The sequence below is a fragment of the Micromonospora sp. NPDC048868 genome, assembly GCF_043198195.1.
In the GTDB taxonomy this organism is placed as follows: Bacteria; Actinomycetota; Actinomycetes; order Mycobacteriales; family Micromonosporaceae; genus Micromonospora; species Micromonospora reichwaldensis.
Window position 1 is genome coordinate 338,920 of the sequence record NZ_JBICUN010000006.1, and the last position, 56,344, is coordinate 395,263.

General features: G+C 73.5%; 51 protein-coding genes and 1 tRNA gene (2 of these 52 running past the window's edge). 27 read left to right on the plus strand and 25 right to left on the minus strand.

Features of this window, described 5'->3' with window-relative positions; translation table 11 throughout:
• Positions 1-93 carry the 3' portion of a hypothetical protein gene (locus ACGFNF_RS12840; RefSeq protein WP_165947736.1) on the plus strand. The gene continues 72 nt to the left of window position 1, outside the view, so the window shows 93 of its 165 coding nt (coding positions 73-165); the start codon falls outside the window, past its left edge; it ends in the stop codon at positions 91-93.
• Entirely contained in the window at positions 93-1,058 is a 966-nt protein-coding gene (locus tag ACGFNF_RS12845; protein WP_393167708.1) for an N-acetylmuramoyl-L-alanine amidase, read from the plus strand. The genes ACGFNF_RS12840 and ACGFNF_RS12845 overlap by 1 nt, the downstream gene beginning before the upstream one ends.
• A gap of 70 nt (positions 1,059-1,128) precedes the next feature.
• On the opposite strand, the gene ACGFNF_RS12850 is transcribed toward ACGFNF_RS12845, so the two are convergent.
• Positions 1,129-2,271 (minus strand): cellulose binding domain-containing protein, encoded by a 1,143-nt coding sequence (locus tag ACGFNF_RS12850; protein ID WP_393167710.1) that lies wholly within the window; start codon positions 2,269-2,271, stop codon positions 1,129-1,131.
• Between the two features lie 304 nt (positions 2,272-2,575).
• Between ACGFNF_RS12850 and ACGFNF_RS12855 the strand changes: the two genes are divergently transcribed.
• Complete coding sequence (locus ACGFNF_RS12855; RefSeq protein ID WP_393167712.1) at positions 2,576-3,685, plus strand: FAD-dependent monooxygenase; 1,110 nt, start codon at positions 2,576-2,578, stop codon at positions 3,683-3,685.
• A gap of 157 nt (positions 3,686-3,842) precedes the next feature.
• Complete coding sequence (gene ctaD, locus ACGFNF_RS12860; RefSeq protein WP_132233840.1) at positions 3,843-5,603, plus strand: cytochrome c oxidase subunit I; 1,761 nt, start codon at positions 3,843-3,845, stop codon at positions 5,601-5,603.
• A 190-nt stretch (positions 5,604-5,793) separates the two neighbouring features.
• On the opposite strand, the gene ACGFNF_RS12865 is transcribed toward ctaD, so the two are convergent.
• The 4 genes from ACGFNF_RS12865 to ACGFNF_RS12880 form a co-directional block, all read right to left on the minus strand.
• Complete coding sequence (locus tag ACGFNF_RS12865) at positions 5,794-7,011, minus strand: MFS transporter (protein ID WP_393167714.1); 1,218 nt, start codon at positions 7,009-7,011, stop codon at positions 5,794-5,796.
• 65 nt (positions 7,012-7,076) lie between these two features.
• On the minus strand, positions 7,077-7,658 hold the full coding sequence (locus tag ACGFNF_RS12870) for an isochorismatase family protein (RefSeq protein ID WP_393167716.1): 582 nt from the start codon (positions 7,656-7,658) through the stop codon (positions 7,077-7,079).
• Between the two features lie 14 nt (positions 7,659-7,672).
• The gene (locus ACGFNF_RS12875; RefSeq protein ID WP_311412452.1) at positions 7,673-8,959 is read right to left on the minus strand and encodes a nicotinate phosphoribosyltransferase; all 1,287 of its coding nucleotides are present in this window, start codon (positions 8,957-8,959) and stop codon (positions 7,673-7,675) included.
• Positions 8,960-8,975: 16 nt separating this feature from the next.
• Positions 8,976-11,651 carry a LuxR C-terminal-related transcriptional regulator gene (locus tag ACGFNF_RS12880; protein WP_393167718.1) on the minus strand — a complete coding sequence of 892 codons (2,676 nt, stop codon included), beginning with the start codon at positions 11,649-11,651 and terminating at the stop codon, positions 8,976-8,978.
• Between the two features lie 294 nt (positions 11,652-11,945).
• Here ACGFNF_RS12880 and ACGFNF_RS12885 point away from each other — a divergent pair, with 294 nt between their 5' ends.
• From ACGFNF_RS12885 to ACGFNF_RS12935, 11 genes are all read left to right on the plus strand, one after another.
• On the plus strand, positions 11,946-13,391 hold the full coding sequence (locus ACGFNF_RS12885) for a hypothetical protein (RefSeq protein ID WP_393167720.1): 1,446 nt from the start codon (positions 11,946-11,948) through the stop codon (positions 13,389-13,391).
• Between the two features lie 145 nt (positions 13,392-13,536).
• Entirely contained in the window at positions 13,537-13,827 is a 291-nt protein-coding gene (gene clpS, locus ACGFNF_RS12890) for an ATP-dependent Clp protease adapter ClpS (RefSeq protein ID WP_089001780.1), read from the plus strand.
• Between the two features lie 2 nt (positions 13,828-13,829).
• On the plus strand, positions 13,830-14,324 hold the full coding sequence (locus tag ACGFNF_RS12895) for a DUF2017 domain-containing protein (RefSeq protein WP_192581321.1): 495 nt from the start codon (positions 13,830-13,832) through the stop codon (positions 14,322-14,324).
• A gap of 53 nt (positions 14,325-14,377) precedes the next feature.
• On the plus strand, positions 14,378-14,866 hold the full coding sequence (locus ACGFNF_RS12900; RefSeq protein ID WP_132233852.1) for a Mov34/MPN/PAD-1 family protein: 489 nt from the start codon (positions 14,378-14,380) through the stop codon (positions 14,864-14,866).
• Positions 14,867-14,939: 73 nt separating this feature from the next.
• The gene (locus tag ACGFNF_RS12905; protein WP_393167722.1) at positions 14,940-15,293 is read left to right on the plus strand and encodes a MoaD family protein; all 354 of its coding nucleotides are present in this window, start codon (positions 14,940-14,942) and stop codon (positions 15,291-15,293) included.
• Between the two features lie 14 nt (positions 15,294-15,307).
• Entirely contained in the window at positions 15,308-16,273 is a 966-nt protein-coding gene (locus tag ACGFNF_RS12910; protein ID WP_151453620.1) for a PLP-dependent cysteine synthase family protein, read from the plus strand.
• 286 nt (positions 16,274-16,559) lie between these two features.
• The gene (locus ACGFNF_RS12915) at positions 16,560-17,306 is read left to right on the plus strand and encodes an MBL fold metallo-hydrolase (RefSeq protein WP_357578230.1); all 747 of its coding nucleotides are present in this window, start codon (positions 16,560-16,562) and stop codon (positions 17,304-17,306) included.
• A 78-nt stretch (positions 17,307-17,384) separates the two neighbouring features.
• The gene (locus tag ACGFNF_RS12920) at positions 17,385-18,137 is read left to right on the plus strand and encodes a hypothetical protein (protein ID WP_393167725.1); all 753 of its coding nucleotides are present in this window, start codon (positions 17,385-17,387) and stop codon (positions 18,135-18,137) included.
• 78 nt (positions 18,138-18,215) lie between these two features.
• Positions 18,216-18,947 (plus strand): ribonuclease PH, encoded by a 732-nt coding sequence (gene rph, locus ACGFNF_RS12925; RefSeq protein WP_132233860.1) that lies wholly within the window; start codon positions 18,216-18,218, stop codon positions 18,945-18,947.
• A 52-nt stretch (positions 18,948-18,999) separates the two neighbouring features.
• Entirely contained in the window at positions 19,000-19,617 is a 618-nt protein-coding gene (gene rdgB / locus ACGFNF_RS12930) for an RdgB/HAM1 family non-canonical purine NTP pyrophosphatase (protein WP_357578233.1), read from the plus strand.
• A 22-nt stretch (positions 19,618-19,639) separates the two neighbouring features.
• Entirely contained in the window at positions 19,640-20,554 is a 915-nt protein-coding gene (locus ACGFNF_RS12935; RefSeq protein ID WP_393167728.1) for an AEC family transporter, read from the plus strand.
• Between the two features lie 52 nt (positions 20,555-20,606).
• On the opposite strand, the gene hutH is transcribed toward ACGFNF_RS12935, so the two are convergent.
• The 6 genes from hutH to ACGFNF_RS12965 form a co-directional block, all read right to left on the minus strand.
• Positions 20,607-22,142 (minus strand): histidine ammonia-lyase, encoded by a 1,536-nt coding sequence (gene hutH, locus ACGFNF_RS12940; protein WP_393167730.1) that lies wholly within the window; start codon positions 22,140-22,142, stop codon positions 20,607-20,609.
• A complete protein-coding gene (gene hutI, locus ACGFNF_RS12945) occupies positions 22,139-23,341 on the minus strand; it encodes an imidazolonepropionase (protein ID WP_393167732.1) in 1,203 nt (400 codons plus the stop codon). Before hutI ends, hutH begins: the two co-directional genes overlap by 4 nt.
• Positions 23,338-24,696 carry a formimidoylglutamate deiminase gene (locus tag ACGFNF_RS12950; RefSeq protein WP_393167734.1) on the minus strand — a complete coding sequence of 453 codons (1,359 nt, stop codon included), beginning with the start codon at positions 24,694-24,696 and terminating at the stop codon, positions 23,338-23,340. The genes hutI and ACGFNF_RS12950 overlap by 4 nt, the downstream gene beginning before the upstream one ends.
• Positions 24,697-24,904: 208 nt before the next feature.
• On the minus strand, positions 24,905-26,104 hold the full coding sequence (locus ACGFNF_RS12955) for an allantoate amidohydrolase (RefSeq protein WP_357578237.1): 1,200 nt from the start codon (positions 26,102-26,104) through the stop codon (positions 24,905-24,907).
• Positions 26,105-26,159: 55 nt separating this feature from the next.
• On the minus strand, positions 26,160-27,818 hold the full coding sequence (hutU, locus tag ACGFNF_RS12960) for a urocanate hydratase (RefSeq protein WP_393167736.1): 1,659 nt from the start codon (positions 27,816-27,818) through the stop codon (positions 26,160-26,162).
• Positions 27,819-27,835: 17 nt separating this feature from the next.
• Positions 27,836-28,687 (minus strand): MurR/RpiR family transcriptional regulator, encoded by an 852-nt coding sequence (locus ACGFNF_RS12965; protein WP_393167738.1) that lies wholly within the window; start codon positions 28,685-28,687, stop codon positions 27,836-27,838.
• 159 nt (positions 28,688-28,846) lie between these two features.
• Here ACGFNF_RS12965 and ACGFNF_RS12970 point away from each other — a divergent pair, with 159 nt between their 5' ends.
• Positions 28,847-30,814, plus strand: a complete 1,968-nt coding sequence (locus ACGFNF_RS12970) for a trypsin-like peptidase domain-containing protein (protein ID WP_393167740.1) — start codon at positions 28,847-28,849, stop codon at positions 30,812-30,814.
• A gap of 43 nt (positions 30,815-30,857) precedes the next feature.
• Here the strand turns inward: ACGFNF_RS12970 and ACGFNF_RS12975 are convergent, their stop codons facing one another.
• On the minus strand, positions 30,858-31,835 hold the full coding sequence (locus ACGFNF_RS12975) for an acyltransferase family protein (RefSeq protein ID WP_393167742.1): 978 nt from the start codon (positions 31,833-31,835) through the stop codon (positions 30,858-30,860).
• A 188-nt stretch (positions 31,836-32,023) separates the two neighbouring features.
• On the opposite strand from ACGFNF_RS12975, the gene ACGFNF_RS12980 reads away from it, so the two are divergent.
• Positions 32,024-34,234: a sialate O-acetylesterase gene (locus ACGFNF_RS12980; RefSeq protein ID WP_393167744.1), complete on the plus strand. Its 2,211-nt coding sequence runs from the start codon at positions 32,024-32,026 to the stop codon at positions 34,232-34,234.
• Between the two features lie 66 nt (positions 34,235-34,300).
• Here the strand turns inward: ACGFNF_RS12980 and ACGFNF_RS12985 are convergent, their stop codons facing one another.
• The 6 genes from ACGFNF_RS12985 to ACGFNF_RS13010 form a co-directional block, all read right to left on the minus strand.
• Positions 34,301-35,626: an O-antigen ligase family protein gene (locus tag ACGFNF_RS12985; RefSeq protein ID WP_393167746.1), complete on the minus strand. Its 1,326-nt coding sequence runs from the start codon at positions 35,624-35,626 to the stop codon at positions 34,301-34,303.
• A gap of 31 nt (positions 35,627-35,657) precedes the next feature.
• Positions 35,658-37,034 (minus strand): lipopolysaccharide biosynthesis protein, encoded by a 1,377-nt coding sequence (locus tag ACGFNF_RS12990; protein ID WP_393167748.1) that lies wholly within the window; start codon positions 37,032-37,034, stop codon positions 35,658-35,660.
• Complete coding sequence (locus tag ACGFNF_RS12995; RefSeq protein WP_393167749.1) at positions 37,031-38,098, minus strand: glycosyltransferase; 1,068 nt, start codon at positions 38,096-38,098, stop codon at positions 37,031-37,033. The genes ACGFNF_RS12990 and ACGFNF_RS12995 overlap by 4 nt, the downstream gene beginning before the upstream one ends.
• On the minus strand, positions 38,098-39,036 hold the full coding sequence (locus ACGFNF_RS13000; protein WP_393167751.1) for a glycosyltransferase: 939 nt from the start codon (positions 39,034-39,036) through the stop codon (positions 38,098-38,100). Before ACGFNF_RS13000 ends, ACGFNF_RS12995 begins: the two co-directional genes overlap by 1 nt.
• A 153-nt stretch (positions 39,037-39,189) precedes the next feature.
• Positions 39,190-40,485 carry a sugar transferase gene (locus ACGFNF_RS13005; RefSeq protein ID WP_393167810.1) on the minus strand — a complete coding sequence of 432 codons (1,296 nt, stop codon included), beginning with the start codon at positions 40,483-40,485 and terminating at the stop codon, positions 39,190-39,192.
• A gap of 353 nt (positions 40,486-40,838) precedes the next feature.
• A complete protein-coding gene (locus ACGFNF_RS13010) occupies positions 40,839-41,888 on the minus strand; it encodes an LCP family protein (protein WP_393167753.1) in 1,050 nt (349 codons plus the stop codon).
• A 181-nt stretch (positions 41,889-42,069) separates the two neighbouring features.
• Between ACGFNF_RS13010 and ACGFNF_RS13015 the strand changes: the two genes are divergently transcribed.
• From ACGFNF_RS13015 to ACGFNF_RS13035, 5 genes are all read left to right on the plus strand, one after another.
• A complete protein-coding gene (locus ACGFNF_RS13015) occupies positions 42,070-42,903 on the plus strand; it encodes a class I SAM-dependent methyltransferase (protein WP_393167755.1) in 834 nt (277 codons plus the stop codon).
• 111 nt (positions 42,904-43,014) lie between these two features.
• Positions 43,015-43,911, plus strand: a complete 897-nt coding sequence (locus tag ACGFNF_RS13020) for an MOSC domain-containing protein (protein WP_393167757.1) — start codon at positions 43,015-43,017, stop codon at positions 43,909-43,911.
• Positions 43,912-44,062: 151 nt separating this feature from the next.
• Positions 44,063-44,557 (plus strand): hypothetical protein, encoded by a 495-nt coding sequence (locus tag ACGFNF_RS13025; protein ID WP_393167759.1) that lies wholly within the window; start codon positions 44,063-44,065, stop codon positions 44,555-44,557.
• A 444-nt stretch (positions 44,558-45,001) separates the two neighbouring features.
• Positions 45,002-48,472 (plus strand): hypothetical protein, encoded by a 3,471-nt coding sequence (locus ACGFNF_RS13030; protein ID WP_393167761.1) that lies wholly within the window; start codon positions 45,002-45,004, stop codon positions 48,470-48,472.
• 43 nt (positions 48,473-48,515) lie between these two features.
• The gene (locus ACGFNF_RS13035) at positions 48,516-48,836 is read left to right on the plus strand and encodes a hypothetical protein (protein ID WP_393167763.1); all 321 of its coding nucleotides are present in this window, start codon (positions 48,516-48,518) and stop codon (positions 48,834-48,836) included.
• Between the two features lie 214 nt (positions 48,837-49,050).
• Here ACGFNF_RS13035 and ACGFNF_RS13040 read toward each other — a convergent pair whose 3' ends face one another.
• The 3 genes from ACGFNF_RS13040 to bcp all read right to left on the minus strand — a co-directional run bounded on the left by ACGFNF_RS13040 (position 49,051) and on the right by bcp (position 50,284).
• The gene (locus ACGFNF_RS13040) at positions 49,051-49,590 is read right to left on the minus strand and encodes a GNAT family N-acetyltransferase (RefSeq protein ID WP_393167765.1); all 540 of its coding nucleotides are present in this window, start codon (positions 49,588-49,590) and stop codon (positions 49,051-49,053) included.
• A 67-nt stretch (positions 49,591-49,657) separates the two neighbouring features.
• Positions 49,658-49,740 (minus strand) — tRNA-Leu (locus ACGFNF_RS13045).
• Between the two features lie 67 nt (positions 49,741-49,807).
• Positions 49,808-50,284, minus strand: coding sequence for a thioredoxin-dependent thiol peroxidase (gene bcp, locus ACGFNF_RS13050; RefSeq protein ID WP_151456739.1), 477 nt, complete (start codon positions 50,282-50,284; stop codon positions 49,808-49,810).
• 243 nt (positions 50,285-50,527) lie between these two features.
• Here bcp and ACGFNF_RS13055 point away from each other — a divergent pair, with 243 nt between their 5' ends.
• Genes ACGFNF_RS13055 through ACGFNF_RS13070 form a run of 4 tightly spaced genes read left to right on the plus strand, consistent with a single transcriptional unit; the run spans position 50,528 to position 53,169 of the window.
• The gene (locus ACGFNF_RS13055; RefSeq protein WP_393167768.1) at positions 50,528-51,244 is read left to right on the plus strand and encodes an energy-coupling factor ABC transporter permease; all 717 of its coding nucleotides are present in this window, start codon (positions 50,528-50,530) and stop codon (positions 51,242-51,244) included.
• Positions 51,241-51,633: a PDGLE domain-containing protein gene (locus tag ACGFNF_RS13060; RefSeq protein ID WP_357578254.1), complete on the plus strand. Its 393-nt coding sequence runs from the start codon at positions 51,241-51,243 to the stop codon at positions 51,631-51,633. Before ACGFNF_RS13055 ends, ACGFNF_RS13060 begins: the two co-directional genes overlap by 4 nt.
• 7 nt (positions 51,634-51,640) lie before the next feature.
• Entirely contained in the window at positions 51,641-52,411 is a 771-nt protein-coding gene (gene cbiQ, locus ACGFNF_RS13065) for a cobalt ECF transporter T component CbiQ (RefSeq protein ID WP_393167770.1), read from the plus strand.
• A complete protein-coding gene (locus tag ACGFNF_RS13070; protein WP_393167772.1) occupies positions 52,408-53,169 on the plus strand; it encodes an energy-coupling factor ABC transporter ATP-binding protein in 762 nt (253 codons plus the stop codon). Before cbiQ ends, ACGFNF_RS13070 begins: the two co-directional genes overlap by 4 nt.
• A 37-nt stretch (positions 53,170-53,206) precedes the next feature.
• Here the strand turns inward: ACGFNF_RS13070 and ACGFNF_RS13075 are convergent, their stop codons facing one another.
• The 4 genes from ACGFNF_RS13075 to ACGFNF_RS13090 are packed head-to-tail and all read right to left on the minus strand — an operon-like array spanning position 53,207 to position 56,234.
• Positions 53,207-54,382, minus strand: coding sequence for a hypothetical protein (locus ACGFNF_RS13075; RefSeq protein ID WP_393167774.1), 1,176 nt, complete (start codon positions 54,380-54,382; stop codon positions 53,207-53,209).
• On the minus strand, positions 54,379-55,095 hold the full coding sequence (locus ACGFNF_RS13080) for a DsbA family protein (protein WP_393167776.1): 717 nt from the start codon (positions 55,093-55,095) through the stop codon (positions 54,379-54,381). Before ACGFNF_RS13080 ends, ACGFNF_RS13075 begins: the two co-directional genes overlap by 4 nt.
• On the minus strand, positions 55,088-55,612 hold the full coding sequence (locus ACGFNF_RS13085; RefSeq protein WP_393167778.1) for a MauE/DoxX family redox-associated membrane protein: 525 nt from the start codon (positions 55,610-55,612) through the stop codon (positions 55,088-55,090). Before ACGFNF_RS13085 ends, ACGFNF_RS13080 begins: the two co-directional genes overlap by 8 nt.
• Positions 55,613-55,643: 31 nt before the next feature.
• Complete coding sequence (locus ACGFNF_RS13090) at positions 55,644-56,234, minus strand: sigma-70 family RNA polymerase sigma factor (protein ID WP_357578258.1); 591 nt, start codon at positions 56,232-56,234, stop codon at positions 55,644-55,646.
• 107 nt (positions 56,235-56,341) lie between these two features.
• Here ACGFNF_RS13090 and ACGFNF_RS13095 point away from each other — a divergent pair, with 107 nt between their 5' ends.
• Positions 56,342-56,344: the 5' end (the start) of a zf-HC2 domain-containing protein gene (locus ACGFNF_RS13095; RefSeq protein ID WP_393167781.1), read on the plus strand. 642 nt of this gene lie beyond the right edge of the window; only the first 3 of its 645 coding nucleotides appear in the window; the start codon lies at positions 56,342-56,344; its stop codon lies beyond the right edge, outside the window.

The window sequence follows — 56,344 nt, forward strand, 5'->3', positions numbered from 1 at the left end:
GTGGCCGTAGCCGCCAAGCCCGCCACGGCGAGCGCCGCTCCGCTCGCCGCGCCGAAGGCCGAGTGCCTCGCCGACCTGCTCGGGGAGTCCTGATGGCCACCATTCCCTGGCTGGTGGACGTCCTGCGGGGGGCGGGCGTCCAGGTCGTGACCCACGGCGACTGGCTGAACCGGATGCGCCCGGGCGACTTCAACCCGATCGGCGTGCTCTGGCACCACACCGCCGCCACCTCCAGCGCCACCAACCCGCACCCGGCGCTCAACATCTGCATCAACGGCCGCTCCGACCTGCCCGGCCCGCTCTGCCAGGCCCTCGTCGACTACCACGGCGTCTTCCACGTCATCTCCGCCGGCCGCTGCAACCACGCGGGCGTCAGCCGGGGCAGCGGGCCGATCCCCGCCGGCGACGGCAACACCCTGATGATCGGGTGGGAGATCGACTACAACGGCGTCAACCAGGAGATGACGGCGGCGCAGTACAACGCGTCGATCGCCGCGACGGCCGCCGTGCTCAAGCGGCTGGGCAGGGACGCCAGCTACGCCCGGGGCCACCGCGAGACGAGCACCACGGGCAAGATCGACCCGTCCTTCATCGACCTGAACACGATGCGCGCCGACGTCGCCGCGAAGATGTCGGGCGGCGTCCCCGCCTGGAGCTCCGTGGTGGACAACTCCACCGCCGGCCGCTTCACCGCCAGCGCCAGCTGGGGCACCTCGGCGTACTCGGCCCAGCGCTACGGGACCGACTACCGCTTCGCCCAGCCCGTCGCCGCCAGCGACGCCGCCTGGTACAAGTTCAACGTCCCGGCGACCGCGAACTACCGGGTCGACGCGTGGTGGCCGGCGGTCGCCGGCTACAACACCGCGACGCCGTACATCGTGGCCACCACCACCGGCAACCGGACGGTCATCGTCAACCAGGCGGCGACCGGCGGGCAGTGGCGCTCCCTCGGCACGTTCACGCTGCCGGCCGGGGACGCCAACCGGGTCGCGGTCAGCCGGTGGAGCTCCGCCGCCGGCCTCGTCATCGCCGACGCCGTCCGGCTCACCCGGGTCTGACCCGGCCGGCCCTGAGACACGCGACGTCCGCCAGGCACCGGGGTGGCCCGGCGGACGTCGCGTCCGGCGTTCAGGAGCGCGAGCAGGCGGTCCCGTTGAGGGTGAAGCTGGTCGGGGACGCGTACGCGCCGCTCAGCGTGCCCTGGTAGCCGAAGCTGGCCGTGCCGCCCGGGGCGAGCGAACCGTTCCAGCTGATGTTCCGCGCGGTCACCGCCGAGCCGCTCTGGCTGACCGTGGCGTTCCACGAGCTGGTGATCTGCTGCCCGGCGGGCAGGTTGTAGGCCAGCGTCCAGCCGTTGATCGGGCTCGACCCGGTGTTGGTGATCTGCACGTCGGCGGTGAAGCCGTTGCTCCAGGAGTTCGGCGTGTACTTCACCGCGCACCCGGCACCGCCCGGCGGGGGAGTGCTCGGCGGGGGCGTGGTGGGCGGCGCGGTCGTGGGCGGCGGGTTGCCGCCACCGTTGACCGCCGCCGAGAACGAGGTCACCGCGAGGCCGGCGCCGCCCTGCCACGGCTCGAAGCCGGCCTGGATGCTGGTCAGGTACCAGGAGTTGGTGATCGCACCCCGGTTGCGGGTGTCGTTGATGAACGCCAGCAGGTTGAGGTTCGCGCTGCTGATCGCCGACGGGGCCAGGTACGAGATCACGTTGTTGGAGCCGTTGCTGCCGCGCCACACCTCCCAGCTCCGCCCGTCGATGGTGGCGGTGCCGACCGGGGAGCCGATGGGCTGGATCGGGCCCTGCCGGTTGAGCCAGATCATGATCTCCATCTGGTTCACCCCGTCCCGCTTCGGCGAGGGGTCCAGCCAGATGTCGTACGAGGCGTTGTAGACGGCGTTGCTGACGTACCGGTAGGCGATGCTGCTCGTGGCGCTGCTGATCTGGCTGACCTGGATCGGCAGGTTGGTGCCGGGGGAGCAGTTGGTGTAGTGGCAGCCGAGGAAGATCGACGGGTACGCGGTCGGCGCGCCGTTGGTCGGGTTGCTGCCGTTCTGGGTGGTGATCTCGAAGCCGCTGCCGGTGACGTTGATGCACTGCTGGGCGGTGGTGCCCCAGCGGTTGTTCTGCACCACGTAGCGGCCCTGGATGGTGGTGGAGCCGTACTGCTCGCAGATCTGCGTGTCGGCGCTGGCGGTGCCGCCGAGTGCTACGGCGACGATCGAGCCGGCGGCGAGCAGCGCGGCTGCCGCGAGGGCCCGGAGTGGACGTTTCATTGATGCTCCTTCGGCTTCGGCGCGGAACGCCGGACGGAGTCGGTCGGTGGGCGCGGGAGCGCTCCCACAACCCTTCGACACATTTACATCTCTGAAACCGCAGCGCAACGGGCCTGGGGTATTGGAGAGGTAAGTGAGGTTTGTCACGCCCGGGTCGCTCGGTGGGCAGGTGGTCCCCCGAAGCAGGCGCGGCGGGCGCCGAGGAGTGTTTCGCCTGGGACGATTGACTCTGGTGTGTGCCGATTGCGCCGAGTAGTGTCTTGCCTCCAACGCGTGCCGAACCCCTCCGGAGGCGTACACCACCATGGGTGGCTCTCCCCTGCGCATCCTCGTCGTCGGCGCGGGCATCGCCGGTCTGGCCGTGGCCCGGGCGCTGCGGATGGCGGGCTTCCGCCCCGACGTCACCGAGAGGCTGCCCCCGGGCGAGAACGCCGAGACCGGTCTCTACCTACCCGGCAACGCGGCCCGGGCGCTGTGCCGCCTCGACCTCCACGGACCCGTACGCCCGCTCGGGCACGTCATCCACCGGCAGCGGTTCCTCGACGCGGCCGGGGCGCCGCTCTGCGAGGTGGACCTCGACGCGCTCTGGTCCGGGGTCGGCGAGTGCCGGGCGCTGCCCCGGACGGAACTGCACCGGGTGCTGCTCACCGGCGCGGGCGGCGCCGTCCGGCACGGCGCCGAGGTGCGCGCCGTCGACCTGCTGCCGCACTCCGTCGGCGTCACCTTCGTCGACGGCACCGCCGCCGAGTACGACCTCGTCGTCGGCGCCGACGGGCCGCGCTCCTCGATCCGGGCCCTGGCCGCGCTCGGCGGTCCGCCCCGACCCGCCGGCCAGGTCGTCTACCGCAGCGTGGTGCGCGACGGGCCCCCGGTCACCGAGTGGACCGCCCTGCTCGGCCAGCGCGCCGGCTTCCTGGTCGTGCCGATCGGCGCCGGGCGGCTGCACTGCTACGCCGACGAGGCCGGCACCGTCGCGCCGGCCGACCCGACGGCCCGGCTGCGCGAGCTCTTCGGCGACTACGGCGGACCGGTGCCCGCCGTGCTGGAGGCGCTGGACCGGGTGCACGTCGGGGTCACCGAGGAGGTGGAACTGGGCTGCTGGTCCCGGGGACGGGTGCTGCTCGTCGGGGACGCCGCGCACGCCACCGCACCGACGCTGTCCCAGGGCGCGGCGATGGCGCTGGAGGACGCCGTGGTGCTCGCCGACTCCCTCCGCGCGGCCGGAGGCGACGTCGAGGCGGCCCTGGCGGCGTACGAGAGTCGTCGTCGCCCGCGTACGCGATGGGTGCGGGACCGGACCCGGGACCGCAACCGGACCCGGGACGTGCCGCCCGCGCTGCGCGACCCGCTGCTGCGCGGGCGCGGCGACCGGATCTTCGGCGAGCACTACCGGCTGCTGCTCGGCCCGCTGTAGCGGCCGGCGGCCGAGGGCCCGGTGCGCCGGGGGCGCGCAGGCTACCCGACCACCCCACGCGGCGTAGCCACCTGCCGGGGACTATCCTCCTTGCGGATGACGGCCCGCAGATAACCAGCGCGTGCCGAGCGGGACAACCCAGAACCGGAGGCCACTCGTGACCACCGTCGCACCCAAGCCGGTCGTGACCCGGCCCTGGCCGGTCCGAGCGCCGGTCAAGGGGTCGGCCATCGCGCGGCTGCTGCGTACCACGGACGCGAAGCAGATCGGGATCATGTACATGGTCACCGCGTTCGCGTTCTTCATGATCGGTGGCCTGATGGCCCTGATCATGCGGGCCGAGCTGGCCCGGCCCGGGCTGCAGTTCCTGTCGCCCGAGCAGTACAACCAGCTGTTCACCATGCACGGCACGATCATGCTGCTGTTCTTCGCGACGCCGATCGTGTTCGCCTTCGCGAACTACGTGGTGCCGCTGCAGATCGGCGCACCGGACGTGGCGTTCCCCCGGCTGAACAGCTTCGCCTACTGGCTGTTCCTCTTCGGCGGCACGATGACCATGGTCGGCTTCCTCACCCCGGGTGGCGCGGCCGACTTCGGCTGGACCGCCTACGCGCCGCTGAGCTCCGTCGAGCACTCGCCCGGCGTGGGCGCGAACCTGTGGGTCGTCGGCCTGGTCATCTCGGGTCTGGGCTCGATCCTCGGCGCGGTCAACGTGATCACCACGATCCTGACCCTGCGCGCGCCCGGCATGACGATGTTCCGGATGCCGATCTTCACCTGGAACATCCTGGTCACCGGTCTCCTGGTGATTTTGGTCTTCCCGCTGCTGGCCGCCGCGCTGATGGCGCTCGCCGCCGACCGGCTCCTGGGCGCCCACGTCTACGACCCCGCGACCGGCGGGCCGATGCTCTACCAGCACCTCTTCTGGTTCTTCGGCCACCCCGAGGTGTACATCATCGCGCTGCCGTTCTTCGGCATCATCTCGGAGATCATCCCGGTCTTCTCCCGTAAGCCGATCTTCGGCTACAAGGGCCTGGTCGCCGCGACCATCGCCATCGCCGGCCTGTCGATGAGCGTCTGGGCGCACCACATGTTCTCCACCGGCCAGGTGCTGCTGCCGTTCTTCAGCTTCCTGAGCTACCTGATCGCCGTGCCGACCGGTATGAAGTTCTTCAACTGGATCGGCACCATGTGGCGCGGCCAGATCAGCTTCGAGACGCCGATGCTCTTCTCGATCGGCTTCCTGGTCACCTTCCTCTTCGGTGGTCTCACCGGCGTGCTGCTGGCCAGCCCGCCGATCGACTTCCACCTGCACGACTCGTACTTCGTGGTGGCCCACTTCCACTACGTGCTCTTCGGCACGATCGTGTTCGCCGTCTTCGCCGGCATCTACTTCTGGTTCCCGAAGATGTTCGGCCGGATGCTCGACGAGCGGCTGGGTAAGGTGCACTTCTGGCTGACCATGATCGGCTTCCACACCACGTTCCTGGTGCAGCACTGGCTGGGCAACGAGGGCATGCCCCGCCGGTACGCCGACTACCTGCCCGGCGACGGCTTCACCACGCTGAACATGGTCTCCACCATCGGCGCGTTCATCACCGGCATCTCGACCCTGCCGTTCATCTGGAACTGCTGGAAGTCGTACAAGGCCGGCCCGGTGGTCGAGGTCGACGACCCGTGGGGTCACGGCAACTCGCTGGAGTGGGCGACCAGCTCCCCGCCCCCGCTGCGGAACTTCGACCGGATGCCGCGGATCCGCTCCGAGCGGCCGGCGTTCGACCTCAAGTTCCCGGAGCTGGCGGCCGGCGGCCAGAGCCTGGCCGGCCCGCCGGAGGGCGGCGCCAAGCCGCTGACCAGCGAGTCCGACGGCGGTGCCAGCTACCGCGAGGACACCGCGAGCGACGCCGACCGGCGCTGACGCTCCGCACCACGTACGACGGGCGCCACCCCACCCGGGGCGGCGCCCGTCGGCGTTGCGAGAGGTACGCCCCGTGGCGGGGGCGGCGCTGACGATCCGGACCGGGCTACCGAGCCGCCGGGCCAGGACCGTCGAGCCAGGGCCGCTGGGCCAGGGCCGTCAGCCAGGACCGTCGGGCCGGGGTGGCGGGTCAGGCGGCGGGGGTCGGGACGAGTTCGGGGGTGGGGGCGAGGGTGGCGGCGGTGCGGCGGCGGCGCAGCTCGATCGGGAGCACGGCCAGCGCCACCAGCGCCCCGACCGCCCCGGTGACCGCGAAGCCCCAGGCCGGTGCGGAGGCGTCGATGACGGCGCCCGCGAGGGGCGCGCCCACCGCCATGCCGATAGTGACCGCCGAGCCGTGCAGGCCCATCGCCTCGCCGCGTACGGAGGCGGGGACCAGCCGGCTGACCGCGTCCGAGGTGGCCGCGATGGTCGGCGCGCAGAGCGCCCCGGCGGGGATCAGCGCCAGGCAGAGCAGCCACCAGTGCGCCCCGCCCAGCCCGACCGGGATGGTGCAGAGGCTGAGCGCGGCCATCAGGACCAGCGGCGGGAAGGAGCGGGTGACCGCCCCGTACGCGAAGCCGCCGACCAGCGACGCGACCGCCCAGACGGCGAGGACGGCGCCCGTCCACCCGACGTCGCCGTTCTCCCGCAGCACGGCGACCACCGCCACGTCGGTGCCGCCGAGCACCAGCATGCCGGCGGCGCTGACCGCCAGCACGGCGAGCAGGCGCGGGGTGAGCCACGACCGGCGGGGCACCCGCGGCTGCGGCCCGGCCGGCTCGCCACCGCCCCGGATGGGCGGGTTCAGCACCCAGAATGCGACGCCGGCGGCGACGATGCCGGCGCCCACCAGGTGGAGCGTGACGCGCGGGGAGATCGCGGTGGCCGCCGCCACGGCCAGCGCGGGGCCGAGCATGAACGACAGCTCCACCGACATCGAGTCCAGCGCGTACGCGGGGCGGCGCCGCTCCGGCGGCACCATCGCGGCGATGGACTGCCGGATCACCGAGAAGATCGGCAGGGCGAGCGAGCCGGCCAGGAACGCGGCGGGCAGCAGCACCGGGTACGGCAGCATCGGCGCGGTGGACCAGAAGACGGCCTCGGCGATCCCGGTCAGCACGAGCACCGGCCGCAGGCCGCGCCGGTCGACCAGGCGGCCGAGCAGTGGGCCGCCGATCGCGGCTCCGACGGTGATCGCCGCGCCGACGAGCCCGGCCGCTCCGTAGCCGCGCCCGAGGTCGAGCACGACGTAGAACGTCAGGGTCACCCCGGTGGCGGTGAGCGGGACGCGGGCGAGCACCGAGACCAGCAGCAACGACCGGAGACCGGGCAGGGCGAGCGCCTCCCGGTAAGGCTTCAGGTTCATGTCGGTGCGTACCTCCGCCGGACATCCTCGGCCGGAGGTACGACACCCGCCAACGAATTACGGCCTCATGCGGCCCTGATCACAGGCTCCCCGCACAGGGTCACCCCGGCGCCCTCCATCGCCCGCAGCGCGACGTCCGTGGTGGGCGGGGCGACGGCGGCGGTGAGGCCCAGCAGGACGGTGGTGGCGAAGCCCTCCCGGGCGGCGTCCAGGGCGGTCGCCCGTACGCAGTGGTCGGTGGCGATCCCCACCACGTCGACCCGGTCCACGCCACGCTGGCGCAGCCAGTCGGCCAGGCTCTCGCCGCCCTCGGCGTGCCCCTCGAAGCCGGAGTACGCGGCCGCGTACTCGCCCTTGTGGAAGATCGCCTCGATCCGGTCGGTGGCCAGCTCCGGGTGGAACTCCGCGCCCGGGGTGCCCACCACGCAGTGCCGCGGCCAGCACTCCACGAAGTCCGGCGGGTCGCCGAAGTGGGCGCCCGGGTCGACGTGGTGGTCCTTCGTCGCGACGACGTGGTCCCAGCGGTCCGGCTCGGCGGCGAGGAGCCGGGTGATCCCGGCCGCCACGCCGGCCCCGCCGCCCACGGCCAGCGAGCCGCCCTCGCAGAAGTCGTTCTGCACGTCCACGATGATCAGCGCGTTGCTCACCTGCTGCTCCTTCGTCAGTCGGCCGGGACGACAGTGACCGGGATGGCCGGGTCGCCGGCGGAGAGCTTGAGGCCCTCCCAGGGGATGGAGATCAGGCACTGTCGCAGGTGCTCCCGCGACTCGTCCAGGGTCGGCCGGTCGACCGGCTCGCCGCCGGCCAGGAACGAGTGCTGGAGCAGCCGGTCGTTGGGCCGGGGATCCGGCACGCCCTGCGGCACGACGATCTCCTCGGTGGCGGTGCCGGTCGGCTTGTGCCGGCGTACGGCCACCTTCCGGCCGCCGATGGTGGCCTTGTGCTCGGAGCGCTTGACCACCGGGCGGCCCTCGACCTCGACGAGCTTGTAGACCAGCCCGGCGGTGGGCGCGCCGGAGCCGGTGACCACGGCGGTGCCCGCGCCGTACATGTCGACCGGTTCGGCGGCGAGCGAGGCGATGGCGTGCTCGTCGAGGTCACCGGAGACGATGATCTTGGTTTCGGTGGCGCCCAGCGAGTCGAGCAGCTCGCGGGACTGCTGCGCGATCACCGCCAGGTCGCCCGAGTCGATCCGCACCGCCCGCAGGTCGGGCCCGGCCACCGCGATCGCGTTGCGGATGCCCTGGCTGATGTCGTACGTGTCGACCAGCAGCGTGGTGTCCTTGCCCAGCGTGGCGACCTGCGAGGCGAACGCGGCCCGCTCGTCGGAGTGCAGCAGCGTGAACGCGTGCGCGGCCGTGCCGGCGGTCGGGATGCCGTAGCGCAGCCCGGCGGCGAGGTTCGAGGTGAACCGGAAACCGGCCAGGTACGCGGCCCGCGCCGCGGCCACCGCCGCCTCCTCGTGCGCCCGCCGGGAGCCCATCTCGATGAGGGTCCGCCCGCGCGCCGCGGTGACCATCCGCGCGGCGGCGGCGGCAACGGCGCTGTCGTGGTTGAGCACGGAGAGGATGAGCGTCTCCAGCACCACGCACTCGGCGAAGCCGCCGGAGACGGTGAGGATCGGCGAGCTGGGGAAGAACAGCTCGCCCTCGGCGTAGCCCTCGATGTCGCCCGTGAAGCGGTAGTCGCGCAGCCAGGCGGCGGCCTGCTCGTCGACCACCCCGGTACGCCGCAGGAAGTCGACCTCGTCGGCGTCGAAGCGGAAGTCGCGGATCAGCTCGATCAGCCGGCCCGTGCCGGCCACCACCCCGTAGCGACGACCGGCGGGCAGCCGGCGGCTGAACACCTCGAAGACGCAGCGGCGGTCGGCGGAGCCGTCGCGGAGGGCGGCACTGACCATGGTCAGCTCGTAGTGGTCGGTCAGCAGCGCGGGGCGAAGGGTGCTCACCGCCCCAGCCTAGGGTTCACCCGCCATCGCCGCCGTCGTGGCCCGGGATCGTCCGCAGGGCGGCCCGCAGCTCGGCCCGGCCGGCGACGCCGAGCTTGCCGTAGATCCGCTGGAGGTGGTTCTCCACGGTGCGGGCGGAGAGGAAGAGCCGCTCGGCGATGACCCGGCTGGTCACCCCGTCGGCGGCGAGCCGGGCCACCTGCCACTCGCGTTCGCTCAGCGCCGGGGAGCCGGCCTGCAACGCCGGGGTACGGACCAGGTCGCAGCGGCCGAGCAGGGCGGCGAGGCGTTCCCGGGCCGCGGCCGCCGCCGGGGAGCGCCGCCGGCGCAGCCGGTCCAGGGCGGTGGCGGTGGCCTCCGCCGCGTAGACGGTCAGCTCGAGCGCGTCGAAGCCGTCGGCGACCGCCAGCAGCTCGTCGGCGGAGCCGCCCGCGGTGGCCCGGGCGTGCCGGGCGAGCAGCGGGGGCAGCAGCCCGTCGACCCGTTCGGAGAGCTCGGCGAGCCGCTGCGCGACCGTGCGCCGGCCGCCGTCGGAGCACGTCGGGCCGAGCGGCGCGCTCGCCTGGCCCAGCCGGACCAGGTCGTGCAGTACGTGCACCTCGTGGCCGGCGAAGCCGTCCGCGCGCAGCCGGTCGGCCAGCCCGCTCAGGTGCTTCACGGCGCCGGACACGTCGCCACCGGCGGCGAGCACCGCGCCCCGAGCCTGCTCCAGCCACGGGTACAGCACGATCATGCCCGGGGCGTGGGTGCGGTCGGCCTCCGCCATCGCCTCGGCCGCCTGCGCGGCGTCGCCCCGCAGCGCCGCCGCCTGGGCCCGCTCGGCCTGGGCCAGTCCCGCGTAGACCCGGCTGGTGGCGAGCACCGCGCAGGCGCCGAGGCTGGTCCGCAGCGCCGTGTCGCTCTGGCCGCGCAGCCGGGCCGCGTACGCCTGGAGGATGGCCAGGTAGCCGGTGCCGAGCCGGAAGTCGCCGGCCCCGGCCAGGTCGGCGAACTCGTCGGCCACGATCGCGTCGATGCCGGCCAGGTCGCCCGCGAGCGCCAGCCGGGTGCCCCGGGCCAGCTCCAGGGCCAGTTGCAGGTACGGCATGTCCGCCCGCCACCGGCCCGCCTCGGCCTGCACCCGGTTGATCGCGGTGGCGCTGCGGTGCAGCTGCCCCTGCGCGGCCTGGAGGTGGGCGATCGTGCTGCGCGCCAGCTCCCGGGCGGCGACGCTCGCGGCCGGCCGGTCCAGCACCGTCTGCCCGAGCCGCAGCGCGATGCCGGTGTCCAGCCGGTGCAGCCGCATGATGCCCTCGAAGGCGAGCACCCGCGCCTGGTCGGCGGAGTCGGCGAGGGTCGACCGGCGGGCGGCGATCTCCTCCACCGTGGACTCCCGGCTCAGCCCCCAGTAGCTGACCATGCCCCGCACGGTCAGCCAGCGGCTCAGCCGCCGGTCGCCCTCGATGTCGGTGGCGACCGCGTCCAGCACCCCGATCGCCTCGTCCGGCCGGTCGGCGAACATCAGGATGGTGGCCAGCAGCTCCGCCGCGTCGAAGCCGCCGCCCGCGTCGAGCGCCGCGCGGGCCAGCCGGGTCGCCAGCGGTACGTCGTAGCGGGCGAACGCCTGCCGGGCCGCGTCGAGCAGCAGGGCCGGATCCTGCGCGGTGCCCGAGTCGAGCCGCCACACGGCCACCCGGAGCAGGTCGTCGCGGCGTCGCTTGCCGACCAGCTCCAGCAGCTCGGCGAGGCGGGCCTGCAACCGTCGCGTCCGGCTGACGGGGCAGCGGCGGCGCATCACCTCGCCGTAGAGCGGGTGGGCCAGCCGCACGTTGGCCCGCCGGTCGTCGTGTTCCACGGCGATCAGCCCGCGTTCCTCGGCGGTCTCCACGTCCACCGGGTCGGCGGCCTGGTTGAGCAGGTGCAGGCCGAGCGGTTCGCCGAAGGCGACCAGCTCCACCACCCCGCGTACGCCGGGGGTGAGCTGGCCGATCCGCACGTCGATCAGGTCGGTCAGGTTGGGCGCCAGCTCCAGCCGGCCGGTCCACTTCCAGATCCCGTACGTGCGGGTCAGCTCCCCGCGGTCGGCGGCGAAGACCAGCTCGCGCAGCAGCAGCGGGTTGCCCTCGGAGAGCCGGCCGAGCCGGTCGGCGGAAGTGGCGTCGACCGGCCCCTCCAGGATCGCGGAGAGCAGCCGCGTGGTCTCGGCCGGCGGCAGCGGCCTCAGCTCGACGTGGTCGACCAGGCCGTCGGTCCACAGGGCGCGGATCGGCAGCGGGAGCTGCTCGCCGTCGCGGGACGTGCCGACGACCGTGGCGTTGTCGGAGCGGGCCACCAGGTGCACCAGCGCCGCCGACGGCGGGTCGAGCAGGTGCGCGTCGTCGACCGCGAGCACGATCCGGCGGCCGGCCGCCTGCTGCTGCAGCACGTCCACCGCCCAGCGCAGGATGCCGGCGGGAGACAGGCCCTGCGGCTGCTCCGTCGGGAGCACCTGGACGAGACCGCCGAAGGGGAGCGCGGCCGTGGTGGCGCTGGCCGCGATCGTCCAGACGGCGTACCCGTCGCGGGGGAGGGCCGCCATCCCCTCGCGCAGCAGGCGGCTCTTGCCGATGCCCGCGTTGCCGCTGAAGAAGATGCCCCGCCGCTCCGCGCCGGTCACCGCCGACAGCAGACGGTTGAGCTCATCCGTTCGGCCGACGAACCCCCACCGACTCATCGGGGCAGCATATCGACCGGAATCCGTCCGCGTGCACATCGTCACGCACCGAAGTTGAGTAGTCTCGTGATTACCTCTGAGTATTCGAAGTGTTCGGTTCGAGGGCCTGGCCGCCCGTACTCTTCCGGCATCCGGGTGCCGTCACCGGACGATTCCACGCGGCCGGCCGCTGCCGGTCGCCTGCCACGGGAGGCCGCTTTCGATGAAGCCCGGTCCTCTCCCCGCCGTCGACAGCTCCGACGACATGGCCGGAGCCGAGCTGCCCGTCGGGACCGGCTGCCCGTCCGGCTGGGGGTGACCGAGCCCCGCCCGGAGGAGCCGCTGGCCGTGATCGGCATCGGCCCGGCCGCCGCCGGGCGGCGCGAGGTGCTCGCCCGCCTGCTCCAGCTCGATCCCGCCATGCTCGCCGTGCCCGCCGGCAGCTGGCTCGTGGTGCGCCACTCCCAGGTGCCGACGCGGGCCGCGTACGTGCCCGGCTACCGCCAGCCCCACTCCTACGGCGCCGACCGGCTGGCCGCCGGGCCGGCGCTCGCGCGCCCGCCGCGCCGGGTCGAGCTGAGCCTGCCCGAGCCCCTGCTGCGGCACTTCAGCCTCGTCGACACGCCGGACACGGGTGCCCTCGGGGCGGCCGGCGGCCGGCTGCTGCTCGACGCGGCGGGCCGGTCCGGGGCGGTGCTCTTCGTGATCGCCGCCGACCAGGCCTTCACCGCGGTCGAGCTCCACCTGCTCGCCGACCTGGCCCGTGCCGGCGTCGGGGTCGTCTTCGCGGTCACCCCGGGCGCGGGCGGCTGGGCCCCGGTGCCGGAGGGCGCGGCCACGACGGAGGGCACGGGGGCGTCCGTCGGGTCGGCCCCCGCACCGGTGGACCCGGTCGCGGTCACCGTCGAGGCGCACCGGGCGGCTCTGCTGGCCGCCGTGCCCGGGCTCGCCGACGCCCGCTGGTTCCCGATCGACGCCGCGGGTGACGGGGCGGACCTGCGCCGGGCGCTGGTCGGCTGGGCCGCCGACGAGGGGCTGCGACGGGCGAGCGCCGAGCCGCCGGTGCTGCCGGGGTCGCACGGCCGGGTGCCGGTGGTGGCCGACCCGGGCGGCTGGTCGGAGCAGCTCGACCGGCAGGCCCGGTCCTCCGCCCGGCGCATCCGTCAGCACCTCGCCCTGGAGGTGGCGAACATCCACCTCCGCGTGGTGCAGGAGATCGTCTTCGGGGTCGGCTGCGCCGGCCTGCCGCAGCTGCTCGACCGCGAGATGGAGGCGCTGTCGCTGCTGGCCACCGCCCAGTGCGACGAGGCGGTGCGCGGGCTCGTCGAGGAGGTCGCCGGCCGGGTCTTCGGCGCGCCGCTGCCGGCGGGCGTCCGGCGGCGCCTCGACGTCCCGGTGCGCTGGGGCCTGACGGAGCACCGGGACGAGCACGAGCTGGACCGCGTGCTGCTCGTCACCAGCACCGGCGGCGTGGCGGGGCTGACCGGGACCGGCGCGACCGACACGCTGGCGAGCTACCCGGGCGTGGCGCGCGAGGAGGTGCTCCCGGCGGTGGCCGTGGCCCTCTCGGGCGGCTGCTGGCAGCACTGGCGCAGCCCCGGCAACCACGACCCCAACGCCGCCCGCGCCTGGGCGCAGCGCGCGCTGCGGGAGGTCGAACTGGAACTGTGCCGGGAGGTGTCCCGCCGGTTCGAGGTGGTCCGCCTCTCGCTGGACGGGGTGCTCTCCGATGCTGTCGACCACGGCATCCTGCTCGCCTGAGGGCGATCCGGTCGCCTGCGGCGTCGGCACCGGGCGGCCGCCGCCCGCTGCCGCCGACGCCCTTGACCAGGCAGGACGCGGCGATCCGCGCCGGGCCGGCGTTCCGGTTCCTCGGTTGGCCGAGTCCGGTGGCACGATGGGGGGCATGGCGGCTCCGCAGGTTGCACCTGTCGAGACGCCGGACACCGATGAGGTGCCGGCGTCCGACCGGCCGTGGGTGACGATCGTGTGGGACGACCCGGTCAACCTCATGACGTACGTGACCTGGGTCTTTCAGAAGCTCTTCGGCTACAGCCGGGAGAAGGCGGAACAGCTCATGCTCGACGTGCACCACAAGGGTCGTGCCGTGGTCTCCAGCGGCGCCCGGGAGCGGATGGAGCACGACGCGTCGCAGCTGCACGCGTACGGGCTGTGGGCGACGGTGGACCGGTCGTGAGCATGTTCCGTCGCCAGGGCGACCGCTACGTCGTCACCTTCGCCGTCGACGAGGTGCGGGTGCTGCGGAAGGTGGCATCCGAGGTGGTCGGGCTGCTCACCGACGGCTTCGACCACACCGACCCGGTGGTGGGCCGGCTCTTCCCCGAGGTCTACCCGGAGGACCCGTCCGGCACGGCCGAGTTCCGCCGCTACACCGAGGGCGACCTCAAGACCGCCAAGATCGACCAGGCCGGCGCGATCCTCGCGTCGCTGCCCGACGAGGCCGGCGGCGAGGTGCGTCTCGACGCGGAGGCGGCCGAGGCGTGGCTGCGGGCGCTCAACGACGCCCGGCTGGCGATGGGCGTCCGGCTGGAGATCAAGGACGGCACCGACCTCGGCGAGGAGCTCGACGACGCGGTCGCCGAGGACCCCACCTCCAGCCGGGTGTTCCAACTGTCGGTCTACGCGTACCTCGGCTACCTCCAGGAATCCCTGCTCAACGCCTTGATCGACTAGGCGTGACCGGCACCACCTCAACGTTGCGGCAGGTACGCGTTAGGCTGGACCACGTGCTGAGCATCGACCGGTCGATCATCGACGCGATCGTCGCCCACGCCCGGCGGGACCACCCCGACGAGGCGTGCGGCGTGGTCGCCGGTCCCGCCGGCAGCGACACCCCCACCCGGCACATTCCGATGGACAACGCGGCCCGTTCCATGACGTTCTACGAGTTCGACTCGATGGAGCAGCTGCGGGTGTGGCGCGAGATGGACGACCGGGACGAGGAGCCCGTCGTCATCTACCACTCGCACACCGCCACGGAGGCCTACCCGTCCCGCACGGACATCTCGTTCGCCGGTGAGCCCGGCGCGCACTACCTGCTGGTCTCCACCCGCGACGCCGACACGGAGGAGATCCGCTCCTTCCGGATCGTCGACGGCGTGGTGACCGAGGAGCCGGTCCGGATCGTGGACGCGGGGGTGGACCCGCACGCCGTGCAGTCCTACATGTTCGGGCAGAGCCCGGCGACGGTCGACTACGAGTGTTCCGGCCGCTGATCCAGCGCCGTCACACCCGTTCACGTCCCGTCACCCTTCGGCACGCCCGACCATCATCGAGGAGCACGACACCATGGCCATCGAGGTTCGCATCCCCACCATCCTGCGCAGCTACACCGGCGGCGCGAAGGTCGTCGAGGGCGCCGGCGACACGCTGGGCGACCTGCTCGCCGACCTGGACTCCCGGCACGCCGGCCTGAAGGCCCGGCTGGTCACCGAGGCCGGTGCGCTGCACCGCTTCGTCAACGTCTACGTCAACGACGAGGACGTCCGTTTCCTCGGCGCGCTTGACGCCAAGCTCAACGACGGCGACAGCGTGACCATCCTGCCGGCCGTCGCCGGTGGCGCGTTCGGCTTCGCCGCGGCTGCCGCGATCGCCCAGCACGGCGCTGCGGTCGCCGCGCGGTCGGCCGCCGCCGCCCGCTGACGGGGGCGGTCGCCATGGCGCGGTACGACAGCCTTCTCGACGCCTGCGGGGGAACGCCCCTGGTCGGGCTGCCCCGGCTCTCGCCGACGGTGCCCGACGGGGCGCCGCCGGTGCGGCTCTGGGCGAAGCTGGAGGACCGGAACCCGACCGGCAGCATCAAGGACCGGGCGGCCACGTTCATGGTCCGGGCTGCCGAGGAGTCCGGCCGGCTCCGGCCGGGCGACACGATCCTCGAACCGACAAGCGGCAACACCGGCATCTCGCTGGCGATGGTGGCCAAGCTGCGCGGCTACCGGCTGGTCTGCGTGATGCCGGAGAACGTCTCGACCGAGCGGGTGCAGCTGCTCCGGATGTACGGCGCCGAGATCATCTTCTCGCCGGCGGCGGGCGGCTCCAACCAGGCGGTCGCCACCGCCAAGCAGATCTCGGCCGAGCACCCCGACTGGGTCATGCTCTACCAGTACGGCAACGAGGGGAACGCCCGGGCGCACTACGAGACCACCGGCCCGGAGCTGCTGCACGACCTGCCGACGATCACGCACTTCGTGGCGGGCCTCGGCACCACCGGGACGCTGATGGGCACCGGGCGCTACCTGCGCGAGAAGGTCGACGGCATCCAGGTCGTCGCGGCCGAGCCGCGCTACGGCGAGCTGGTCTACGGGCTGCGCAACATCGACGAGGGCTACGTCCCCGAGCTCTACGACGCGTCGGTGCTGTCCCGGCGCTTCTCCGTCGGCACCCGCGACGCGGTGCTGCGGACCCGGCAGCTCGTCGAGGTGGAGGGCATCTTCGCCGGTTTCTCCACGGGCGCGATCCTGCACGCCGCCCTGGCGGTGGCGCACGAGGCCGTCCGCGCCGGCCAGCGGGCCGACGTGGCCTTCGTGGTCTGCGACGGCGGCTGGAAGTACCTCTCCACCGGGGCGTACGGCGGCACCCTCGCCGACGCGGAGGAGGCCCTGGAGGGCCAGCTCTGGGCGTGACGTCGAGTGGCCGGGCCACCGACCCACGTCGGTGGCCCGGCCGCCCGTCACGGCCCCCGCGACGTGGCCGGCCCGCTCACCCAGCGCTACCGGCGGACGCCGTCTCGTCACGGGATCCGGGCGGGCGGCCCGGGCGGGTGTCACGTTGGTGACAACTTCCTGTGGATGACTCTTGTCGCCGCGCGGGCGCGCGTAGGCTGCCCTGCGTGGTGTACGCGTCGGTAGAGATCATCCACAGCGGAACCGTCGACGCGGAAACTACGCATAGTTACAGTGAGAAGACTCGATGCGACTGACCGTCCTGGGCTGCGCGGGCAGTTTCCCCGGTCCCGAGTCCCCCTGCTCGGCCTACCTCGTCGAGGCGGACGGCTTCCGGCTGCTCGTCGACTTCGGCTCCGGGTCGCTGTCCAACCTCCAGCGCTACGCGGGGCTGCACGCCCCCGACGCCATCATCCTGACCCACCTGCACTGCGACCACATCCTCGACGCGGTGACGTACGTGGTGGTCCGCCGCTACGCCCCGGACGGCCCCTACCCGTCGCTGCCCGTCTACGCCCCCGCCGGCGCACCCGACCGGCTGGCCGCCGCGTACGGGCAGGAGGACGGCACGGTCGAGGACGTCTACCAGTTCTACGCCCTGGAACCCGGCACCTTCCCGATCGGCCCGTTCACGGTCACCGTCGACCGGGTGAACCATCCCGTCGAGACGTACGGCGTCCGGCTGGAGCACGGCGGCCGGGTGCTCTGCTACTCCTCGGACACCGCGCCCTGCGACGCGCTGCTGCGGCTGGCCCAGGACGCCGACACGTTCCTCTGCGAGGCGAGCTACCTCGACGGCGTGGAGAACCCGCCGGACCTGCACCTGACCGGCGGGGAGGCCGGCGAGGTGGCGACCAAGGCGGGGGTGGGCCGGCTGCTGCTCACCCACCTCGTGCCCGCCTGGGGCAGCGAGGCGCACACCGTGGCGTCGGCCGGCGCCGCCTTCGACGGGCCGCTCGAGGTGGTCCGGCCCGGCGCCAGCTACGAGATCTGACCGGGCAGTCCGACGCCCGGCCGCTCCGTGCCTCGCACGGGGCCTCGGAAACCGGGTCGTCCGCCTAGGATCTCGCCGGTGAGCGACTCCCCCTCCGGGTCGGCCGGCTGGCAGCCCCACCCGCCAACTCCTCTCACGGGCCCGCCCGGCCCGCCTGGTGCGCTGTTCCCGCCGGCCCCGGCCGGCCCCTGGCCAGCCCACCCGCCGCCGCACCCGCCGTCGGCCGCCGGGCCGTACCCGCCGCCGTACCCGCCGTCGGCCGCCGGGCCGCACCCGCCGCCCGGACAACGCGTCGCGTACCCGCCGGTGGCCGGCCTTCCGTCGGCCGGGTCCGGCTCGCCACCGCCGCGCCGGTCCACCGGGCTGCGGGTGCTTTTCGTGCTGCTCGCCGGGCTGCTGGCGACAGGGCTCTGCGCCGGTGGCGGCCTCGCGGGCTACCTGGGTTGGTGGGAGCCCCGGCAGGACATGGCCGAACGGCGCGCGATCTTTTCGGACTGGGGGCGGCCGCACAGTTTCACCTCCGACGGGCTCGTCGAGGGCGACGACGCGTCGTCGCAGGTGTACCGGTTCACCTGCCCGCAGGGGCGGTGCCCGGTGGACCTCGGCGAACGGGTGCACGACTGGCTCGTCACCGCCGGAGCGCAGGACGCCAAGATCGAGGACGTGACGCGTTGCGTGGCCCACGGCTTCCAGTACGGCGGTCCCACCTGCACCTGGACGTGGCGGGCGAACGGTTGCCGGGCGACCGTGACGACGACGGGCCTGGACAAGGTGCCGAGCGGCTGGGACCGGCCGCTCGTGCTCAACGTCCGCATCCGGGAGTGCGACTGATCCGGGCGGCGGACGCGCCGTCGACCGGGACGGGGCACCCCGGAACGGCACGACCACCGCACCGCATAGGGTGCAGGGATGGCACGACCTGACGGGCGGCGACCCGACGAACTCCGACCTGTGACGTTGACCCGGGGCTGGAGCACCCATCCGGAGGGCTCGGTGCTCGTGGAGTTCGGCGGCACCCGGGTGCTCTGCACCGCCAGCGTCACCGAGGGCGTGCCCCGCTGGCGCAAGGGCTCCGGGCTCGGCTGGGTCACCGCCGAGTACGCGATGCTGCCGCGGGCCACCAACACCCGCTCCGACCGGGAGAGCGTGAAGGGCCGCGTCGGTGGGCGTACGCACGAGATCTCCCGGCTGATCGGGCGGAGCCTGCGGGCGTCCATCGACCTGAAGGCCCTCGGCGAGAATTCGATCGTGCTCGACTGCGACGTGCTCCAGGCCGACGGCGGCACCCGCACCGCCGCGATCACCGGCGCGTACGTGGCGCTGCACGACGCGGTGACCTGGCTGGCCGGGCGCAAGTCGCTGGCCGGCAAGCCGGAGAAGGTGATGCACCGCTCGGTGGCCGCGATCAGCGTCGGCATCATCGACGGCGAGCCCCGGCTGGACCTCGACTACACCGAGGACGTCGCCGCCGAGGTCGACATGAACGTGGTGTGCACCGGCACCGGCGAGTTCGTCGAGGTGCAGGGCACCGGCGAGGCGGGCGTGTTCGCCCGCGAGCAGCTCGACGCCCTGCTCGACCTGGCCGTCGCCGGCTGCGTGGAACTGGCCGAAGCCCAGCGGAAGGCGCTCTCCCTCCCGTGAGCGCGAGGAGTGAGCCTGCGAGCCCCGCAGTCGCGAACAAAGGTGGATTCTGATGAACAAGGTGCTGCTCGCCACCCGTAACCGCAAGAAGCTCGTCGAGCTCCAGCGGATCCTCGACGGCGCGCTCGGCGCGCACCGCGTCGCCCTGATCGGGCTGGACGACGTCGAGGAGTACCCGGAACTGCCCGAGACCGGCCTGACGTTCGGCGAGAACGCGCTGATCAAGGCGCGGGAGGGCTGCCGGCGCACCGGCCTGCCGACGATCGCCGACGACTCCGGGATCGCCGTCGACGCCCTCAACGGCATGCCGGGGGTGTTCAGCGCCCGCTGGGCCGGCCGGCACGGCAACGACCAGGCCAACCTCCAGCTCGTGCTGGACCAGATCGCGGACCTGCCCGACGAGCACCGGGCCGCGTCCTTCGTCTGCACGGTGGCGCTGGTGCTGCCCGGCGGCAAGGAGCACCTGGTCGACGGCCGGCAGAGCGGCCGGCTGCTCCGGTCGCCGCGCGGCGACGGCGGGTTCGGCTACGACCCGATCTTCCTCGGCGACGGCCAGGACCGCACCAACGCGGAGCTGACGCCGCAGGAGAAGGACGCGGTCAGCCACCGGGGCAAGGCGCTGCGGGAGCTGGCCAAGCTGGTCGCCAAGGTGCTGCCGCCCGCGAGCTGACGGACCCGCCCCGGTGGGAGGGGTGCTGACGGGGTTCGCCGTCATCGTCTCCGTCATCGCCGTCGGCTACGCGCTCGGCCGCGGCGGGGTGCTGGGGCCGGAGGCGGCCACCGTCCTCTCCCGCGTCGCGTTCTTCGTCGCGACTCCGGCGCTGCTGTTCGAGACGGTGGCCCGGGCGGACGTGCCCGCGGTCGTCTCGTCCGCCCTCGTCGTCACGGTGGTGAGCACCACCGCCGTGGCGTCGGTGTTCGTCGCCGTCGCGCGGCTCTGCTGGCGCCGCTCCGTCGCGGACGCGACGATCGGCGCGCTGGCCTCGTCGTACGTGAACGCGGCGAACATCGGCATCCCCGTCGCGGTCTACGTCCTCGGGGACGCCGCGTTCGTCGCGCCCGTGCTGATGTTCCAGCTGGTCGTCGTGACGCCGGTCGCGTTCGCCTTCCTCGAGGCGGCCACGGCGGGAAGCAGGCCGTCGCTCGGCACGGTGGTGCTCCAGCCGCTCACCAACCCGGTCACCATCGCGTGCGCGTTGGGCGTCGCGGCCAGCCTGACCGGCTGGCTGCCGTCGGAGCCGGTCCTGCGGCCGATCGAGCTCGTCGCCGCGATGGCGGTGCCCGCCACGCTTATCGCGTACGGCCTCTCCCTGCACGGCGCGCCGCGGCCCGGCTCCGGCGACACCGGACGCGACGTCCGGCTCGCGGTCGTCCTCAAGACGGTGGTCCAGCCGGCCGTCGCCTACCTCGTCGCCCGCTTCGCGATGGGGCTGCCGCCCGGCCTCGTGCTGGCCTGCACGGTCACCGCCGCACTGCCGACGGCGCAGAACGTCTTCGTCTACGCGATCCGCTACGGCCGGGGCACGGTCCTGGCGCGCGACTCGATCCTGCTGTCGACGGTGACCGCCGTGCCCGTGCTGATCGGGGTGGCGGTGCTGGCGGGCTGACACCCGCGGGCGCCCGGGCCACCGCGGGCGTGACGGTGGCCAGGGGCGGCCGTCAGTCGAGGGGGCCGATCTCGCGCTCGATGGCGGCGCGCAGCTCGGGCCCGGCCAGCACGGCCCGGGCGGCCTCCATCAGCGGGGCCAGGAAGACGTCCGGCCCGGGTTCCCCGGCGATCCCGCCGAGCGCCGCGACGGCCGCCCGGCCGGCTGGCGACGGGGTGAGCGGGGCGCGCAGCTGGAGCCCGCGTACCCCGGCGAGCAGCTCGACGGCGAGCAGGCTGGTCAGGTTGTCCAGCACGGTGCGCAGCTTCTTGGCCGCCGCCCAGCCCATCGAGACGTGGTCCTCCTGCATGCCGCTGGTGGGCAGCGAGTCCACCGATGCCGGCGCGGCGAGCCGCCGGTTCTCCGCGACGATCCCGGCCGCCGTGTACTGGGCGATCATCAGCCCGGAGTTGACCCCGGCGTCGGGGGAGAGGAACGCCGGCAGCTCCCGGGACCGGGTGACGTCGAGCAGCCGGTCCACCCGGCGCTCGGCGATCGCGCCCACCTCGGCGGCGGCGATGGCCAGGAAGTCCGCGGCGAAGCCGAGCGGCGCCCCGTGGAAGTTGCCGGTCGACTCGACGCGGCCGTCGGGCAGCACGACCGGGTTGTCCACCACCGAGACCAGCTCCCGGCCGGCCACCGTCCGGACGAAGTCCAGGGTGTCCCGGGCCGCCCCGGCGACCTGCGGCGCGCACCGCATCGAGTACGCGTCCTGCACCGCGTGCGCGAGGTCGTCGCGGTGCGAGTCCATCACCCGGGAGTCCTGGAGCAGCCGGTGGATGTTCGCCGCCGAGGCCGACTGCCCGGGGTGCGGCCGGATGGCGTGCAGCTCCGGCAGGAACGGCCGCTCCGAGCCGAGCATCGCCTCGATGGCGAGGGCGGCGGTGACGTCGGCCATCGTGAACAGGTGCGCGGCGTCGTGGATCGCCAGCAGCAGCATGCCGAGCATGCCGTCGGTGCCGTTGATCAGCGCCAGCCCCTCCTTGGCGGCCAGCCCGACCGGCGACAGCCCGGCCCGGCGCAGCGCGTCGGTGGCGGGCAGCCGCTCGCCGGCCGGGCCGAGCACCCAGCCCTCGCCGAGCAGCACCAGCGCGCAGTGCGCCAGCGGGGCCAGGTCGCCGGACGCGCCCAGCGAGCCGTGCTCCGGCACCCACGGCGTCACGTCGTGGTTGAGCAGGTCGACAAGCGCCTCGGCGAGCAGGGGCCGGACCCCGGAGCGGCCGAGCGCCAGCGAGCGGACCCGCAGCAGCATCATGGCCCGGACCACCTCGCGCGGCATCGGCGCGCCCACGCCGGCGGCGTGCGAGCGGATCAGCGCGTGCTGGAGCTCGGCCCGCCGTTCGGGCGCGACGAAGGTGTTCGCCAGCGCGCCGAAGCCGGTGGAGACGCCGTAGACCGGGCGGCCGGCGGCCTCGATGCCGTCGACGATGGACCGGCTGGTGGTCATGGCGTCCACGGTGGCCGGGTCGAGGACGACCTTGGCGGAACCGCGCGCCACGGCGAGCACGTCGGCGGGGGAGATCCCGGTGGGCAGGATGGTCACGGTCATTGCGGCACTCCGTTGCGCAGAACCTGGCGGATCAGTGGCACCCCCGGCCGGTAGGCCAGGTGCAGGTGGGACGGGGCGTCGAGGACGATCAGGTCGGCCCGCGCCCCCACGCCGAGCCGCCCGATGTCGTTGCGGCGCAGCGCCCGCGCGCCGCCGGCGGTCGCGGCCCAGACGGCCTCCGCCGGGGTCATCCGCATCTCGCGTACGGCGAGCGCCACGCAGAACGGCATCGACGACGTGTACGACGAACCGGGGTTGCAGTCCGTCGCCAGCGCCACGGTGACGCCGGCGTCGAGCAGCCGGCGGGCGTCCGGATAGGGCGACCGGGTGGAGAACTCGGCGCCGGGCAGCAGGGTGGCGACGGTGGTGGTGTGCAGGCTGTCGGCGCACATGCAGTCGTACCGGCTGGACGCCAGCGCGTCGACGTCGGCGTCGGTCAGGTGGGTGCAGTGGTCGACGCTGGCGGCGCCCAGCTCCACGCCGAGCTGGACGCCCGGCCCGGGGCCGAGCTGGTTGGCGTGCACCCGCACGCCCAGCCCGACGGCCTGCCCGCAGGCGAGGATCGCGCGGGCGTGGTCCACGTCGAACGCGCCCCGCTCGCAGAAGACGTCGATCCAGCGCGCGTGCGGCGCGGCGGCGGCCAGCATCGGCCCGCACACCAGGCTCACGTAGTCGTCGGGGCGGTCGGCGTACTCGGCGGGGACCACGTGGGCGCCGAGGAACGTGGTCTCCTCGCTGACCTCGGCGGCGATCCGCAGCGAGCGGGCCTCGTCGGCGACGGTGAGGCCGTACCCGCTCTTGATCTCCATGGTGGTGGTGCCCTGCCGCAGCGCCTCGCCGTGCAGCCGCCGCACGGTGGCCCGCAGCTCGTCGTCGCTGGCCGCCCGGGTGGCGCCGACCGTGGTCCGGATGCCGCCGCCGGTGTAGGGCTGCCCGGCCATCCGGGCGGCGAACTCGGCGGCCCGGTCCCCGGCGAAGACCAGGTGGGCGTGGCTGTCCACGAAGCCGGGCAGCACGGCGGCGCCCTGCGCGTCCAGGCGTCGGTCGGCGGCCGGCGCGTCGCGGGACGGCCCGATCCAGGCCACCCGCCCGTCCTCGACCAGCAGGGCGACGTCGCGCCGGATGCCCAACGGTCCGCCCTCGCCTCCGACGTCGTTGGTCACCAGCTCGCCGATGTCGTCGACCAGCAGACTGCTCATGAGGTCACCTCCTCGATCGCCGCGGTCAGTTCGGTCGGCACGTCGACCGTGAGGTGCCGGCCGTCGCGCACCACCGGCCGGCCGTCCACCACGACGTGCGTGACGTCGGCCGCGCCGGCCGCGAACCACACCCCCACCGGCGGTACGCCGGCCGTGCGCGGGCTGTCCAGCCGTACGGTCACCAGGTCGGCGCGTGCCCCCACGGCGATCCGCCCGGCGTCGCGCCAGCCCAGCGCGGCGTGACCGCCCACGGTGGCCGCGTCGCGCAGCTCGGCGGGGGAGAAGTGGCCGCGCCGGCGGGTGCGCAGGCGCTCGTCCAGCTCCACCGCGCGGGCCTCATCGAAGAGGTCGATCACGGCGTGGCTGTCGCTGCCCAGGCTGAGCGGCAGGCCGACGTCGGCCATCCGCCGGGCCGGGCCGATCCCGTCGGCCAGGTCCCGCTCGGTGGTCGGGCAGAGGCAGACGCCCGTGCCGGCGTCCCCGAGCAGCGTGAGGTCGCCGCCGGTCAGGTGGGTGGCGTGCACGGCCGTGGTGTTCGGGCCGAGCGCCCCCCGGTCGGCGAGCAGCCGGGCCGGGGTGCAGCCGTGCGTGGCCCGGCAGGCGTCGTTCTCCGCCGGCTGCTCGGAGAGGTGCACGTGCAGGGGCGCCCCACGCCGGTCCGCCCACCCGGCCACGGTGGCGAGCTGCCCGGCCGGCACCGCCCGCACCGAGTGGATCGCCGCACCCACTCGGACGTGGTCGTCGGTGGGCCGGAACGCGTCGACCCGCTCCGCCCAGCGCAGCGCGTCGCCGTCGCCGAAGCGCCGCTGCGGCCCGGCGAGCGGCTCCCCGTCGACGGTGGCGGTGAGGTAGCAGGTGTCCAGCAGGGTGATCCGGATCCCGGCGTGCGCGGCGGCCTCGACCAGCGCCGCACCCATCACGTTCGGGTCGGCGTACGGGGTGCCGTCCGGGGCGTGGTGCACGTAGTGGAACTCGCCGACGCAGGTGACGCCGGCCAGCGCCATCTCGGCGTAGACCGCCCGGGCCAGGGCCAGGTACGAGTCCGGGTCCAGCCTGGCGGCCACCGCGTACATCCGGTCGCGCCAGGTCCAGAAGTCGCCGCGCCCGCCGTGGGTGCGCCCGCGCAGCGCCCGGTGGAACGCGTGCGAGTGCGCGTTGGCGAGCCCGGGCAGGGTCAGCCCGGGCAGCCGGATCGCGTCACCGAGCACCTCGACGCCGGCCGGCGGGCCGCTCCCGGCCGTCAGCGGCGTCACGTCGGTGATCCGCCCGTCCGCCGTCGCGATCAGCACGTCGGGGGTCGGCTCGGCGCGGTCGGGCAGCCAGGCGTACTCGGCCAGCCAGCGGGTCCCGGTCATGTCGTTTGCCCCCTGTCGAGCTGCCCCGTCCGTAGGACCGCCGCATCCGGGCGCCCAACCGAGCGCCGCGCGTCACGCCGGCCCCACTCCGTCGGCGCCGCCACCGTGCCCAACGAACCAGTCCCTCCCGGTCGCTGCCCCGTCCGTGGGGGCAGCTCGACAGCGCCCGCGGGGTGAGCCGGGTGGGGGCGCTGCCCCGGCCGGGCGGTCAGCCGCACGCCAGCTCCTCCAGCACCCGGGCCAGGGCGGTGACCCCGGCCGCGCAGTCGGCGTCGCTGGCCGACTCCGCCGGCGAGTGCGACACCCCCGTCGGGTTGCGCACGAAGAGCATCGCCGTGGGCAGGTGCGCGGCGAGCACCCCGGCGTCGTGCCCGGCGCCGGTCGGCAGCACCGGCGCGTCGAGCAGGGTCGCGAGCCGGTCGGCCAGGCCGCCGTCGAAGGAGACCAGCGGGGTGGCCGACTCCTCCGTCAGCGCCAGCTCCGTACCGTCGCGGCGGGCCCGCTCGGCGGCCTTGGCGCGGACCGCGTCGACCAGCCCCGTCAGCGTCTCCGGCTCGGCGGCCCGGGCGTCCAGCCAGCCGGTCACCTTCGACGGGATCGCGTTGGTGGCGTTCGGCTCCACCGCCACCCGGCCGACGGTGGCGTGGGCGCCGCGCAGCCGCGCCTCCTTGTTGGCCGCCAGCACCGTGAAGGCGTACGTCAGCATGGGGTCGCGGCGGTCGGCCATCCGGGTCGTACCGGCGTGGTTGCCCTCGCCGGTGAACTCGAAGCGCCAGCGGCCGTGCGGCCAGATCGCGCTCGCCACCCCGACCGGCGCGCCGGCGTCCACCATCGCGCGGCCCTGCTCGACGTGCAGCTCGACGAAGGCGGCGAAGCCGCCGAGCAGCTCGGGCCGGGCGCCCGCCGGCCGGGCGCCCAGCGCCTCGGCGAAGCTCACCCCGCCGGCGTCGCGCAACCCGGCCGCGCGCTCGACCGCGATCTCCCCGGCGAGCAGGCGCGATCCCAGGCACGGTACGCCGAAGCGCGCGCCCTCCTCCTCGACGAACGCGCCGACCACCACGGGTCGGGTCGGCGCGACGCCGGCCGTGCGCAGCTCGTCGACGGCGAGGAACGCGCTGACGATGCCGAGCGGCCCGTCGTAGGCCCCGCCGTGCGGCACCGAGTCGAAGTGGCTGCCCGTCAGCACCGCGTCGCCGGCCTCCGGGTCACCCCACCGGGCGAACAGGTTGCCGTTGCCGTCGTCGGTGACCGGCATGCCCCGGCGGTCGGCCTGCTCGCGGAACCAATCCCGCAGCCGCAGCTCCGGCTCGGTCAGCGCGTACCGCAGGTAGCCGCCGCTGCCCTCGTCGCGCCCGACCGGCGCGATCTCGTCCCACAGCGCCCGGAACCGGCCGGCGAGGCCGCTCATGCGGTACCTCCGTTGTTCGCGACTGCGGGGCTCCGCTGCGCTGCACTCCTCGCGCTCACGGGTTGTCACCCTCCGCCATCGGCACCCGCACGCCGGTGGCCTCCGCGACCTCGCGGGCGGCGTCGTAGCCGGCGTCGACGTGCCGGATGACGCCCATCGCCGGGTCGTTGGTCAGCACCCGCTCGATCTTCTGCCCGGCCAGCGCCGTGCCGTCGGCGACGCAGACCTGCCCGGCGTGGATGGACCGGCCGATGCCGACCCCGCCGCCGTGGTGGATCGACACCCAGGACGCCCCGCTGGCGGTGTTGACAAGCGCGTTGAGCAGCGGCCAGTCGGCGACCGCGTCGGAGCCGTCGGCCATCGCCTCGGTCTCCCGGTACGGGCTCGCCACACTGCCGCAGTCCAGGTGGTCCCGGCCGATCACCACGGGTGCGGACAGCTCGCCGGAGGCGACCATCTCGTTGAACCGCACGCCGGCCTTGTCGCGCTCGCCGTAGCCGAGCCAGCAGATCCGCGCCGGCAGGCCCTGGAAGGCGACCCGCTCGCCGGCCATCCGGATCCACCGGGCCAGGGACTCGTTCTCCGGGAACAGCTCCAGGATCGCCCGGTCGGTCGCGGCGATGTCGGCCGGGTCGCCGGAGAGCGCCGCCCACCGGAACGGGCCCTTGCCCTCGCAGAACAGCGGCCGGATGTACGCGGGCACGAAGCCGGGGAAGTCGAAGGCCCGCTCGAACCCGCCCAGCTTCGCCTCGCCCCGGATCGAGTTGCCGTAGTCGAAGACCTCCGCGCCGGCGTCGAGGAACCCGACCATCGCCTCGACGTGCTTCGCCATCGACGCCCGCGCCCGGTCGGTGAACTCGGCCGGCTTCGCCTTCGCGAGGTCCGGCGCGTCGGCCAACTCCACCCCCTCCGGCACGTACGACAGCGGGTCGTGCGCGCTGGTCTGGTCGGTCACGATGTCGATGTCGACGCCCCGGCGCAGCAGCTCCGGGAAGACCGTGGCCGCGTTGCCGACCACGCCGACGCTCAGCGCACGGCGGTCCCGCTTCGCAACGAGCACCCGCGCGACGGCGTCGTCCAGGGAGTCGGCGACCTCGTCGAGGTAGCGGTCGTGCACCCGCCGGTCCAGGCGGGTCCGGTCCACGTCGACGATCAGGCAGACGCCGCCGTTCATGGTGACCGCGAGGGGCTGCGCCCCGCCCATCCCGCCGCAGCCGGCGGTCAGCGTCAACGTGCCCGCCAGGGTTTCCCCGAACTTCTTCGCGGCGACGGCGGCGAACGTCTCGTAGGTGCCCTGGAGGATGCCCTGGGTGCCGATGTAGATCCACGAGCCGGCGGTCATCTGCCCGTACATGGTGAGGCCGAGCTGTTCGAGGCGGCGGAACTCCGGCCAGGTGGCCCAGTCGCCCACCAGGTTCGAGTTGGCCAGCAGCACCCGGGGCGCCCACTCGTGCGTACGCATGACGCCCACCGGCCGGCCCGACTGCACCAGCATGGTCTCGTCGTCGCGCAGGTCCGTCAGGGTGCGCACCAGCGCGTGGTACGACGGCCAGTCCCGCGCCGCCTTCCCGGTGCCGCCGTAGACCACCAGGTCGTCGGGGCGCTCGGCCACCTGCGGGTCGAGGTTGTTCATCAGCATCCGCAGCGCGGCCTCCTGGGGCCACCCACGGGCGGTGCGTTCGGTGCCGCGTGCGGCGCGTACGGGCTGGGTCATCTCGGCTCTCCTCCGGGTCATCCGAGGAACAACTGGCGGCGGGCGGCGGAGGCTTCGAAGGCCTCCAGCCGGCGCTGGGTGTCGGTCGGGGTGGCGTCGCAGATGGCCTGGAGCAGCACCATGGCCAGGGTCATCGGCGCGGTGTGCAGGTCGAAGACGAGCTGCGCGCCGACCGCGGCGGGCAGCACCACGTCGGCGTGCTCGGTGGCCGGGCTGACCGGCGAGTCGGTGATGGCCACCACGGTGAGGCCGGCGGCCCGCGCCTCGCGCAGCGCGTCCAGGGTCTCCCGGGGATAGCGGGGGAGCACGAAGGCGAGCAGGGCGCCCGCCCCGGCCTCGGCGGCCTGTTCGAGGCGGTCGGTGAGCAGGCTGCCGCCGTCGTCGAGCACCCGCACGTCGGGGTGCACCTTCGCGGCGAAGTAGGCGAAGTAGGCGGCCAGCGGGGCGGCGGCGCGCAGGCCCAGCACCGGCAGGGGGCGGCTGGCGGCCAGCAGCCTCCCGGTCTCGGCGATCCGGTCCCGGTCGGCGAGCTGCCCGGCGAGGCGGTCGAGGTTGCCGATCTCGGCGCGTACCGCCTGCTGGAGCTCGTTGCCGGCGTCGGTCGCGTCGCCCGGGGCGCCGGCGGACAGCTCGCGCAGCCGGCGGCGCAGCGCGGGGTAGCCGTCGTGGCCGAGCGCGACCGCGAACCGGGTGACCGACGGCTGGCTGACCCCCGCGAGCTCGGCGACCTCGGCCGCCGACAGGTACGCGGCGGCCGGCGCGTGCTGCACGAGGCAGTGCGCGATGCGGCGCTGGGTGGGGGTGAGCCGGACCCCCTGGAACAGGTCCAGCACCCGCTCGGTGGGCGCCACGACAGTTCCCTCATTCATGCCGCGACTCTATGCATGAAAACTTTCACAAAGCAACCGTCCGTCGCGGAGTTCCCCCGAGGAACTGCCCGTCCCGCTGAGTGTCGGGCCAGCGACCGGCAGGGGGAGAGCTGGCCCTGCCTCGGTACTATCCCCACGGCGTTGAGCGGAGGAGTGCGCATGCAGCCGGAAGGCCCCTACAGGTTCACCCACATGTTGGGCGGATCTCCGGTCGGAAAGGCCTGGGCTGCCATCGACGGACAGGGCCGCCTGGTCACCGTGGCGGTCCTGGACGCCGCAGTGGCCGCAGCCCCCGGGTGGCGGGAGGCGTTCGCGGGAATCGTCAACTCCCTCGCGCAGGCGCAGGCGCCGAACGCGCTGCCCTACACGTACGCGGACTTCTCGGCCGCCTCGCCCTGGGTGGCGTACTCCTCCGAGGTGGGCCCGGGGGCCGAAAAGCTCTTCCGGGCGCTCGGCGTCGAGTACGAGCCCGCGCCGGCCGCCGTGCCCCCCGTCTCGGCCCCTCCCCAGCAGGTCTCCGGAATCCCGCAGTCGGTCTCCGGAGTCCCGCACCCGGTCTCCGGGATGCCGCATCCGGTGTCCGGGCTGCCGCATGTGCCGTGGGCGATGCACACCAGTCCGGTCTCCGCACAGCCGGCGTCGGCGGCCCCGTACCCCGTCTCGGCCGCTCCGGCCTCGCCCGCCGCGTCCCAGGGCGTCCCGGCGCCGGTGGCCGGCGAGACGGTTCAGATGCCGGTCGTGCAGCCCCGCCCGCCCGCCGAGCCGCCGCCGGACGACCCGTTCGTCGCGCCGGCCCGCCGGATCCAGTCCTCCACCCCGCCACCGCGCCGCACCGGGCGTTGGGTCGCCGTCGCCGCGCTGCTGCTGGTGGCGGCCCTGGGCGGCGGGGTCGGCGCCTGGGCGGTCACGACGGGCGGCTCGGGCGAGCCGGCGGCTGCGCCCGCACCCACCTCCACCGCCTTCCCGACCGCCACCCCGGTCAACCCGGGCCTCAAGCCCTGGGCGCAGGCAGCCCTCTACAGCCCGGAGGAACGGGCGTTGGCGACAGCGGCCCCGTCCATGGTCTTCGTGGAGGTCATCTTCACCGGCTACGTGCGGAACAAGCAGGGCGACGCCCCGCTGCGGGAGGCGCCCGTCACGTTCAGCCGGCGATGCAGCGGGTTCGTGGTCAACCACGACGGACACGTCCTCACCAATGGTCAGTGCGTGCAGCCGACCGAGGACATCGTGCTCGCCGGCGCCCTCTCCGCCCTGGCCAACGTCCTCGTCAGCGAGAAGAAGCTCGACGCGAAGGACGTCTCCGCCTACACCCGGGCCAGGATGAGGACGACCCGCTTCACCGGCGCGGAGGCCACGACGGCACCCGAGGTCAAGCTCTTCGGACAGCTGAACGCGGCCAAGGGCGACGTCACGGACAGCCCGGCGATCCCCGGCACCATCGTCCGGGCACTCACGCTGGAAGAGGGCAACCTCGCGCTGGTCAAGCTCGCCCAGCAGAACCTTCCCGCCGCCGAGCTGAACCCCTCCGCCGCCGTCAGCCCGGAGACCCCGCTGCTGATCCTGGGCTACGGCACCACCGACGCCAGCTTCCGGTCCGCCACATACACGGTGCTGTCCAAGCCCGTGCGGGTGACCGGGGTGGACACCCAGTCCACGGTCGGCGCGTACCGCATCAGCGAGGACGTCGGCCTCTACTCCCGAGGCGGGATCGCGATCGACCCGCAGGGCCGCGTCGTCGGGTTGCTCGACAACGACCTTCTCCGGCCCGACAAGGCCAATCGGCTGGTCGCGCCGGTGTCCACGATGACCGGCCTGCTCGGCGCGGCGGGGGTGCAGAACAGCCTCGGTGAGCCCGACAAGCTCTACCGCTCCGGCCTGGACGCGTACTTCGCCGGCGACGAGCCGGTCGCGATCTCCCGCTTCTCCGGCGTGCTGGAGCAGTCCCCGGCCAACCTGCTGGCCCACGCGTACCGTCAGGCGGCCGTCGACAGCGGTGGAGGCGAGGGCGGCTCGTCGGCCCGGCCGGGCTGGGCGGTGCCGCTGCTCGTCGCCTCCGGTGTCGTGCTCCTGATCGGGCTCGTCGCGCTGACCGCGATGTTGTTCAGCCGGCGGGGGAACCGGGCGTAGAGCGGGCCTCGCGCGTATCCCGACGGCCACGCCCGTCCGGCGCCTACGGCCGGCGTCCGCCCGCGCCGGTGAGGTAAGGGCCGAGGCGCGTGCCCAGCACGACCAGCGCGAAGGCCCAGGGCAGCACGAGGGTGGCCGCCAGGTCGGGCCACCCGCCGTCCGGGCCGGTGCGCAGGACCCAGAGCACCGCCGCGTGGCTCAGCACGACGGCGATGCCGCAGGCGGCGAGCCGGCCGACGACGTGCGCCGCGGGCGCGCCGACGCGCCCGTCGAGAGCCTCGGCCAGCAGGATGAATCCGCAGCTGAGCAGGATCGCGGTCAGCACACCGAACACCGGGTTGCCAAAGTGGCCGGCCTTGATGTCCAGCGAGCCACTCGCACCGACCAGCACCAGGCCCGTGCCGGCCGACACCATGCCGGCACCCATGCCGGCGGACAACCGCGACCGCAGCTCACGCAGGTGACGACCGCAGAGCACGAACAGCAGGCAGGCCGGGACGAGGAACACGCCGAGCGGCCCGGCCGTGACCACGTCCGGAGCGAGGTGGGCGGCCACCAGTCCCGCCAGGGCCACCCCCCAGGTGACGGCCGTCCCGAACCGCTCCAGCCAGCGGTACGCGACCGCGATCAGGAACAGCACCGAGACGAACCAGAACGCCGAGAACGGCCGGACGGCGGCCGTGCCCCCGTACAGCGCTCCGCTGAAGGTGTCCGATCCCACGCCGCCCTTCACCGCCGCCGCGGCCGCGAGCATCGCGAGCAGGATCACCAGCCAGGCCAGGTACGGCACGCCGAGGGTCTGCCACCGCTTCCGCAACTCGCCGCCGGCAGGTCGGCCGGGCGTCCAGAAGTAGCCGGTGAGAACGAAGAACAACGGGACGTGCCACGTGTAGATGACCGCCCTGGTGGTGTCGTCGATCCAGACGTGGCCGACGACGACGGCCGCGATTCCGATGATCCGGAGGGTGTCGATCCCGACGGACCGGGTGCCCACCGCGGGCGTCGTGGTGGTAGCGGCCATGGCGGGCATCATCGCAGACAATGACGACGGGTCATGTCCCGCCCCGAGCCGACCGCCCGCCTCCCGACGGGGGGCAAGGGGCGACGCCGGGAGCGTGGCGTGGTCGCAGGTCCCGGGCGCGCACGATCCGTCGCCGCGCATCGCATAGCCTTGCCGCGACGAACCGTCCGACCAGTGGAGGTCCGAGGGTGCCCGATGCTCTCTCCCCCTTCCAGCGCTTCCGGTCCGTGCCCCGGAAGGTCTGGATCGCCGTGGGGACGGTCGGGCTGCTCGTCTTCTCGCTGGCGGTGCTCGCCTGGCCCTCGTCGCCAGCGGGAAAGCCACAGGCGGCGTGGTCGACGCCCGGCGGCGACGGGACGCGACCGACGGCTGCCCCGGTCGACGGCACGACGTGCGCGGCGAACGTCACCGGCATGGCCGACTTCACGCCGGTCGCGGCGGTGGACCTGCCCGACCGCGTCGATTGGACCAACCGGAACCCGGCGTACGCGTTCGACCGCACCGCCGAGGTGGCTCGCGGCTTCGACCGGGTCGGCTACTGCCTGGAACTGACCGGCCCGGCCGGCCGGCAGTGGGTGTGGACCGCCATGGCGCCGTTCACCACCGACGCCCGCCGCCTCGGTCTGCCGACCCGGGGCGGCCAGATCGTGCGACAGCGGGTCAGTGACCTGGAGATCGCGTCCAACGTGGCGGGCCTGACGACCGGCACGGGGCTTCCCGGTTACCTGGAGATGTGGCCCAACTCGTACAACGCCGGGGCGTCCGGTCAGGTACCCGGCGCCTCCGCCGCCCGTTTCGACGCCGATGACGACCTGCGGGGTGCCCTCGGGTACGGCTCGTTCCAGGTCCACCTGGTCGCCCCCACCCGCCCCTCCACCGTCGCACCGCAGACGGTGCTCGCGGTCAACGGGTTCACCTCGAAGAAGAACACGCTGGCGCTCGGCATAGGTACCGCCCCTGACGGCCACCCCGACTGGACGCTGGCCGACAACGCGGGCGCCTTCACCGAGCGCCGGTTGACGGTGTACGCGAGGCCGTCGGTGCTCACCCTCGCCCAACACCCCCGCGACCGGCAGTTGTACCCGAGGGACGCCGAGAACGGGGCCGTGGTGCCCGTCACCGGCAAGGTGCGCGACGCCCGCGTCAGGGCCGTACGCCTCAAGATCACCAGCGGGGCCGAGGGATGGGAGGAGACCCTGCCGGTCACCGGTACCGGTGACTTCACCTTCCGCCGGCGCATCCTGGCGGCGCTGCGGGAGTACCGCTTCGAGCTGCACGTGCTGGGCGACGGCCTGAGCCGTCGGGTCGGCCTCTGGGACGGGGTGGTCGCGGGTGACGTCTACGTCATCCAGGGCCAGTCCAACGCCGTCTCGGCGAAGTACCGGGGATCGTCCGCGGGGGAGGAGTCACCCTTCGTCCGCAGCTACGGCTCGTCCACCGTGGACCGTACGCTCTCGGCGTCCGACCGGGGATGGAACTACGCGGTCAGCGAGGCGATCCGGCAGCCCGGCTCGGTCGGCCAGTGGGGGATCCGGATGGCCCACCGGCTTTCGGACACCTACCAGGTGCCGGTGGCCGTCCTCAACGGCGCCGAGAACGGCAGGCCCGTCTCGTTCTTCCAGCGCAACGACGCCAGCCCGGGCGACCTCGCCACCAACTACGGTCGCCTGCGGCAGCGTCTGGTGGCTGCCGGGGTGGCCGGGCGGGTCAGGGCCGTGCTCTGGTACCAGGGCGAGTCGGACGACAACGACGCCGCGCGGCACGTGGCCGGGTTCACCGCCCTGCTCGGCGACTGGCGGCGGGAGATCGGCACCGACATCCCCGGCGGAAGCCGGTACTACGTCTTCCAGGTGCGCACCTCGCCCTGCGGTGACAGTGGTACCGGCCAACTGCGGGAGGCCCAGCGGCGGATGCGCGACACCCTCGGCGTGACGGTGCTGTCCACCAACGGCCTGTCCGGCCACGAGGGCTGCCACTTCGCGTGGGAGCAGGGCTACCGCGAGCTGGGCGACCGTGTCTTCCGCGTGCTGGCCCACGACCTGTACGGCGGTCCGGGGGACGGGGTGGCCTCCCCCGACCCACGGTCGGCGGCCTTCGCCGACGCCCGACGCACCGAGGTGGTCGTCCAACTGCGCGACGACGACCCGCTCACGGTCCAGCCCGGTGTGCAGGCGGACTTCCGCATCCATGGCGGCACCGTCACCGTCACCGGCGTCGCGTACCGCGACGGCGGCCGGCTGGTGCTGACCCTGTCCGGCCCGGCCGACGGCGTCTCGGGGGTGAGCTACCTGGGCCACGCCGGGGCGGGGCCGTGGATCGTCAACGCGACGGGCGCCGGGCTGCTGGCCTTCCACAACCTGACGATCGCCGCCGGCCCTACTCCCGCCGGCGGCTCGTGATCCACCCGGGCCGGCTGGCCAGCGCCTGGTCGCCGCTGCGCGCCATGGTTCGGCGGTCCCGCAGACTCACCGATCGGTCAGCGCCCCGGTCCGGCCCTGCGCGTGCCACGGCGTCAGCTTCCGCAACGCCGCCCACCGTCCGTCCGGCCGGTCGGCGGCGTCCACCGGCCCGGCGGCCGGCACCGGGTCCGCCGTGGCGGACGCCGAGGAGGTCAGCATGAGCGCGATGAAGATCCACGACAGCCCGTCGACCGAGAGCGGGTTCCAGGTGACCTCGGTGAACGAGTAGATGACGAGCAGCACGACGGGCGCCTTCGCGGAGAAGGCCCGACCGTCGGTGACGCTCCCGTGCAGCAGGGTCGTCGCCCACAGGCCCCACAGCGTCAGCGCGACCAGGCCACCGGCGAAGATGACCAGGACGTACCCCGAGTGGAAGAAGTGGGTGGGCGCCTCGCCGACGTCGCGCAGGTAGTACCACTTGGAGACCCCGACGCCGGTCGCCTCCGTGCCGGCGATGTACTCGCGGGCGGCCATCCAGATGTTGCCGCGATTGCTCAGGGTGGTCTTCGACGCCGTCCATGTCAGGTAGGTGGCCAGCCCGAGGGCGGCCACCACCAGGGCCACGCAGAGAGGGAAGTTGATCCGGAGGAACTGCCGCCACCGTTCGAGGACGAGGCTGCCCAGCAGCCAGAGGCCGGCGGCGGCGAGGGCCAGGTAGCTGGTTCGCGAGCCCGTGGCGACGATGATCAGCAGGCAGAAGGACGCCGATGCCAGCAGTTCCAGCCTCCGCATCGCGCAGAGGCTGGCGACCAGCGTGAACGACGCGAGCATGGCGATGTAGTTCTCGGAGTCGTAGAAGCTCTTGAACAGTGCCCCCGCCATCGAGCACTTCTCCAGCTTCCCGGCGGTGCACGCCCGCCACGACTGCCCGGAGAAGAGGGTCGGGATCGTCATCACCGACAGGACGGCCAGCCCCGTCCAGGGCATCGCCCGGCTGGTGAGGGCGGTGTCCCGGGACAGCAGGGCCACGGCGAGCAGCAGCAGCGCGGACGCCCCGTACGCCGCGAGTCTCGAGCCGTAGAGCCCGGCACCACTGAGGCTGTCCACGGCGAAACACCAGGCGAGCAGCGCACCGGCCATCAGTAGGCTGATCCGGCGCCAGATGTCGGTGGAGCCGCGCAGGCTGCGGCGGCCGGACACCACCAGCCAGACCAGCAGGCACAGCACCAGCAGCCCGATGAGCGCGGAACTGCGGTCGCCGGCGAGCACGGGCGCGGCGTTGGTGAGCACCGCGAACCCGATGAGGGCGACCGCCGGTGCGCCGCCGCCGAAGGACGCGGTGACCTGCCGCCGGGCACGGACCAGCCAGACGGCCACCGTGAGACCACTCACCGTCAGCAGGAAACCGAAGAGGCCGACCAACTCAGGCCCTTTCTCTCGACGACGTCGGACCGGCGGCCGGCACGGCGTCACCCGGCGGCTGCCGGCGGAGGGCGACGGCGAGGCAGCCCCACAGCAGTACGCAGAGGAGCGCGTCGCAGACCAGGCTGGAGACGACGGCTCCCTGCCAACCGTAGGCGGGGATGAGCCAGACGTTCAGCAACGCGTTGACGACCCCGACCGCGATCTGACACACCGTACGGCGGCCCTGCATCCGGCTGCCAGAGAGGGTGTCGGCCGCGAGGTAGTGCAGCGCCTTCAGCACGAGCAGCGCACTCAGCCCCTGCAGCGCCGTCTCGGCCGCCGCGAACTCGGCCCCGAAGACGTACGGCATCGTCCACGCGAACGCGACGAGCGCCAGGCTGGCCGGCGCGCTGAACGTCAGGTAGCGCGGCAGCAGCCGCCGGGTGAGGGCGAAGGCGGCCCGGGTCCCGTCCCGGCCGGCCTCGAAGAACTTGGGGTACGCGACCGCCGCCATGGAACGGCCGGGGGTGTACGCGAAGTCGACCACCCGATACGCCGCCGCGTAGATGGCGGCGCTCTCGGGGGTACTCAGTCGCGACAGCATGACCTTGTCGAGGTCGTTGTAGACGGTCTGGGCCGACAGCCCCACGGCGAACAGCATCCCGGTCCGGGCCTGCCCCAGCGCGCCGCGGATGTCGAAGCCGAACCCGCCCGCGCCGCGCAGCCCGAACCCGATCACGAGCACGCTGATGACGGCGGAGATGACGGCCGACAGGGTCGCCCAGCCGTACAGCGTCATCGGTTCCGCAGCCGCGATGCCCAGGGCCAGCGCCCCGGCCAACCGACACACGTGCAGGAGTGCGGGGATGACCGAGGCGAGGAAGACCTGACCCCGGGCCTGCACCGAGGCGGCCACGACCTCGACCAGGCGCCACGCCACCAGGTCGGCGAAGGCGAGGCAGGCGACCGCGACCACACTCACCTGGGCGCCCCAGATGGCCACCCCCGCAGCGGTCACCAGGACGGTCGCGCCCGCGCCGAAGACGAGGGTGAGCAGCAGGCCCCGGGCGAGATGGCGGGGCCAGTCGGACGGCGAGTCGGCGTAGCTCTGGAAGATCAGGCTCGGCGCCCCGGCCGACGCGAACGGCGACACCACGGCGATGAGCGCGGTGATGCCGACGAACAACCCGTAGGTGTCGATCGGCATCTCCCGCGCGAGGAGAACGAAGAGCGCGCCCTGCGCGATGGTTCGCAGCAGGGTCCCGGTGAAGAATTTCCCGGACTTGCGCAGGAAGCCGTCGCCCCGGCCGGACAGGGAGGACCTCCGCCGGTGTGATCGCGGGCGGGCACCTTCGGGGGCCGCCACGGACCCGGCCGTGCCCCGGGCGAGCGTCACCGCTGCAACGCCTCCACCCACTGGCGGCTGACGACTGCGGGATCGAGGGCCGCGCAGCGTGCGTGCCAGGCCTTCTCGAAGTCGGCGTGGGTGGGACGCGCCTCCTGCGTCATCCTCCGCACCGCCTCCGCGAGCGCCACGGGGGTGGGCGCCGCCGCCAGCGCCCCCGGCACCAGCGTCGGGATCAACTCGTCCAGCGCGGGCACCGGAAGCGTGGCGACGGGCAGGCCGGCCTCGGCCGCCTCGACCAGGCTGAACCCGAACGTCTCGGCTCGGGAGGGGTGCACCAGCAGATCGGCCTCGGCGAGGAGCCCGCCGACGCCGGGAACCCGGCCCAGGAACGTCACGCGGCCCTCCAGGCCCAGGTCACGCGCCTGGTTCTGGAGCAGTTCGCGTTCTTCGCCGTCGCCGGCCAGCGTCAGGTGGTAGGTCTCCGGCAGGAGGGCGAGGGCGGACAGGGCGCAGGAGTGGTTCTTGTACGGACGGAAGGCCGCGGTGGTGAGGAGTTGGATCCTGCGCGGGTCGACGACGGCCCGGGGCGCGACGAACGGGGTGAGCGGCATCGGGTTGGTGATGGTGACGACGGGCTGCTCCGGTGCGAGGTGTCGTACGGTCCTCGCGACGCCACCCGAGACGGCGACGACGAGCCGGGGCCGCAGCACACCGACCCGGGTGACCCGGGCGAGCGTCCGCACCCTTCGGTCGATGCGCAGCCGCTCCGGGAGCAGGGAGTGTTCCCATGCCACGAAGCTCCTGCCGGACCCGGCGAGCGCCGCGCCCGCCGGCACGCTTCCCCACAGGCCGCTGGACACGATCTCGACGTCCTTCGGAAGGGCCTGCAACCGGCGGCGCAGCGGCGGCACCGCCTCCATCAGGCGGGTGATCCGGGACCCCAGGTTGAGGGTGTCGATCGGCAGGTCGCCGAGGCCGGCCGGGATCCCCCGCGACATCACGGTCGCGGAGACCTCCACGCCCTGCGCCCGGAGGCCCTGCATGAGCAGCGCGGCCGCCCGCTCCATGCCGTAGAAGGGCTCCAGTTGGGGCAGCACGAAGTGCAGACGCATCAGCGTTCTCCGTCGGTCGGGCGGGCACCGGCGGTGACGCGGGACTTGCGCATCGCCACCCGCTCCAGGGTGGCCCGCGGCACGAGGCCGAGCGCGGCCAGCACCGCGTTACGGGCCGACGGCGGCGAGTTCCGGCGGATGGCGCGCACCATCTCCCGTACGCCCTGCCCGTCGCGGGACTGGAGGGCGTAGCGGAGGGTCTGCGCGGCGATGAAGTCGGAGAAGGTCTCGGGGGACCACACGCCTTCCCACCGCTTGGCCCACTCCCACGACTGGCGCCAGTCCGCGCGGGCGGAGATGGAGCCGGGGCTGCCCACGGTGTAGACGGCGGTGGCCTCATCCACCTGCACGATTCTGGCGTGGGGCAGGCGAGCCGCCCGCACCAGCCAGTCCCAGTCCTGGTGCCGGGGCAGCGTCTCGTCCCACGGGCAGCGGGTGGCCAGTTCGTGGGTGGTCACCAGGGTGGAGGTGGGCAGCGACTGGCGACCGACGCCGAGGTGCCGGCGGCGGAAGAGGTAGTCCTCGGGAAGCATGCCGTCGCTGATGAGCGTTTCCGGGGCGGCGGTCGGGAGGGGAGCGGCGCCGGCCTTGCGTTGCAGGATCCGGGACGACACGACGGGCAGCCAGCCCTCGGCGGCCAGCCGGTCGACCACCGGTACCTGGACCGCCAGTTTCGTCGGGAGCCAGGCGTCGTCGTCGTCCAGGAACGCCACGTGGCTGCCCGGGGCGGCGTGCGCGACTCCGAGGTTGCGCGCGTGCGAGCCCCGCCGGCCCCCGCCGGTGCACACGATCTCGTCCACGTGGCCCCGCAGGTCCTGCACGGACGCGGGAATCTCGGCCAGGTCGCACACGACCACGATGTGTACGGACACCCCCTGCTGCCCGCGTGCCGACAGCACCGCCTCCGCGATGCTGGGCCTGCCCGTGGTCGGGATCACGACCGAAACGTCCGGCAATTGACTCTCCAAGCACTCGGCGCGCGGTGGACGGCGAGCGCGCACAGGAAACAGCAGACTGTGGGGCCGGGGCCAGGGTGCCCGCGGAATCCCCGGTCGGGTGGGCCGTCGAGGGGACAGCCCCCGCTCAACGCCTCAGCGACCACCGCCGCGGAAGACTTCGGACACTGTCCGGATCAGCACCTTGGCGTCGAGCCACAGCGACCAGTTCTCGATGTAGTAGTTGTCGAACCGTGCCCGGTCGGAGATCGGGGTGTCGCCGCGCAGACCACTGACCTGCGCCAGCCCGGTGAGCCCCACCGCGACCCGGTGACGCATGGCGTAGTTGGGGTACTCGGCCGAGAACTTCTCGACGAAGAACGGCCGCTCGGGCCGGGGCCCGACGACGCTCATGTCGCCCCGCAGGATGTTCCAGAGCTGCGGCAGCTCGTCCAGCGACGTGCGGCGCATGAAACGGCCGATCGGTCCGACGCGCTGGTCGTGCGCGATCGACCAGTTCGTCTGTGACTCGTGCTCGTCGACGGGACGCATCGAGCGGAACTTGATGATGTGGAACGGCTTGCCGTGGCGACCGATCCGTTCCTGGTAGAAGAAGATGCCGGGACCGCCGTCGAGGAGCGTCGCGATCGCGCAGAGCAGCAGCACGGGGCTCAGCAGGAGCAACGCGGTGGCGGCGAAGGCGATGTCCGAGGCGCGCTTGAGCGCCCAGCGGGGTCCGGACAGCGTGATGTCGCCGACCTTGACGATCGGGATCGCACCGATGTGGTCGCCGTGCGAACGGGAGCCCCAGAGCCGCGGCACGGCCCACAGGTCGCAGCTCGCGCTGCGGGGCTGGCGGAGGACCTCCATCAGGGTCAGCTCCGGGCAGATCGGGTCGGCGATGATGAGCACGTCGCACTCGACCATCCGCACGAGCGGTTCCAGCTGGTCCAGGGTGCCGATCAGTGGGAGCGCCGCCGGCGTCTGCGGGGGCGTGGAGTCGACGCAGCCGACGAAGCGCAGCCCGTACTGGGGGTAGCGGCGCAACAGCCGGGCGAGTTCCACGGCGATCGGGCCGCTGCCGATGATGATGGCGTTGTGCTCCACCCACCGACGCTTGCGCGCGATGGTGGCGAACTCCCGCGAGAAGGCACGACCGACGAGGACCAGCCCGGCCGCGATGATCACCCCGCGCGCGAACCCGCCCACGTAGTCGGCGGAGTCGTGACGCAGCGCCGCGACGATGGTGACCACGGCCGCGGACGCGAGCAACCGTCCGCAGAGGCTCGGGAGTTCGTCGAGGATGCTCACGTGGCGACGGGCCCGGTAGAGCCCGCCCGCCGCGAAGATGGCCACCGTCAGGCCGGCCATGCCCAGCGTCCCGCGCCAGTACTGGTGGCTGAACAGCAGGGGCGCCAGCAGGGCGGCCACGTCGACGGGGGCCGTCATCATCCAGGCCCGCAGGCCCCGGGTGCGCGTGGACGCGCGGGAACTGGCGTACGGCAGCACCGCCGTCACGTCGAGGCCGGGCCGGGGCGCTCCGCTCGCCTGACCGCCTGCCGGTGGCGCGGAGGCGGGCAGCGAACCGGTGGAGTCCGCCTCGTCGCTCACCCCCACTGCCATGCCTCGTGCCGCCACCTCATCGCCCTGCGGTGTCGTGGCGTGGTGGCCCATCGCCTGTTGCCTGGACATGGTTGGTCCTTCCCCGTTGACTGCCCCGGGGCGGCACACGGCGGCTTCGAGGCGAACGAAGGATACGACCAGGGCGGGCGACCCACCAGAGCCGCATCGGGCAGTCCGGCCTCCTACTTTCCGGCGTTGAGGATGTCTGCTACGGCGTCACGCCGGACCGCGTCGTAGAAGGACTTGGCCTTGTCGGTGTTCGCGAACACGACGCTCTCACTACCCACCCGACCGGTGCCCTTCGTCGGGCTGGTGATGAAGCGCAGGTTGTTGCCGCGCAGGCCGCGCAGGTCGGTCGCCATGCTCAGCAGCGACATGTTCTCGTCCACCGACACGGCATTGGAGGTGGCCTTGACGAAGGAGTTCAGCTTTCCCGGGTTCGTGACGATGCCCCCGGACACGGCCCGGTCAAGGATGGCCTTGATGACCTGCTGCTGGTGTCGGATGCGGGCGAAGTCCCCGTCGGGGAACTGCTTGCGCTGGCGCGAGTAGTCGAGTGCCGTCTCGCCGTCCATCCGCTGCATCCCCTGCCGGAAGGTACGGAACGGGGGGTGGATCGAGGTGAAGTTCTTCTCCGCGTTGATGTCGATGCCGCCCAGGGCGTCGATGATCTCCTTGAAACCCGCGAAGTCGACCATCATGACGTGGTCGATCCGCACGCTCGTGAACTTCTCGACGGTCTGCACCATCAACGGCACGCCACCCCACGCGTACGCTGCGTTGATCTTCGCGTCCCGGCCGCCCTGGTTGCCCTCCTTGGACCGGGGCACGGCGACCCAGGTGTCCCGGGGGATCGAGATGAGCTGGGCGCTCGACCGGTCCTTCGGCAGGTGGGCCAGGATGATCGTGTCGGTGCGCGACCCCGACGTGCTCTCCGGGTCGCGGGTGTCGCTGCCCAGGATCAGGATGTTCATCGCGCCCTTGGCCACCGCCTGCGGGCGCCCCGCCTCGGGCACGTCCGCGAATGCGTCGACGCGCTCGATGTCCGAATCCACCGAACGCAGGTAGAGCCCACCGGCGATCATGCCACCGCCGCCGAGCAGCGCCACCACCAGCAGGCTGATGAGGGCGACGCGTCGCCACCGGCGACGAGGCTTCGCGTGCTTGCCCGGCTGGCGTTCGGTCTGGTCGGCGACCGCCTCCGGCTCGACGGACTGTTGTGGAACTGGCATGGCGGCGATGCTACTTATCCGCGAGGACGTGCGCGTACCCTCATCCGGCTGATGGCCGCCCCCGTCCGTGCAGACCCGTCCGCCTTGTCATGCGACATCAGGGCCCGGACCTGCCAACCAACTTGTGCGCGGGGTGTGCTCTGCACTACACCTGACCGCCTGTGGCTGGTAGAACCCTTGCGTGGACGCAACGAAGCTCCGACGGGCCATCGCCCGCACCCGCCTTGCCCCCGTCGCGGCCTTCCCCAAGCGCCTGGCCCGCGTCGTCCGCCACGACGCCAAGGTGCTGCGCACCTCGGCCCGCTGGCTGGTCACCTCGCGGGAGCACCACAACTACACGTACGAGCTGACCAAGCTGAGCCGGCACCACCTCGCCTGGTTCGTCAGCGTGGTCTGCGACGTGCCCGTCAAGCAGGTCCGCGCGTACTTCGCCGAGATCGAGTCGGACGACGTGCTGCGCCGGCACATCGAGTCCGCCACCGCCGGCGCCGCCCGCCGGGGCCTGGCCGACCGGCAGGTCCGCTACGCCCGCCGCATCGGCTGGTACGCCATCGTGCGCGCCACGAAGCCGGCGCACGTGGTCGAGACCGGTGTCGACAAGGGGCTCGGCAGTTGCGTGCTCGCCGCCGCGCTGCTGCGCAACGCCGCCGACGGGCAGCCCGGCCGGGTCACCTCGCTGGACATCAACCCGGAGGCTGGCTACCTCGCCCGCACCGCGCCCTGGTCCGAGGTCGTCGACCTGGTCATCGGCGACTCGATCGCCTCGATCGCCGCGCTGGACCGGCCGGTCGATCTCTTCCTGCACGACAGCGACCACAGCCGGGCCCACGAGAAGCGCGAGTTCGAGGCGGTCGAGGGCAGGCTGGCCCCGGGCGCGATCCTGCTCACCGACAACGTCACCGCCACCAACGTCCTCGCCGAGCACGCCGAGCGCACCGGACGGCGCTTCCTCGCCTACCGGGAGACCCCCGCCAACCACTGGTACCCGGGAGACGGCATCGGCGTGGCCTGGTGAGGCCGCCCGCAAGCTCCGCCCGGGTGCCCAGGTGAGGTAGCCGGCAGTCTGGTGAGGTAGCCGGCAGTCTCCGGGGCATCGATCGGCTGCCGATCGTGGCAGGGTGACCGCATGCGGTTGAGCGCCATCCACACGTACCCCGTCAAGGGTTGTCACCGGCTCGACCACGACGCCGCGCGCGTCGAACCGTGGGGCCTGGCCGGGGACCGGCGCTGGATGATCGTCGACGCGGACGGCGTCGGCGTCACCCAGCGGGAGACCACCCGACTGGTCGCCCTGCACGCGACGCCTCATGACGGCGGCCTGCTGCTGCGCGCCGAGGGTCACGACGCCCTGGACGTGCCCGAGCCGACCGGCGGCGAGCCCGTGGCGGTGCGGACCTTCCGCAGCCGCAAGCTGCCGGTGCCCGCGCTCTCCGCCGGGCCAACGGCCGACGCCTGGATCAGCGCGTTCCTGGGCCGGGTCGTCCGGCTGGTCTGGCTCGCCCGACCGACCCGGCACATCCCGACTGGGGACCGGGAGCACGACACCGGCGACCAGGTCAGCTTCGCCGACGCCTACCCGCTGCTGCTGGCCACCGCCGCCTCGCTCGACGCGCTCAACGGCTGGCTCGCCGAGGCCGGCGAGGAGCCCGTGCCGATGGCGCGGTTCCGCCCCAACCTGGTGGTCGAGGGCACGCCGGCCTGGGCCGAGGACGGCTGGGCCGGGCACCCGTTGCGCATCGGCGGCGTCCGCTTCCGCGCCGCCGGGCCGTGCGACCGCTGCGTGGTCACCACCACCGACCAGGAGACGGGCGTACGCGGGAAGGAACCGCTGCGCACCCTCGCCCGCCACCGCAACGTCAGCCGCAAGCTCCTCTTCGGACTGCATCTGGTGCCCGAGGAAACGGGACGCATCACGGTGGGCGACCAGCTCGTGTCCGGGCGCCCTCGTGGCGAGGGTGAGGAGGGCCCCACTGCGGTCCGTTCACCTTGGACGGGGCAGCGGGCATCGATGGATCTGGTCTAGGGTCAGGCTGCTGCGGGCTGCGCAGACCACTCCATCGGTTCATGGGGGACCTTGGTGGTTCGTCAGTGTCTGGATTCAGGGTCATGGCTGGGTCAGCCTGGACCCGGGTCGCTCGACGACTGACGCCGAACAGAGGATCGGGGTAACTAGAGTGCGTAGGAAGACGAAGGTTGTGTCCACGGGCGCGGTGTTGGCGCTCGCGGCTGGCGTCGTCGGTGGGGCCCTGCTGGGGCACCAGGGTCTGGCGGCGGCCAACGACGTGCCGCCGTCCATCGAGGAGGATTTCTCCTACCCGAATGCCGCGGCCATCAAGGCGGATCGTGGCATCACCCTCCTCAGGGGCGACGGCAACATCACGTTGGTGGATTGTGGCGACTACAGCGGCAAGGTCCGCGTCAGGTCCAACAACCTCGACCTGCCCAGCGGTGAGTTCTGCTTCCAGGTGCGCGGCGAGCAGGGATGGCTGACCCTCGAGCTGAGGGACGCCTACCAGGTGCGCGGCGACGGCGAGAGCAACATCGACGCCAAGGTCACCGTCAACGACGTCGAGCAGTCGGTCGACGTGCCCCTCGACGCCTGGGCCAACTTCGGCGTCGCTTCGGGGCAGGACCCGGCCGTGCTGGTGGAACTCCGGGCCACTCCCTGATTCCAGCCCGGCCCATTGGTCGCGTGCCCGATCCGTCGCCTGGTCGGTCTGCTCGCTTGATCCGGCGATGATCCGGTAGCGCTGATTCACGCCTCGCGACATCCGCCGATCGCGAATGTCGCGCTCGTCTGCTCGCCGTCGCGGGTCTGCTCGCCGTCACGGGCGCAGCCTCGCCTGGCGGATGGTGCTGTCCGCATCGGGGTCGACGTGTGAAGTCGCGCGCTGTCTTTTCCACGCGCGGCTGCCTTGCCATGCCTTCCTGTCCGAACGGGGTGTGACTTGAAAGATCGATTGCGAATGCCGGGGCCTCGGCCGAGGTCTCGCCGGCCCAGATGGATCCACTCGGCACTGACGGTGACGCTCGCCGCGTCGCTGCTGCCAATGGTGCAGAGCCGCCCGGCGAGCGCGGCGGAGCCGGAGCCCACTCAGGGCCGGGCACGCGTCATGGAGCTGTACCTGGCGGGTGGCCCGACCGTGGCCGCCGCGGCGCGCGAGGCCCTGCTGGGCACCGACCAGGATGTTCAGCAATTCCTCACGACCACCGCGCCAGCAGCCCGGGAACACGACGACCGCATCCGGCTCGGCCTGATGATGAACATGGACGGTCCGACCGTCAACGCCGCCGCCCAGGTCGCCCTGGACGGCTCTCCCGCGGATGTCGGCGCCTTCCTCACCGGTGGCTGGCGTGACCCGTGGTCCCACGACGAGCGGATCCGGGTCGGGCGCATCATGACGGCGGGAGGCCCGACGGTCAGGGCCGCCGGCCAGCGTGCGCTCGACGGCGGGCCAGCGGCGATCTCGAAGTTCCTCAGCCGGGATCAGCATGTCAGCCGTGAGCACGACGACCGGATCGAGGTCGGCCGGATCATCTCAGTGGGTGGGCCGGAGGTCGTGCGTGCGGGAAACCTGGCCCTGGACGGCAGCATCCAGGACATCAGGGAGTTCCTGGACAAGGGGCAGTACATCGCCCAGGCGCGCGACGAGGAGATCCTGACCCTCTCCTACCTCGCCACGAGGGCGGAGGAGGCGGCGAGGGCCGCCTCCGAGTCGACCAAGGCGGCCAAGGCCGAGTCGGAGCGTGCGGTCGAGGCGGCCGCACTGGCGAAGCAGGCCGCAGAGAAGGCAGCCGCCGAGACGGCCGCGGCCAAGGACTCGGCGAAGCGGGCCTCGGCGGCGGCGGGCCGCGCGGCCACTGCGGCGCGGCAGGCTGCCGAAGCCGCGAAGGACGCCGTCGGTGCCGCCCGTGCCGCGAACGAAGCCGCCCGGGTGGCGGCCAACGCCGCCGCGCGCGCCTCGACGGCGGCGACCATGGCGGCCGATGCCGCCGGTCGGGCCTACAAGGCGGCAACCGCGGCCGACTCGGATTCTGCGAAGGCGGCCGGCGCTCTCGTCGCCGCCAAGAGCGCCCGGGAGATCGCCGAGGGAGCGCGGAAGGCGGCAACCGCAGCCGAGAACGCGGCAAAGGCCGTCGACGGAGCCATCACGGCCGCACTCGCGGCGTTGAGTTCGGCGGACAACGCGGCCAAGGCGGCGCTCGCCGCCGACGAGGCCGGTGCCCACTCCAATGTCGCGCAGCAGCAGGCCAACGAGGCGAAGGCCGCAGCGGCGAGGGCGCGTCAGTTGGCCGCACAGGCCCGCCGGGCCGCCACGGCGGCAGAGGCGCTGGCCCGTCGCGCCGCGGCCCAGGCACGGATCGCCTGGGACGCCGCGCGCGATGCGGCCACCCATGCGGAGAACGCCGCGAGGGCCGCCGAGGAGTCGGCGGCGCATGCCGGCGAGGCGGCGGATGCGGCGGCCAAGGCCACCGCCCACGCCCGGGCGGCAGAACTGGCCGCCGATGTGGCGACGGCGGCGGCCGGGCAGGCGGCGAACATCGAAGCGGTGGCCCGGGAGACCGAGGCCGAACGACTGCGGATGGACACCGAGGAAGGGCAGCGGCTGGCACAGGAGGCCGCCGCCGTGGAGCGCCAGAAGCCTGCCCCGGTTCCGTGGGACGTTCCCGAGCTCACGCGCGTGGACGCCGAGACGGCTCGGCTCCTTGGCGAGGCGACCGCGCCGGGCGCGCCGGACGACGTGGTGTTGGATCGCGGCAGGCAGGCCGCCCTGCGCCTGCTCGACACGGCGGGCCCGTGGAGCCGCCAGGCGGCGCGGGCCGCCCTCGCCGGGACGGACCAGGACGTTCGGGAATTCGTCACCTCCCGGCGGATGCTCGCCGCTGAGCAGGACGACCGGGCCAGGGTCGGCCACCTCTACGAGACGCGCGCCAAGGTCGCCTTCCGGGAGGCCGCCATGACGGCGCTGGACGGTTCCCACCAGGCGGTTGTGCAGTTCCTGGAGAGCCGCCAGTACACGGGCGAGGACCAGGACAACCTCATCGAGATCGGGCGCCTGATGACCGGCGCTGGTCCCGCCCTGGTCGCCGCCGGCAACGCGGCACTGGACGGGACGCCGGAGGATCGCCGCAAGTTCCTCCGCACGGGCCAGTACGTCGCACGTGAGCACGACGACCAGATCGCCGTCGGGCAACTGGCCACGTCCGGAGGGCCTGAGGTCAAGGCCGGCGCGCAGATAGCCCTGGACGGTCCGCCGTCCTTCCGCCGGGCGTTCCTTGAGGTGGGGCAGTACAAGGCGCGCTTGCGGGATCAGGCCACCGCGATCCACAACGCCACCGCCCGGCGATACGTGTCCGAGACGGAGCGACACGCCGCCGAAGCACGCAAGGACGCGGCTGACGCCGCCTATGCGGCCGCTGTCGCCAACGCGGCGGGGGAGGAGGCGGCGCGGCAGGCCGAGAAGGCTCGGATCAGCGCGGCTGAGGCGGAGGGCTTCAAGAACCAGGCGATGCTCTCCGCCAAGGCGGCGGCCGATTCCGCTGCCCAGGCGGCTGCCTCGGCGAAGCTGGCACGCGACGCGGCCAAGTCCGCGACGAGTGCGGCGGAACGGGCTTCCGACTCGGCGCTGCGCGCCGCGGACGCCGCCTCTCGGGCCAAGCGGTCCGCGGCGTGGGCGCGGGAGTCCGCGGAGGAGGCGCGGCAGGCCGCGCTCGACGCGGGCAAGAGCGCCGCGGAGGCCGCGCAGGCCGCGGAGGGCGCGCTGCGGGCTTGGCTGACGAAGCAGGCCACGGAGGACCGCATCCGGAGGGCCGGTGGAAGCTTCGACAACGACGGCAACTTCCGCCCACCGTGCCTGCCGAGCCTGATCCAGCCGTTCCCGTGCTCGGGCGGCGATCCGCTCATGGACGCGGTCCTGAACGACCGTAACTCCTGCGACTACAATTTCGGCTCCTCCATGGAGGACTTCTGCAATGTGGTGCAGTCGGTCCTCGAGCAGCAGTGGGACGTCGAGAACCAGGAAGGGCTGCTCAAGCTTCAGCTTGTGCTCGCGGCCTGCGGATTCCTCGATCCCATCGGTCCTTTCTGCGACGCCGTGGATGCCCAGGTGTCGTTCGCCGAGGGGGACACCTGGGGCGGCAGCACGAGTGCGGCTTCGGCGATCCCGGTCGCGGGTTCCATCGCCGGCATCAAGCGGCTGCACGACCTGCTCAGGGAACTCGAGCGGGTTCGTACCGCCGTGGACCCGACGCTGTGGAAGAACATCGATCACGTCTCCGAGCGGCTGACGGCCGAGCGCCTTTCGACGGTGTCGCGGTTCAGGGACGCGGTCTTCAAGCCGGCACCGCCCAACGCGAACTACGACTGGACCGACCAGTGGAACCGTACGTACGATGCGCTGGGAGACTCCTCGGGTAAGAACCAGAAACTCGACCAGTTGTTCGCGTCTCTCGACCACCATCTCCTCAAGGGGAACGACTTCACGGTTGTCGACATGACGGGCTATCCGATGGAGTGGCGGATCGCGATGGCGAAGAAGGTCGATGCCTCCGGGCGGAAAGACGTCATCCGTATCGGCTTCTGATGTTCGCAATTCTGTTGATCGGCTTGGGGGCCTGGTGTTGGCGGTGCTGTTCGACGACGACCTGGAGTGGTGGATCCAGGGAAGGGTGCTGTCACACGTCATGAGTCTGGTTCCCGCCGACGTGGCCGCAGCCGACGAGTTCGACGAGTGGCTGAGCCCGGCCAGGGCCGTGGGACTTCTGGACGTCCGGAAGATCGAAGATCCGGAAGCTGCCAAGCGGCTCGTGCGTGCGCTGTCCGTCGGCGCCCACAGGGCCCTGACGGATACGCAGGAGAAGGAGTCGACGAACGAGGCGCTCATGGAGTTCTACCGCGGTCTCTGTCGAACGGCGGACGAGGCGGTTCGGCGTCCTCGTTTCTCCTGACGTGTCTCGTCTCGTCACCTGGTCGGTCGTTGACTGATGCCAGAGCCGGCCGGGCCGCCAGCTCGGCAGGGTGATTCGGGAGGGGCGTTCCGCGAGGGACGCCCCTCCTTCTCGTGCCTGCCGCCTCCGTCTTCCGGCCGCCCCGGTGGGCGCGAGTGCCGCGCCACCCGCTGGAGGAGTCCTCGTCCAAGGCCGGGGAGCCGCGGCGGGCCGCTCAGCGCCCGGGTGCCGGCGGGGCGGTCAGGTCCAGCCACATGAGGATCTCGTCGCGGTCGTCGCCGGGGGCGACCCGCAGCGCCCCGGGCAGCCGCCCGATCTCCCGGTAACCGAGCCCGCGGTAGAACCGGTCGAGCCCCAGCCCGTCCCGGACGGTCACGTGCAGCGCCTCCCAGCCCATCCCGCGGCCGAGGCGCTCGGCCTCGCGCATCAGCGCGGCGCCGTACCCGTTGCCCTGGGTGTCCGGGTGGACCATCACCCGCTTCAGTACGCACCAGTGCGCCTTCAGGTCGAACCGGTTGTCGCAGAAGATCAGCGCGGCGACGGGCCGCTCGCCCGCGTACCCCACGAGGAGGCGGTCCGGGCCTTCGGCGATGCCGGCGAAGGTGGGGTCCGCCGTGTGCCGGACGTCGGCGACGGTGACCGGCGGCACGAAGCCGACCGCCCCGCCGGCGTTGGTGACGTCGACCCAGAGGGCGACGATCCGTTCCCGCAACTCGGGGGTCAGCTCGGGATCGAGGACGAAGCGCAGGCTCACCCGGTAATCCTGACCGCGCGGGCCCCGCGCCGACCCGCGATCGTGACGCGCGCGACAGGACGCTCGGTGCGGGAGGGGGGATTCGAACCCCCACGTCCTTTCGGACAATAGGACCTAAACCTACCGCGGCTGCCGTTACGCCACTCCCGCCGACCCGCTGAGTCTAGAGTGTCGCGCCGAGCCGGTGGTGGGCTCGGTCCCGGCGCGCGCGGCGACCTCAGTCCAGCCCGAGATCCCGGCGCAGCTTGGCGACGTGGCCGGTGGCCTTCACGTTGTAGAGCGCGCGCTCGATCTTGCCGTCCGCGTCGATGACGAAGGTCGAGCGGATCACGCCGGTCACCGTCCTGCCGTACGACTGCTTCTCGCCGTACGCGCCGTAGGCGGTCAGCACGGACCTGTCGGTGTCGGCGACCAGCGGGAAGGTGATGGCGTCGCGCTCGCGGAACTTCGCCAGCTTCTCCGGCTTGTCGGGCGAGATCCCGACGACCTCGTAGCCGGCGGCCTGGAGCGAGGCGAGCGAGTCGCGGAAGTCGCAGGCCTGCTTGGTGCAGCCGGGCGTCATGGCCGCCGGGTAGGCGTAGAGCACGACCTTGCGCCCGCGCAGGTCGGTGAGCGAGAGCGTCTCGCCGGTGTCGGTGGGGAGGCTGAACTCGGGCGCGGGGTCACCGGGGGAGAGGCGGTCGGGCGCGGTCATGGCACGACCCTACCGCCGGCCCGGGCCGTCCCCGGACGGCACGCCGACCCCGACGGGAACGCGTCCCGGCCGCCTCCGGGCGGCGCGCCGGCCCGACCGGAACGCCGACCCGGCCGGCACGTCGGGTCGGCGGCGGACGCACAATCGGGCGTACGCCAGTTGCCAACTCTTGGCAACAGCCAAGCTCTGGAAATAGGCTGACGTCAACGGCCAGGCCTGGCCGGGCGACGCGTGGGAGGCCGCGTGGAGAACCTGGCGATGCACATCTCGAACGGGATCGTCGACGGTCCCGTCGCGGCGGTGTTCGCGGCGGTGGCGCTGCTCGCGATGACGTTCTGCGTCCTGCGCGGCAGGCGTGACCTGGACGACCGGTTGGCCCCGATGGCCGGGCTCGTCGCGGCCTTCATCTTCGCCGTGCAGATGCTCAACTTCCCGATCTTCACCGCGGGCGTCAGCGGTCACCTGCTCGGCGGGGCGCTCGCCGCGATGCTGGTGGGGCCGTGGGTCGGCGCGCTCTGCGTGGCCGTGGTGCTGGTCGTGCAGGCGCTCGTCTTCGGCGACGGCGGCGTGGCCATGCTCGGGCTCAACATCACCAACATGGCCGTGCTCGGCACCGCCGCGGCGTACCTGCTGATCGCGCTGCTGCTCCGGGTGCTGCCGCGCACCCCGGCCGGCCTGGGCGTGACCGCCTTCGTCTCCGCGCTGGTCAGCGTGGTGGTCGCGTCGATGGGCTTCGTGCTCCAGTACCAGCTCGGCGGCACCACCGACCTCGGCGGCAACCTGGGTGGTCTGGCCGGCACGATGGCCGGCGTGCACCTGCTGATCGGCATCGGCGAGGGCCTGATCACCGCGACCACGGTGGTCACCGTCGCGAAGGTCCGGCCCGATCTCGTCTACGCGCTGCGCGGGCTGCGCGCGGCGTCCACGCCCGCCGTCCCGGCCGTCGGAGGTGCCCGGTGAGGAAGCGTTCCTGGGGATTCGTCGTCGGCGGGCTGCTGGTGGCCCTGCTCCTGGCCGGGGTGGTCAGCAACTTCGCCTCGTCCCACCCCGACGGGCTGGACTCGTCGCTGCGCGAGGGCTGCACCTTCGACGCCGACGACAACATCACCGGCGGCAGTTGCCCCGCCCAGCGGGAGCGCGAACACGAGGTCGGCGGGCCGCTGGCCGACTACGGGGTGGCGGGGATCGACAACGAGTTCCTCTCCACCGGCCTGTCCGGCGTCCTCGGCGTGCTGCTCACCTTCGCCGTGGCCGGCGGGGCGTTCTGGCTGGTCCGCCGCCGCGGCCCCCGGGACGGGGACGCGGCCGGGGGCGCCCGTACCCCCGTCGGGGCGTCGGGGCGGGAGTAGCGACCGGATGGGCGCCGGGCACGCGCACGTGCTGTACCGGGACGCCGCGTCACCGGTGCACCGGCTCCCGCCCGAGGTCAAGATCACGGCGATGGTGGCGTTCACCCTCGCCGTGGTCGGCACCCCGCGCGAGGCATTCTGGGCCTTCGGCGCGTACGCCCTGCTGGTCGCGGTGGTGGCGGCGCTGGCCCGGGTCGGGCCCGGCTGGCTGCTGCGCCGGTCGCTGATCGAGCTGCCGTTCGTGCTGTTCGCGGTGGCGCTGCCGTTCCTCGGCGCCGGTGAGCGGGTCGAGGTGCTCGGCCTGAGCCTGTCGGTCGACGGGCTGCTCGGGGCGTGGAACATCGTCGCCAAGGGCACCCTGGGCGTGCTCGCCTCGCTGCTGCTCGCCGCGACGACCACGACCCGGGACCTGATCGTCGGCCTGGACCGGCTGCGCTGCCCGCAGATCCTCACCCAGATCGCCACGTTCATGCTGCGCTACCTGGACGTGCTGGTCGGCGAGGCCCGCCGGATGCGGGTGGCGCGGATGTCCCGGGGCGACGATCCGCGCTTCCTGTGGCAGTTGCGCGGCTTCGCGACCGGCGTCGGCGCGCTCTTCCTGCGCGCGTTCGAACGCGGCGAGCGGGTCTACCTGGCGATGCTGTCGCGCGGCTACACCGGGCGGATGCCGGCGGTGTGGCAGGGCGCGGGCGCGGCGACCGCCGGGCAGTGGCTGGTCGCGGCCACCGTGCCGGTCCTGGCGGCCGGCATCGCCGCCACGGCCGTCGTGCTGACATGATCGGTGCCGTGCAGACCGCCCTCTCCCTGGACGTTAGTGGTGTCCGCTACGCGTACCCGGACGGGCACGTCGCCCTGCACGGGGTGGACCTGACCGTGCCGCGCGGCGACCGGGTGGCGCTGCTCGGGCCCAACGGCGCCGGGAAGACCACGCTGGTGCTGCACCTCAACGGCATCCTCACCCCGGCTGAGGGAAGCGTGAGCGTCGGCGGGCTGACCGTCAGCCAGGACCGGGCCACGCTCGCCGAGGTGCGCCGCCGGGTGGGCATCGTCTTCCAGGACCCGGACGACCAGCTCTTCCTGCCCACGGTCGCCGAGGACGTGGCGTTCGGGCCGGCCAACCTGGGCCTGCGCGGGGCGGAGCTGTCCGCCCGGGTGGACGAGGCCCTCGCCGCGGTCGGGATGGGCGAGCACCGGGACCGCGCGCCGCACCACCTCTCCTTCGGGCAGCGGCGCCGCGTGGCGGTGGCCACCGTGCTCGCCATGCACCCGGAGATCCTCGTCCTGGACGAACCGTCGTCCAACCTCGATCCGGCGGCCCGCCGCGAGCTGGCCGGCATCCTGCGGGCCCTGCCGGTGACGCTGCTGATGGTCACCCACGACCTGCCGTACGCCCTGGAACTCTGCGACCGCTCGGTCATCCTGGACGCCGGTCGCATCGTCGCCGACGCCCCCACGGCCGACCTCCTGGCGGACGCCGACCGCCTCGCCCGCCACCGCCTCGAACTCCCCCGAGGCTTCACCCCCACCCCCCGCTGACACCCCCGCGCCCCACCCCGAGGCGTCGATCATGCACTCATGGCGCCCGATCCGACCTCTTCTGCTCCGGTTCGTCCCCCGCCGCAACTCCATGATCGACGCGCGGGGCGGGGGTGGAGGGCGGGGTGGGGGGAGTGGGCGGGGTGGGGGGAGTGGGGGTGGGGCGGGCGGCGTGGAGGCGGAGGGCGCCGGCCGCCGTGGCGCCGGCGCCGGCGACGAGGATCAGGGCGACCAGGATCCGGGCCGTCGTCGCCGGCCAGGGCACGGGGGCGACGGCGCGGGCGAAGACGGCGGCGTTGGCCACCCCGGCGAAGAGCGCCAGGCAGGCCCCGGCCAGCGCCAGCGCGAAGTCGGCGGCCGGCCGGCGGGCCAGCGCGAAGACGCCCGCGGCGACGGCGCCGAGCCCGGTCAGCAGCGCCCAGACCTGCCCGCCGAGCAGGCCGGTCAGCACCCCGCCCACGCCCCGCGCGCCGGCGTCCACCTCCCGGCCCACGGTGAACACCACCGCGGCCACCCCGCCGACGACAAGCAGCCCGCCGAGCCCGGCCAGCGCCCGCGCGCCCGGCCCGGAGCGGGCCGGCAACAGCCCGAGGGCCCCCACGGCCAGCAGCCCGACCGTGGCGACCACCCACCAGACGTACGCGTCCGGCGGCGGCACCCAGTCGAGGGTGCCGCGGATCTCCCCCGTCCCGGTGTCGGTGCGCAGCGGCACCGCCCAGTCCCGCACCCGGTGCTCCCGGTCCGGGGCGGCGCGCACCTGCGGCGGCGGTGCCGGCTCCCGCCAGAGTGCCCGCTGGTCGTGCCAGCGCGCGGTGGCGGAGTCGTCGACGCGTCGCCAGTCCGGTGCGGCGGCGGGGTTCGCCTCGGCCGGCAGCCGCGTGTCCCCGGCGATGGTCCGGTTCAGGTACGTCGCGGGGGAGCGGACGTTCTCGTACACGCCGTCGGGGCCGATTCGCAGGTAGGGCTCGCCGGAGTAGCCGAGCACCTCGACGGCGCGGTCGCCGGTGTTGGTCAGCTCCAGCCGCGCGCCCGCCTCGATCACCCGTACGCTCAGCCCGGGGCGGGCCGGGGCGACGGCGGTCACCTCGGTGCGGTAGTCGGTGCCGTCGGGCGCGTCCGCGCCGTGCGCGGCGGCCGGGGCGGCGAACGCGACCGTCGCCGTCAGCGTGCCGGCGAGCACCAGGCCGGCGCGGGTCACCAGGTCGCGGATCACCTGCCGGCCGCCTCCACCGCCGACTTGATCCCCTCCGGGCTGCGGTCGGCGATCTCCTCGCCGTCGACCAGGATCGTCGGGGTGCCGGTGATGTTGGCCTTGCTGGCCTCCTGCGTCACGTGCTCGGTCCACGGCTTGAACGTGCCCTCCCGCAGGCAGGAGGCGAAGCCGTCCCGGTCGATGCCGGCGCCCGCCGCGATGTCGGCCAGCTGCCCGTCGCTGAGCCCCGCGCCGCCCTCCGGCGGCTGCCGGTCGAACAGCGCCTTGGCGTACTCCCGGTAGCGGCCGCCCTCCGCCGCGCAGCCGGAGGCGGCCGAGGAGCGGGTCGAGTACTGGGTGCTGGAGAAGCGGTTCAGGTACGCCACCGGGTGGTAGACGACCCGGACCTTGCCCTCGCTGATGAGCTGGTCGATGGTCGGGCCGCTGGCCTGCTCGAACTGCTTGCAGGCCGGGCAGAGGAAGTCTTCGTAGATGTCGATGGTGACCGGGCCGGAGCCGGCGACGACCCCGGTGCCGTCCTCGGTCGAGCCGGTCGGCGCGGTGAAGTCGTCGGAGCGCTGGCTGGAGTAGACGCTCCAGCCGATCAGGCCGGCCACGACCAGGACGGCCACGGCGGCCACGGAGACCCAGAGCGTCCGCTTGCGCCGCCGCTCCCGGGCCAACTGCTCGCGGACCACCCGGGCGGAGCCCTTCTGCCCCTTGCGACTACTCATCCTCGTCCTCCACGGATGCGTCCCCCGCCAGCCAGCCGTCCACCGAGACGGGGGTGCGGGGCCAGATCAGCAGGAACCCGGCCAGCGCCAGGAATCCCAGGTCCCGGAGGATCTCCGGGAGGTAGCTCGGGCTCTGGCCCTCGGCGAGTTCCCCGCCGGCGCCGAAGCAGCCGCAGTCGATGGCGAGGCCCCGGCTCCAGGCCGAGACGATGCCGACGATGAAGACCACCAGCAGCGCCGCGGACACCCCGGCGGAGAGCCGGGTGGCCAGGCCGAGGAGCAGCAGCAGGCCGAGCGCCAGCTCGACGAAGGGCAGCGCCGCGCCGATCACCGTGGCGAGGTCGTACGGCATGACCTGGTAGGCGTTGACGGCGCGGCCGGAGGCGGGCAGGTCACCGACCTTGCTGCCGCCGGCGACGAGCCACACGGCGGCCAGGCCCAGCCGGACGGCGACCCCGATCCAGGGGCGGACGGCGGGCCAGCGGGCGACCCGGGTGTGCGGTGCGGTCACGATCATTGGTCGTCCCGTCCCCGGCGGAAGTTCCCGGTCATCCGGCGAGGGCGTCGCCGACCGCCTCGACGAGGTCGTTGCGGGCCCGGGCCACCCGCGAGCGGATGGTGCCCACGGGCACCCCCTCCACGGCGGCGGCCTCGGCGTACGACAGGCCGAGCAGTTGGGTGAGCACGAACGCCGCGCGGCGCTCGGCGGGCAGCCGGCGGACCAGATCGGCGGCGCCGAGCTGGCCGGCGGGGTCCGGGTGCGGCCGGTCGGTCCAGGCGTCGGCGGCGAGCCGCTCGCCGAGCCGGCGGCGACGCACGACCGTGCGCAGGTGGTCGGCGCAGGCCCGGCGGGCGATGCCCAGCAGCCAGGTGCGCGCGCTGGAGCGGCCCTCGAACGCCGGCAGCGCCCGGAACGCCCGCAGGTAGGTGTCCTGGGTCAGGTCGTCGGCGCTGTCCGGATCGACGAGCGCGGCGGTGAAGCGCCACACCTCGGCCTGGGTCAGCCGGACGAAGGCGGCCTGGGCGACGGGGTCCCCGTCGCGGGCGGCCAGCGCCCACTCGGTCGCCGACTCCCGCGCAGCGACGCCCGCGTCACCGGTCGGACTGGCGGCGGGGGTCTCGCGCGGGGCGGGGATCACGACAGTCCAGGTTACGCGGCGTGGCCGGGCCGGGGAGGGTCCTTCGACCCTTCCATGGCCTGCGCCACCCCGGGAACTAAACCGGTGCGTCGCACGACTATCCCCACATG

What these genes read in the sequence shown, in the direction of transcription:
- ACGFNF_RS12850 (WP_393167710.1), bottom strand. Translation starts at nt 2,271, where the DNA reads ATGAAACGTCCACTCCGGGCCCTCGCGGCAGCCGCGCTGCTCGCCGCC.
- hutI (WP_393167732.1), bottom strand. Translation starts at nt 23,341, where the DNA reads ATGAGCAGTCTGCTGGTCGACGACATCGGCGAGCTGGTGACCAACGAC.
- ACGFNF_RS12970 (WP_393167740.1), top strand. Translation starts at nt 28,847, where the DNA reads ATGCAGCCGGAAGGCCCCTACAGGTTCACCCACATGTTGGGCGGATCT.
- ACGFNF_RS12955 (WP_357578237.1), bottom strand. Translation starts at nt 26,104, where the DNA reads ATGAGCGGCCTCGCCGGCCGGTTCCGGGCGCTGTGGGACGAGATCGCG.
- ACGFNF_RS12910 (WP_151453620.1), top strand. Translation starts at nt 15,308, where the DNA reads ATGGCGCGGTACGACAGCCTTCTCGACGCCTGCGGGGGAACGCCCCTG.
- ACGFNF_RS12865 (WP_393167714.1), bottom strand. Translation starts at nt 7,011, where the DNA reads ATGAACCTGAAGCCTTACCGGGAGGCGCTCGCCCTGCCCGGTCTCCGG.
- hutH (WP_393167730.1), bottom strand. Translation starts at nt 22,142, where the DNA reads ATGACCGTGACCATCCTGCCCACCGGGATCTCCCCCGCCGACGTGCTC.
- rph (WP_132233860.1), top strand. Translation starts at nt 18,216, where the DNA reads ATGGCACGACCTGACGGGCGGCGACCCGACGAACTCCGACCTGTGACG.
- bcp (WP_151456739.1), bottom strand. Translation starts at nt 50,284, where the DNA reads ATGACCGCGCCCGACCGCCTCTCCCCCGGTGACCCCGCGCCCGAGTTC.
- ACGFNF_RS12950 (WP_393167734.1), bottom strand. Translation starts at nt 24,696, where the DNA reads ATGACCGGGACCCGCTGGCTGGCCGAGTACGCCTGGCTGCCCGACCGC.
- ACGFNF_RS12995 (WP_393167749.1), bottom strand. Translation starts at nt 38,098, where the DNA reads ATGCGTCTGCACTTCGTGCTGCCCCAACTGGAGCCCTTCTACGGCATG.
- ACGFNF_RS12905 (WP_393167722.1), top strand. Translation starts at nt 14,940, where the DNA reads ATGGCCATCGAGGTTCGCATCCCCACCATCCTGCGCAGCTACACCGGC.
- ACGFNF_RS12845 (WP_393167708.1), top strand. Translation starts at nt 93, where the DNA reads ATGGCCACCATTCCCTGGCTGGTGGACGTCCTGCGGGGGGCGGGCGTC.
- rdgB (WP_357578233.1), top strand. Translation starts at nt 19,000, where the DNA reads ATGAACAAGGTGCTGCTCGCCACCCGTAACCGCAAGAAGCTCGTCGAG.
- clpS (WP_089001780.1), top strand. Translation starts at nt 13,537, where the DNA reads ATGGCGGCTCCGCAGGTTGCACCTGTCGAGACGCCGGACACCGATGAG.
- ACGFNF_RS13030 (WP_393167761.1), top strand. Translation starts at nt 45,002, where the DNA reads ATGGAGCTGTACCTGGCGGGTGGCCCGACCGTGGCCGCCGCGGCGCGC.
- ACGFNF_RS12895 (WP_192581321.1), top strand. Translation starts at nt 13,830, where the DNA reads ATGTTCCGTCGCCAGGGCGACCGCTACGTCGTCACCTTCGCCGTCGAC.
- ACGFNF_RS12855 (WP_393167712.1), top strand. Translation starts at nt 2,576, where the DNA reads ATGGGTGGCTCTCCCCTGCGCATCCTCGTCGTCGGCGCGGGCATCGCC.
- ACGFNF_RS12915 (WP_357578230.1), top strand. Translation starts at nt 16,560, where the DNA reads ATGCGACTGACCGTCCTGGGCTGCGCGGGCAGTTTCCCCGGTCCCGAG.
- ACGFNF_RS13010 (WP_393167753.1), bottom strand. Translation starts at nt 41,888, where the DNA reads ATGCCAGTTCCACAACAGTCCGTCGAGCCGGAGGCGGTCGCCGACCAG.
- ACGFNF_RS13070 (WP_393167772.1), top strand. Translation starts at nt 52,408, where the DNA reads ATGATCGGTGCCGTGCAGACCGCCCTCTCCCTGGACGTTAGTGGTGTC.
- cbiQ (WP_393167770.1), top strand. Translation starts at nt 51,641, where the DNA reads ATGGGCGCCGGGCACGCGCACGTGCTGTACCGGGACGCCGCGTCACCG.
- ACGFNF_RS13020 (WP_393167757.1), top strand. Translation starts at nt 43,015, where the DNA reads ATGCGGTTGAGCGCCATCCACACGTACCCCGTCAAGGGTTGTCACCGG.
- ACGFNF_RS12965 (WP_393167738.1), bottom strand. Translation starts at nt 28,687, where the DNA reads ATGAATGAGGGAACTGTCGTGGCGCCCACCGAGCGGGTGCTGGACCTG.
- ACGFNF_RS13005 (WP_393167810.1), bottom strand. Translation starts at nt 40,485, where the DNA reads ATGATGACGGCCCCCGTCGACGTGGCCGCCCTGCTGGCGCCCCTGCTG.
- ACGFNF_RS12880 (WP_393167718.1), bottom strand. Translation starts at nt 11,651, where the DNA reads ATGAGTCGGTGGGGGTTCGTCGGCCGAACGGATGAGCTCAACCGTCTG.
- ACGFNF_RS13080 (WP_393167776.1), bottom strand. Translation starts at nt 55,095, where the DNA reads ATGAGTAGTCGCAAGGGGCAGAAGGGCTCCGCCCGGGTGGTCCGCGAG.
- hutU (WP_393167736.1), bottom strand. Translation starts at nt 27,818, where the DNA reads ATGACCCAGCCCGTACGCGCCGCACGCGGCACCGAACGCACCGCCCGT.
- ACGFNF_RS13085 (WP_393167778.1), bottom strand. Translation starts at nt 55,612, where the DNA reads ATGATCGTGACCGCACCGCACACCCGGGTCGCCCGCTGGCCCGCCGTC.
- ACGFNF_RS12975 (WP_393167742.1), bottom strand. Translation starts at nt 31,835, where the DNA reads ATGGCCGCTACCACCACGACGCCCGCGGTGGGCACCCGGTCCGTCGGG.